General features: G+C 69.3%; 54 protein-coding genes and 6 pseudogenes. 28 read left to right on the top strand and 32 right to left on the bottom strand.

The window, feature by feature from the left end; translation table 11 throughout:
- Nucleotides 1-71: 71 nt before the first annotated feature.
- From O3X23_RS20650 to O3X23_RS20635, 4 genes and pseudogenes are all read right to left on the bottom strand, one after another.
- On the bottom strand, nucleotides 72-1292 hold the full coding sequence (locus tag O3X23_RS20650; protein WP_269272925.1) for a tyrosine-type recombinase/integrase: 1221 nt from the start codon (nucleotides 1290-1292) through the stop codon (nucleotides 72-74).
- An 81-nt stretch (nucleotides 1293-1373) separates the two neighbouring features.
- Nucleotides 1374-1685, bottom strand: a complete 312-nt coding sequence (locus tag O3X23_RS20645) for a helix-turn-helix transcriptional regulator (protein WP_269272924.1) — start codon at nucleotides 1683-1685, stop codon at nucleotides 1374-1376.
- Nucleotides 1686-1811: 126 nt separating this feature from the next.
- Nucleotides 1812-2501, bottom strand: a complete 690-nt coding sequence (locus tag O3X23_RS20640; RefSeq protein ID WP_269272923.1) for a hypothetical protein — start codon at nucleotides 2499-2501, stop codon at nucleotides 1812-1814.
- A gap of 377 nt (nucleotides 2502-2878) precedes the next feature.
- A pseudogene (locus tag O3X23_RS20635) lies at nucleotides 2879-5379 on the bottom strand (heavy metal translocating P-type ATPase).
- Between the two features lie 203 nt (nucleotides 5380-5582).
- Between O3X23_RS20635 and O3X23_RS20630 the strand changes: the two are divergent.
- From O3X23_RS20630 to pspAB, 8 genes are all read left to right on the top strand, one after another.
- Nucleotides 5583-5849, top strand: a complete 267-nt coding sequence (locus tag O3X23_RS20630; RefSeq protein ID WP_269272922.1) for an SHOCT domain-containing protein — start codon at nucleotides 5583-5585, stop codon at nucleotides 5847-5849.
- Between the two features lie 26 nt (nucleotides 5850-5875).
- Nucleotides 5876-6118, top strand: coding sequence for a DUF2933 domain-containing protein (locus O3X23_RS20625; RefSeq protein ID WP_138353631.1), 243 nt, complete (start codon nucleotides 5876-5878; stop codon nucleotides 6116-6118).
- 80 nt (nucleotides 6119-6198) lie between these two features.
- Nucleotides 6199-6399 (top strand): hypothetical protein, encoded by a 201-nt coding sequence (locus tag O3X23_RS20620; RefSeq protein ID WP_269272921.1) that lies wholly within the window; start codon nucleotides 6199-6201, stop codon nucleotides 6397-6399.
- Between the two features lies 1 nt (nucleotide 6400).
- Nucleotides 6401-6745, top strand: coding sequence for a hypothetical protein (locus tag O3X23_RS20615; protein WP_269272920.1), 345 nt, complete (start codon nucleotides 6401-6403; stop codon nucleotides 6743-6745).
- Nucleotides 6746-6761: 16 nt separating this feature from the next.
- A complete protein-coding gene (locus O3X23_RS20610) occupies nucleotides 6762-7538 on the top strand; it encodes a PspA/IM30 family protein (RefSeq protein ID WP_269272919.1) in 777 nt (258 codons plus the stop codon).
- Nucleotides 7535-7813 (top strand): PspA-associated protein PspAA, encoded by a 279-nt coding sequence (pspAA, locus tag O3X23_RS20605; RefSeq protein WP_138353628.1) that lies wholly within the window; start codon nucleotides 7535-7537, stop codon nucleotides 7811-7813. Before O3X23_RS20610 ends, pspAA begins: the two co-directional genes overlap by 4 nt.
- 5 nt (nucleotides 7814-7818) lie before the next feature.
- A complete protein-coding gene (htpX, locus tag O3X23_RS20600; protein WP_269272918.1) occupies nucleotides 7819-8745 on the top strand; it encodes a zinc metalloprotease HtpX in 927 nt (308 codons plus the stop codon).
- A gap of 20 nt (nucleotides 8746-8765) precedes the next feature.
- Complete coding sequence (gene pspAB / locus O3X23_RS20595) at nucleotides 8766-9386, top strand: PspA-associated protein PspAB (protein ID WP_269272917.1); 621 nt, start codon at nucleotides 8766-8768, stop codon at nucleotides 9384-9386.
- A 479-nt stretch (nucleotides 9387-9865) separates the two neighbouring features.
- Here the strand turns inward: pspAB and O3X23_RS20590 are convergent, their stop codons facing one another.
- The gene (locus O3X23_RS20590) at nucleotides 9866-10459 is read right to left on the bottom strand and encodes a TetR/AcrR family transcriptional regulator (RefSeq protein WP_269272916.1); all 594 of its coding nucleotides are present in this window, start codon (nucleotides 10457-10459) and stop codon (nucleotides 9866-9868) included.
- 111 nt (nucleotides 10460-10570) lie between these two features.
- Here O3X23_RS20590 and O3X23_RS20585 point away from each other — a divergent pair, with 111 nt between their 5' ends.
- Nucleotides 10571-11233: a DUF2218 domain-containing protein gene (locus O3X23_RS20585; protein ID WP_269272915.1), complete on the top strand. Its 663-nt coding sequence runs from the start codon at nucleotides 10571-10573 to the stop codon at nucleotides 11231-11233.
- Between the two features lie 80 nt (nucleotides 11234-11313).
- Here O3X23_RS20585 and O3X23_RS20580 read toward each other — a convergent pair whose 3' ends face one another.
- The 5 genes from O3X23_RS20580 to O3X23_RS20560 form a co-directional block, all read right to left on the bottom strand.
- A complete protein-coding gene (locus O3X23_RS20580) occupies nucleotides 11314-12054 on the bottom strand; it encodes a class F sortase (RefSeq protein WP_269272914.1) in 741 nt (246 codons plus the stop codon).
- Nucleotides 12051-12830, bottom strand: coding sequence for a hypothetical protein (locus tag O3X23_RS20575; RefSeq protein WP_198359516.1), 780 nt, complete (start codon nucleotides 12828-12830; stop codon nucleotides 12051-12053). The genes O3X23_RS20580 and O3X23_RS20575 overlap by 4 nt, the downstream gene beginning before the upstream one ends.
- 684 nt (nucleotides 12831-13514) lie before the next feature.
- Nucleotides 13515-15800, bottom strand: coding sequence for a heavy metal translocating P-type ATPase (locus O3X23_RS20570; protein WP_269272913.1), 2286 nt, complete (start codon nucleotides 15798-15800; stop codon nucleotides 13515-13517).
- A gap of 259 nt (nucleotides 15801-16059) precedes the next feature.
- A complete protein-coding gene (locus O3X23_RS20565; protein WP_269272912.1) occupies nucleotides 16060-16326 on the bottom strand; it encodes a heavy-metal-associated domain-containing protein in 267 nt (88 codons plus the stop codon).
- Between the two features lie 110 nt (nucleotides 16327-16436).
- Nucleotides 16437-16718, bottom strand: a complete 282-nt coding sequence (locus O3X23_RS20560) for a metal-sensitive transcriptional regulator (protein WP_269272911.1) — start codon at nucleotides 16716-16718, stop codon at nucleotides 16437-16439.
- A 100-nt stretch (nucleotides 16719-16818) separates the two neighbouring features.
- Here O3X23_RS20560 and O3X23_RS20555 point away from each other — a divergent pair, with 100 nt between their 5' ends.
- Nucleotides 16819-18264, top strand: a complete 1446-nt coding sequence (locus O3X23_RS20555) for an MFS transporter (RefSeq protein WP_269272910.1) — start codon at nucleotides 16819-16821, stop codon at nucleotides 18262-18264.
- A 207-nt stretch (nucleotides 18265-18471) separates the two neighbouring features.
- Here O3X23_RS20555 and O3X23_RS20550 read toward each other — a convergent pair whose 3' ends face one another.
- The 6 genes from O3X23_RS20550 to O3X23_RS20525 form a co-directional block, all read right to left on the bottom strand.
- Nucleotides 18472-18726 (bottom strand): hypothetical protein, encoded by a 255-nt coding sequence (locus tag O3X23_RS20550; protein WP_269272909.1) that lies wholly within the window; start codon nucleotides 18724-18726, stop codon nucleotides 18472-18474.
- Entirely contained in the window at nucleotides 18723-19586 is an 864-nt protein-coding gene (gene lgt / locus O3X23_RS20545) for a prolipoprotein diacylglyceryl transferase (protein ID WP_269272908.1), read from the bottom strand. Before lgt ends, O3X23_RS20550 begins: the two co-directional genes overlap by 4 nt.
- A gap of 82 nt (nucleotides 19587-19668) precedes the next feature.
- Nucleotides 19669-20589: an apolipoprotein N-acyltransferase gene (lnt, locus tag O3X23_RS20540; RefSeq protein WP_269272907.1), complete on the bottom strand. Its 921-nt coding sequence runs from the start codon at nucleotides 20587-20589 to the stop codon at nucleotides 19669-19671.
- A 2-nt stretch (nucleotides 20590-20591) separates the two neighbouring features.
- A complete protein-coding gene (locus O3X23_RS20535) occupies nucleotides 20592-21689 on the bottom strand; it encodes an IS630 family transposase (RefSeq protein ID WP_269273005.1) in 1098 nt (365 codons plus the stop codon).
- A 20-nt stretch (nucleotides 21690-21709) separates the two neighbouring features.
- Nucleotides 21710-22366: a hypothetical protein gene (locus O3X23_RS20530; protein WP_269272906.1), complete on the bottom strand. Its 657-nt coding sequence runs from the start codon at nucleotides 22364-22366 to the stop codon at nucleotides 21710-21712.
- A 35-nt stretch (nucleotides 22367-22401) separates the two neighbouring features.
- Complete coding sequence (locus tag O3X23_RS20525) at nucleotides 22402-22860, bottom strand: hypothetical protein (protein ID WP_269272905.1); 459 nt, start codon at nucleotides 22858-22860, stop codon at nucleotides 22402-22404.
- A gap of 183 nt (nucleotides 22861-23043) precedes the next feature.
- On the opposite strand from O3X23_RS20525, the gene O3X23_RS20520 reads away from it, so the two are divergent.
- Complete coding sequence (locus O3X23_RS20520) at nucleotides 23044-23709, top strand: class I SAM-dependent methyltransferase (RefSeq protein WP_269272904.1); 666 nt, start codon at nucleotides 23044-23046, stop codon at nucleotides 23707-23709.
- Nucleotides 23710-24029: 320 nt separating this feature from the next.
- Here O3X23_RS20520 and O3X23_RS20515 read toward each other — a convergent pair whose 3' ends face one another.
- Nucleotides 24030-24290 (bottom strand): hypothetical protein, encoded by a 261-nt coding sequence (locus O3X23_RS20515; RefSeq protein ID WP_269272903.1) that lies wholly within the window; start codon nucleotides 24288-24290, stop codon nucleotides 24030-24032.
- 394 nt (nucleotides 24291-24684) lie between these two features.
- Between O3X23_RS20515 and O3X23_RS20510 the strand changes: the two genes are divergently transcribed.
- From O3X23_RS20510 to O3X23_RS44220, 3 genes and pseudogenes are all read left to right on the top strand, one after another.
- Nucleotides 24685-25068, top strand: coding sequence for a copper resistance CopC family protein (locus tag O3X23_RS20510; RefSeq protein WP_269272902.1), 384 nt, complete (start codon nucleotides 24685-24687; stop codon nucleotides 25066-25068).
- Between the two features lie 285 nt (nucleotides 25069-25353).
- Nucleotides 25354-26697, top strand: coding sequence for a copper resistance D family protein (locus tag O3X23_RS20505; protein WP_269272901.1), 1344 nt, complete (start codon nucleotides 25354-25356; stop codon nucleotides 26695-26697).
- A 198-nt stretch (nucleotides 26698-26895) separates the two neighbouring features.
- Nucleotides 26896-27383, top strand: a pseudogene (locus tag O3X23_RS44220) (Tn3 family transposase); the annotation flags it as partial.
- A 39-nt stretch (nucleotides 27384-27422) separates the two neighbouring features.
- Here the strand turns inward: O3X23_RS44220 and O3X23_RS20495 are convergent.
- Nucleotides 27423-27830: a (2Fe-2S) ferredoxin domain-containing protein gene (locus O3X23_RS20495; RefSeq protein WP_269272899.1), complete on the bottom strand. Its 408-nt coding sequence runs from the start codon at nucleotides 27828-27830 to the stop codon at nucleotides 27423-27425.
- The gene (locus O3X23_RS20490) at nucleotides 27827-29821 is read right to left on the bottom strand and encodes a heavy metal translocating P-type ATPase (protein ID WP_269272898.1); all 1995 of its coding nucleotides are present in this window, start codon (nucleotides 29819-29821) and stop codon (nucleotides 27827-27829) included. Before O3X23_RS20490 ends, O3X23_RS20495 begins: the two co-directional genes overlap by 4 nt.
- 95 nt (nucleotides 29822-29916) lie before the next feature.
- Between O3X23_RS20490 and O3X23_RS20485 the strand changes: the two genes are divergently transcribed.
- Complete coding sequence (locus tag O3X23_RS20485; protein ID WP_269272897.1) at nucleotides 29917-30303, top strand: ArsR/SmtB family transcription factor; 387 nt, start codon at nucleotides 29917-29919, stop codon at nucleotides 30301-30303.
- Between the two features lie 665 nt (nucleotides 30304-30968).
- Here the strand turns inward: O3X23_RS20485 and O3X23_RS20480 are convergent.
- Nucleotides 30969-31712, bottom strand: coding sequence for a hypothetical protein (locus O3X23_RS20480; protein ID WP_269272896.1), 744 nt, complete (start codon nucleotides 31710-31712; stop codon nucleotides 30969-30971).
- A gap of 611 nt (nucleotides 31713-32323) precedes the next feature.
- Here O3X23_RS20480 and O3X23_RS20475 point away from each other — a divergent pair.
- Complete coding sequence (locus tag O3X23_RS20475) at nucleotides 32324-32695, top strand: BlaI/MecI/CopY family transcriptional regulator (RefSeq protein ID WP_269272895.1); 372 nt, start codon at nucleotides 32324-32326, stop codon at nucleotides 32693-32695.
- Between the two features lie 631 nt (nucleotides 32696-33326).
- Here O3X23_RS20475 and O3X23_RS20470 read toward each other — a convergent pair.
- The 3 genes from O3X23_RS20470 to O3X23_RS20460 form a co-directional block, all read right to left on the bottom strand.
- Complete coding sequence (locus tag O3X23_RS20470; protein WP_269272894.1) at nucleotides 33327-34358, bottom strand: C40 family peptidase; 1032 nt, start codon at nucleotides 34356-34358, stop codon at nucleotides 33327-33329.
- 158 nt (nucleotides 34359-34516) lie between these two features.
- Nucleotides 34517-35428: a M56 family metallopeptidase gene (locus O3X23_RS20465; protein ID WP_269272893.1), complete on the bottom strand. Its 912-nt coding sequence runs from the start codon at nucleotides 35426-35428 to the stop codon at nucleotides 34517-34519.
- Entirely contained in the window at nucleotides 35425-35793 is a 369-nt protein-coding gene (locus O3X23_RS20460) for a BlaI/MecI/CopY family transcriptional regulator (protein WP_198358717.1), read from the bottom strand. Before O3X23_RS20460 ends, O3X23_RS20465 begins: the two co-directional genes overlap by 4 nt.
- A gap of 235 nt (nucleotides 35794-36028) precedes the next feature.
- On the opposite strand from O3X23_RS20460, the gene O3X23_RS20455 reads away from it, so the two are divergent.
- The 4 genes from O3X23_RS20455 (at nucleotide 36029) to O3X23_RS20440 (ending at nucleotide 40470) form a co-directional block, all read left to right on the top strand.
- The gene (locus O3X23_RS20455) at nucleotides 36029-36430 is read left to right on the top strand and encodes a DUF6153 family protein (protein WP_269272892.1); all 402 of its coding nucleotides are present in this window, start codon (nucleotides 36029-36031) and stop codon (nucleotides 36428-36430) included.
- Between the two features lie 84 nt (nucleotides 36431-36514).
- Nucleotides 36515-37147 (top strand): DUF305 domain-containing protein, encoded by a 633-nt coding sequence (locus O3X23_RS20450; protein WP_269272891.1) that lies wholly within the window; start codon nucleotides 36515-36517, stop codon nucleotides 37145-37147.
- Between the two features lie 945 nt (nucleotides 37148-38092).
- Complete coding sequence (locus O3X23_RS20445) at nucleotides 38093-39196, top strand: PLP-dependent cysteine synthase family protein (RefSeq protein ID WP_269272890.1); 1104 nt, start codon at nucleotides 38093-38095, stop codon at nucleotides 39194-39196.
- Complete coding sequence (locus O3X23_RS20440) at nucleotides 39193-40470, top strand: MFS transporter (protein ID WP_269272889.1); 1278 nt, start codon at nucleotides 39193-39195, stop codon at nucleotides 40468-40470. Before O3X23_RS20445 ends, O3X23_RS20440 begins: the two co-directional genes overlap by 4 nt.
- 411 nt (nucleotides 40471-40881) lie before the next feature.
- Here O3X23_RS20440 and O3X23_RS20430 read toward each other — a convergent pair whose 3' ends face one another.
- Nucleotides 40882-41238 carry an ArsR/SmtB family transcription factor gene (locus tag O3X23_RS20430; RefSeq protein ID WP_269272888.1) on the bottom strand — a complete coding sequence of 119 codons (357 nt, stop codon included), beginning with the start codon at nucleotides 41236-41238 and terminating at the stop codon, nucleotides 40882-40884.
- Nucleotides 41239-41318: 80 nt separating this feature from the next.
- On the opposite strand from O3X23_RS20430, the gene O3X23_RS20425 reads away from it, so the two are divergent.
- From O3X23_RS20425 to O3X23_RS20400, 6 genes and pseudogenes are all read left to right on the top strand, one after another.
- On the top strand, nucleotides 41319-42422 hold the full coding sequence (locus tag O3X23_RS20425) for a cation diffusion facilitator family transporter (protein WP_269272887.1): 1104 nt from the start codon (nucleotides 41319-41321) through the stop codon (nucleotides 42420-42422).
- Nucleotides 42423-42546: 124 nt separating this feature from the next.
- On the top strand, nucleotides 42547-42987 hold the full coding sequence (locus tag O3X23_RS20420; protein WP_269272886.1) for a hypothetical protein: 441 nt from the start codon (nucleotides 42547-42549) through the stop codon (nucleotides 42985-42987).
- Nucleotides 42988-43091: 104 nt separating this feature from the next.
- Entirely contained in the window at nucleotides 43092-44018 is a 927-nt protein-coding gene (locus O3X23_RS20415) for a hypothetical protein (RefSeq protein ID WP_269272885.1), read from the top strand.
- Nucleotides 44019-44141: 123 nt separating this feature from the next.
- Nucleotides 44142-45365 carry a permease gene (locus tag O3X23_RS20410; RefSeq protein WP_269273004.1) on the top strand — a complete coding sequence of 408 codons (1224 nt, stop codon included), beginning with the start codon at nucleotides 44142-44144 and terminating at the stop codon, nucleotides 45363-45365.
- Between the two features lie 190 nt (nucleotides 45366-45555).
- Nucleotides 45556-46146 carry a class I SAM-dependent methyltransferase gene (locus O3X23_RS20405; RefSeq protein ID WP_269272884.1) on the top strand — a complete coding sequence of 197 codons (591 nt, stop codon included), beginning with the start codon at nucleotides 45556-45558 and terminating at the stop codon, nucleotides 46144-46146.
- Nucleotides 46147-46858: 712 nt separating this feature from the next.
- Nucleotides 46859-47017: pseudogene (locus O3X23_RS20400) on the top strand (GlsB/YeaQ/YmgE family stress response membrane protein); the annotation flags it as partial.
- A 131-nt stretch (nucleotides 47018-47148) separates the two neighbouring features.
- Here the strand turns inward: O3X23_RS20400 and O3X23_RS20395 are convergent.
- From O3X23_RS20395 to O3X23_RS20385, 3 genes and pseudogenes are all read right to left on the bottom strand, one after another.
- Nucleotides 47149-47604 carry a tellurite resistance TerB family protein gene (locus tag O3X23_RS20395; RefSeq protein WP_269272883.1) on the bottom strand — a complete coding sequence of 152 codons (456 nt, stop codon included), beginning with the start codon at nucleotides 47602-47604 and terminating at the stop codon, nucleotides 47149-47151.
- A gap of 87 nt (nucleotides 47605-47691) precedes the next feature.
- A complete protein-coding gene (locus O3X23_RS20390; RefSeq protein WP_269272882.1) occupies nucleotides 47692-48267 on the bottom strand; it encodes a TerD family protein in 576 nt (191 codons plus the stop codon).
- A gap of 220 nt (nucleotides 48268-48487) precedes the next feature.
- Nucleotides 48488-48841: pseudogene (locus tag O3X23_RS20385) on the bottom strand (STAS domain-containing protein); the annotation flags it as partial.
- A 72-nt stretch (nucleotides 48842-48913) separates the two neighbouring features.
- Between O3X23_RS20385 and O3X23_RS20380 the strand changes: the two are divergent.
- A pseudogene (locus tag O3X23_RS20380) lies at nucleotides 48914-49314 on the top strand (MerR family transcriptional regulator).
- An 82-nt stretch (nucleotides 49315-49396) separates the two neighbouring features.
- Here the strand turns inward: O3X23_RS20380 and O3X23_RS20375 are convergent.
- Nucleotides 49397-50530 carry a PP2C family protein-serine/threonine phosphatase gene (locus tag O3X23_RS20375; RefSeq protein WP_443047913.1) on the bottom strand — a complete coding sequence of 378 codons (1134 nt, stop codon included), beginning with the start codon at nucleotides 50528-50530 and terminating at the stop codon, nucleotides 49397-49399.
- Nucleotides 50531-50709: 179 nt separating this feature from the next.
- Between O3X23_RS20375 and O3X23_RS20370 the strand changes: the two genes are divergently transcribed.
- Nucleotides 50710-52230 (top strand): SGNH/GDSL hydrolase family protein, encoded by a 1521-nt coding sequence (locus O3X23_RS20370; RefSeq protein ID WP_269272881.1) that lies wholly within the window; start codon nucleotides 50710-50712, stop codon nucleotides 52228-52230.
- 39 nt (nucleotides 52231-52269) lie between these two features.
- Here O3X23_RS20370 and O3X23_RS20365 read toward each other — a convergent pair whose 3' ends face one another.
- From O3X23_RS20365 to O3X23_RS20350, 4 genes and pseudogenes are all read right to left on the bottom strand, one after another.
- Nucleotides 52270-53703: a glycosyltransferase family 87 protein gene (locus tag O3X23_RS20365; protein WP_443047912.1), complete on the bottom strand. Its 1434-nt coding sequence runs from the start codon at nucleotides 53701-53703 to the stop codon at nucleotides 52270-52272.
- 71 nt (nucleotides 53704-53774) lie between these two features.
- Nucleotides 53775-54503, bottom strand: a complete 729-nt coding sequence (locus O3X23_RS20360) for a methyltransferase domain-containing protein (RefSeq protein WP_269272879.1) — start codon at nucleotides 54501-54503, stop codon at nucleotides 53775-53777.
- Between the two features lie 5 nt (nucleotides 54504-54508).
- Complete coding sequence (locus O3X23_RS20355; RefSeq protein ID WP_269272878.1) at nucleotides 54509-55192, bottom strand: TIGR04282 family arsenosugar biosynthesis glycosyltransferase; 684 nt, start codon at nucleotides 55190-55192, stop codon at nucleotides 54509-54511.
- Nucleotides 55189-55741 (bottom strand): annotated as a pseudogene (locus tag O3X23_RS20350) (hypothetical protein); the annotation flags it as partial. The pseudogene O3X23_RS20350 and the gene O3X23_RS20355, both read right to left, overlap by 4 nt.

Here is a 55741-nt window from a genome sequence, read left to right as displayed (position 1 = left end):
GGACTTCGGGTGTGGGCTGGGCTCCTACGGGCGCGGGTTGCGCGCCTTGCCCGACACCGTCCGGCCCGGACCTACCCGAAGATCGCGTCGATGGCGGTGCTACCTCGTGCGCCAGCGCGGGGAAGGAAGTGGGAGTACTTCCGCAGCGTGAATCCCGGGTCCGAGTGGCCCAGCCAGCGGGCCAGGGAGACCACCGACTCCCCTGCCTCCAATTCCTCAGAGGCATAGAAGTGCCGCAGGGCGTGGAAGCCGTGCTCGCGGGACGGCTCCCACACACGGGACCCGACCGGGGTGCTCTCCTCCAGCGGAGCGATCACGCCGGCCCTGGAAAGGGCAGGCTTCCACACGTAGGAGTTGAAGAAGTTGCGGTTGACCGCCCTCCGCTCGCGCCCCGTCACGAGGAGGCTGTACGTCCTCGGCCGCCGATGCTTGGCCTCCACAGGCGTCTGAGGTTGGCGCGGATCGTCCCATGGCAGCGTTACCGGTACCGGGGCGAGGACCTCCATGTGTCTTTTGAGGGCCCGGGCCACAGTTGAAGGCAGCGGTACGTCTCGGACCTTGCGCCCTTTGGGAAGCGCGAAGCAGAGCCTCGCCCGCACCATCTTGACCTGGCAGCGGACGTGGACGATTTCGTTGGCGAAGTCGATGGCCTCCATGCTCAGACCGAGCGCCTCCCCTTGCCGCAGGCCCAGGCCCGCTCCGATCTCGACCAGGACCCGATACCGCTCCGGCATCGCCGCGCGTACGGCCAGTACACGCTCCGACGGCCATGCCTCCACCCTGCCCTGTGCAGCAGGCGGCGGACCGACCGTGCTGGAGCGGCACGGGTTGCGCGCGAGGCGGCGGTCCTCCACAGCCGCCTGAAGGACGCTGGACAGCGTCGCCCAGACCATCCGGATCGTGGTCGGGCCGAGGTCCTTCTCAAGCCGCTTCTTCCAGTTACGCAATGTTTCTGTGCCTATGCCGTTAATCGGCTGGGCGCCGAGATGCGGAAGGATGTGCCGGCGGAGCCTCTGCTCGATACGTTCGATGGTGGAGGGGTCTCCGCTCCGAGTGGGCCACCAGTGCGTCTCGACGTAGTCCTTGAGGGAGATAGCGCCGTCCCGCGGGTCGACGAACTCGCCGCGCCGTGCGTCAGTTTGCGCCTGGGCGAGCCAGGTCTTGGCGTCCTGGAGTGCGTCGAACGAACGGTCCTTGACGCCGGGAATGCCCTTGACGCGGTAGCGGGTGCATTTGCCGTACATGGCTGTTCGTTCGCGCTTACCGGTCTTCGGGTTGGGTCGCTTCTTCAACCATCGGTCTTCTATGTAGCCGGCCAGAACGAACTCCTTGACGAAAGCGGATGGAGACGGCGCTCAACGACGCCTGGAACGTCAGACGTCGGCGTAGCGGGTGGACCGCTCCTGGGGACGTGCGTTCAGCGGGTTCAGGCTGGTGTTGGACCGCGAGTCGGCCTGCTCCTGTTCTCGGACCCAGATATCGAGGGCTGACAGCCGGTACATGACGCGGCCTCGCGGCCCCATGCGGAAGCTCGGCGGTCCCTGCCGCCGGTGACGCCAGACGTAGAGGGTGTGGGGTGAGAGGCCGAGGTACTCGGCAGCGTCCTTCACGGTCAGGAAGGCCGCGTGTGCGGCGTCGCGGGGAGCGGGGGGAGCGGACGGGACGGGCAAGAATCGTGCAGGCATCGGTCGATTTCTATGAGGTGCGGAAAGAAGCGGCCCCGGATGGACAGAGGCGGGTCCTCCCCCGGCCCGCTGCTTGCTGTGAAGTAGGGGGCCGGGGGAGTTACGCGGATGACTACTGGAGCGGAGTCACGGGCGGCGTGCAGTTGCTTTGGTCTCCAGCGCCAAGCCAGGAAGGTCGAGGGCCGCTTCGAGCCTGTCCCAAGGGATCGCAGACCAGGTCGGTTTCCGAAGGCAGTGTGCGAAGCGGTCGACGAGACGGGGCGCGCTCATACCTGCGAACTCCGCCACCGCGACGATGTGTGCAGCAGTCTGGTCGCCGTTCCGCAGCCAAGATGCGATGCACGCGTCCCGCAGGGAAGAAACCTTCCTGCCGAGCGGTGAGTCGATCTCATGCGGTTCCAGAACCGCCGCTCGCGCCTGCCGCCAAACCCTTCGATAGATCGTGGCGGTCAGTGGTCGGCCGTCGTCGAGTACGAATACGGCGTCATCGGGGCCGAGATCGCGCCTGGCTATCTCCGCCTTCAAGATCGCCATCAAGTCCGGGCGCGCGGGCACACGCCGTACAGCCTCCGCGTCGCCGGCTCCCCGCACCAGCGTGCGACTGAGAAGAACGCCCGCGCCTTCGTCGGGCAGCACCACATCTCGGACACGCAGCGCCATGGCCTCCGTCGGCCTCAGTCCCGCAAGAGCGATGGACATCAGGAAATTTCGCAGCACAAGTCCGTCCTTGGGCCGTTCGGCGACCCAGTCCACTAGCGACAACAAACGCTGACGACCCTCCGGAAGGAGATCTTCTTCGTCGGTACCTGCGGCCATGCGGAACTCCTTGGTTAGGACCCTTTATGGGGCACAACGGGCTGGCGGGACGTCAACTCTCACCGCTGCCCCGAACATCTCCAATGGTCTGCAGGAACGCCGGTTTGGCTAACCGGCGATCGTCGGCTATGTTGCGCTGGCTTCTACGACCCGGCATCCACATGCATGCGGACCTAACAGTGCTTTGCCGCTCTCCCCCGAGCAGTTCTAGGTTTGCTTGGTTCGCCGCGCTGTTCCAGTCCTTTGGGCACGCAATGTGTCTGCCGTCGGCGAATCAGCCTTCGCCACCGCCCGTGAGGCCGCTCTATCTGCGCGCAACGAGCTGTTGCAGCCGACGAACAGAGCAGGTGCCTTCTAAGCATTTGGTCTATCGGCAGTCACTGGTCGTCGTGCTCGAGATCGTCTGCGGGCATGGGTTCGGTCCGGTCGGCGGCGGATTCGACCTGGGGCTCGACCGGGGCCGGTGCGGCGGTCGGCAGTGGGGTGGCGTGCCAGTGGCGCAGGCGGCTGGAGTTGGTGACTACGGACAGAGAGGACAGGGCCATCGCGGCCGCGGCGACGATGGGGCTGAGGCGGATGCCCCACAGCGGGTAGAGCGCGCCGGCGGCGAGGGGGAGGCCGACGGCGTTGTAGATGAGCGCGAAGAAGAGGTTCTGCCGGATGTTGCGCATGGTGGCGCGGGACAGGCGGATGGCGGTGACGACGCCGGTCAGGGAGCCGGAGATGAGGGTGATGTCGGCGGCCTCGATGGCCACGTCCGTACCGGTGCCGATGGCGAGGCCGACGTCGGCAGCGGACAAGGCTGGGGCGTCGTTGATGCCGTCGCCGACCATGCCCACCGTGCGGCCCTCGGCCTGCAGGCGGCGATGGCGGCGGCGGTGCGGGCGTTGTCTCCGGTGAGCATGACGACGTCGATGCCGAGTAGGTGCAGGGCGGCGATGGCCTGGGCGGAGTCGTCCTTGACGGTGTCGGCTACGGCCAGCACCCCGGCCGCCCGGCCGTCGACGGCGGCGAGGACAGGGGTCTTGCCCTGGGCGGACAGTTCCGCCGCGACCGGGGCGAGGGCGCTGGTGTCGATGCCCACATCGGAGAGCAGGCGGGCGGTGCCCACCAGGCCGGCATGGCCGTCCACGCCGGCCTGCACACCCTTGCCGGTGATGGAGTCGAAACCGGACGATGGCAGCAGGCTCAGCCCTCGGCCCCGGGCACCGGTGACGATTGCGGCCGCGAGGGGGTGTTCGCTGTCGGCTTCGGCCGCCGCGACCAGCGCGAGCAACGCGGCCTCGTCGAACTCGTCGGCCGCGTGAACATCGGTGAGGACGGGCTTGCCCGCGGTCACGGTGCCGGTCTTGTCCAGGACGACGGTGTCGAGTTTGTGGGCGGTCTCCAGGGCCTCGGCCGAGCGGATGAGGATGCCCGCCTGGGCGCCCTTGCCGGTGCCGACCATGATGGACAGCGGGGTGGCCAGCCCCAGTGCGCAGGGGCAGGCGATGATCAGCACGGCGACTGCGGAGACCAGCGCGAGGGTGAGCGCGGGGGCGGGGCCGGCGACGAACCAGAGTGCGAAGGCGGCGAGGGCGATGGCGATGACGGCGGGTACGAAGTAGGCGGAGACGGCGTCGGCGAGCCGCTGGATCGGCGCCTTGGACGCCTGGGCCTGCTGCACGAGACGGATGATCTGGGCGAGCATCGTGTCCGCGCCGACCTTGCTCGCACGTACCCGCAAGGACCCGGTCGTGTTCACGGTCGAGCCGATGACTGTGTCGCCCGCCCGCTTGGTGACCGGCATGGGTTCGCCGGTAACCATGGACTCGTCCACCGCGGATGACCCAGACAGCACGTCGCCGTCGACCGGGATCTTCTCGCCGGGCCGGATCGCGATCTCGTCGCCCACGAGCACGTCCTCGACGGCGACTTCGGCCTCGGTTCCGTCGCGGATCACCCGAGCGGTGCGGGCCCGAAGGCCCAGCAGCGCGCGGATGGCCTCGCCGGTGCCGGCCTTGGCGCGAACTTCCAGCAGGCGCCCGAGCAGGATCAGGGTGAGGATCACCCCGACCGCCTCGAAGTACACCTCGCGCACGTCCTCGGGCAGCAGCGAGGGCGCGAGCGTGACGAGCAGGCTGTAGCTGTATGCGGCCGAAGTGCCCAGTGCGATAAGCGAGTTCATGTCCGCGCTGCGGTGGCGGAGGGTCAGCCAGCCGGTGGAGTGGATGGGCCACCCGGTGTAGAACATGACGGGAGTGATGAGCGCCAGCTGCAGCCAGTGGTTGAGCAGCCAGCCCGGCATCCAGTCGGCACCGAAGAGTTCATGCGCCATCACAGCGAAGAGCACCGGCGCAGTGAGTACCGCGCCAATGGCCACCCGGCGCGTCAGGTCGGTGATCTCCGCGTGCCGCTCGGCGGCCTCCGCAGCTTCCGCCTCGTTGGCTGCCGCATCACCTACCGGCGCTCCCGAAGCGGAGGGGGCGTGGTCCTCGGCGCCGTCCCGGGAGCCTTCCCCGCCATCCGGTTCGACGAGCATCGTGCCGTGGATCATGTTCATCCCGCACGCGAACCCGAAGGATCCGGCCTCGGCCGGATCGACACGCACGGTGGTACGCGCATACGCCGGCAGCCCGGCACTCACCCGCAGGTCAGGGAAGACCACCCGGTTGGTGCACTCCCCGGACTCCTGCCGGTCGAAGACCAGCTCCACCGGAACCCCTTGCCGGACCTTGATGACATCGGGGCTGTAGCCGCCGCGCACCGTCACCTCGACGTGCTGCACCCCGCCGTCCAGTCGCGCGGTGCCGGCCTTGCGAGGGCCGAAGAAGAACCGCCCCATACCAGCGATCAACGCCACGGCCAGGGCCACTACTGCAATATCGGCGACATTCATGGCAGATCGTCCCTCCTCCAGGATCGCACGCCCCCAGCGTCGCCCCGGCACCCCTGCCAGGTAAGAGCTGGCCGGCCCCGCGCAGGGGGCCGGATGGCCCTGTGCGCCACACCGGGCGAGGGCGACTGTGGGAAACAACAGAGAACGCCGACCGGACGGCGGGCCCCGGCCCGCAGCCCCTGAGCTCGGGAAAGTGAATCGCGATGATGTTCTGGCACGACCACGACGTCAGCGGCTGGGGCTGGTTCGCCGTGTCAGCTGGCATGATCCTGTTCTGGGCCTTGATCATCACCGCCGCCGTCCTGTCCTTCCGGGCCCTGAATCGCGCCCCTGAGCAGCCCCCCATCCCCGCCGGCACCTCGCCCGAGCAACCGCTCGCCGAGCGGTTCGCCCGCGGGGACATAGACGAGGACGAGTACCAGCGGCGCCTCGCCGCCCTGCGCTCCTCCGGCCCTGTCACCAAACACTGATGCCCCTCCCAAGAGGAGAACTGGCCATGAAGAACACCAGGAATTACGGCCTCTACGCGATAGCGGTCGCGATCGCCGTGGTTGGCGCACTCGCGCTCGGCGTACCACTGGGCAACCTGGCCTTGCCTCTCATCGTGCTCGCCTGCCCGCTGATGATGTTCTTCATGATGCGTGGCATGAACAGCGGCGATGACATACAGAGGCGCGGGCGTGGTCACAACGACGCACCCAAGGACCGCGACCTACACGACCACAAGCCCTTCCGCTGAACCACACGGCGACGGCAGGAGACCTATCATGGATGCGCTGGCGCCGATGTCGAACGGCGTGCTGATCATGGTGGTTCCTGGTGGCGCTGTTCACCGAGATGTACGGCACCCCGCTGACCATCTACCTGCTGGGCAGCCGGCCCGGCAACCGTTTCCTTCTGCTCAAGGACACCCACGCCGGCGGGCACCTGGCCCAGGCGGCTCCGCCGGGCGCCGGCCAGGCCGCGCGACGGTGCCCCGCAGGCGCCGAGCCCCGTCCCCCCGGCACGGAGGTGACCTGACATGGAAGTGCTCGCCTGGACCCTGATCACCCTGGGAGCCCTGACCACCGCCGCCTGCGCCGTCCATCTCACCTGGAGCCACCGGCGCAACGCATCGGGACTGGCCCGCTCGATCCACCGCGCCCCCGTCCTCCTCGCGGCCGGTCTGCTGCCTGCTCCGGCGCTCATTGCCGGCGATCTGCCCGCCGCAGCCTGGGGCCTGTGGGGCGGTGTGACCATCGCTACTGCCTCGGTCTTCTGCGCCGCCGACACCTTGCGCGACGCCCCCGGATCGCAGGCAGCGTCCCGAGCCCGGAGCGGGACACGACCGGCCGCGGGTCGCGCGGAACACCATCAAGCCGACTGAGAGGACGGCGGTCGCCATGACCAGCATCACTCACCGCATCGCCACCCTGTTCCAAATCAAGGCGAACAAGGCGCTGGACAACGCCGAGGACCCGCGCGAGGTCCTGGACTACTCCTACGAACAGCAGCTCCAGATGCTGCAGAAGGTGCGGCGCGGCGTGGCCGATGTGGCGACCAGCCGCAAGCGCGTCGAGCTGCAGGTGACCCAGTTGCAACAGTCCACGGGAAAGCTGCAGGGCCAGGCGGAGCAGGCACTTGCCGCGGGGCGGGAGGACCTGGCCCGTGAGGCGCTCACCCGCCGCACGGCCGTGGCCTCCCAGGTCACCGACATGCAGACCCAGCAGGCGTCGCTAAAGGACCAGGAGGAGAAGCTCACCCTGGCCACGCAGCGCCTGCAGGCGAAGGTCGACGCGTTCCGCACCCGCAAGGAGACCATCAAGGCCACCTACACCGCCGCCGAGGCCGAGACCCACATCGCCGAGGCCGTCACCGGCATCGGCGAGGAGATGGGCGATGTCGGCCTGGCCATGCAGCGCGCCCAGGACAGGACCGAGCAGCTGCAGGCACGCGCCGGTGCGCTCGACGAGCTGATCGCCTCCGGCGCGCTGGAGGACGCGACTCTTCCGGCCGGGCGTGACGATATCCAGGCAGAAATTGAGGCCGTCACCGCGGGCCAGGACGTGGAGATCGAGCTGGCCCGGATGAAGGCCCAGCTCCCGGCCTCTGCCACCCCGCCGGCAGTGGAGGGTGCAGAGCCCACGAAGGACCCGCCGGACCAGAAGGTGACATCATGATCATGCGGATTCTCGGCGAGGGCCAGTACGAGATCGCCGACCAGCACCTGGACCGGCTCAACGAGCTGGACTCCGCCCTGCAGCCGGCCGCCGACGCGGGCGACGAGACCGCGTTCACCGCCGCCCTGGCGGCCCTGCTGGACGCGGTGCGCAGTCTCGGCACGCCGCTGCCGGACGAGAGGATCACGCCCTCCGACCTGGTGCTGCCCGACGAGGACACCAGTCTGCGGCAGGTGCGGGAACTTCTCTCCGACGAGGGTCTGATCCCGGGGTGATGACGATGCGACGCCGTTTCGAGCCCGACCGGCAGCTGACCGCCCGCATGGTGGTCACGATGGTCCTGCTCGGGCTGGTGTACGTGGCGTTCATCGCCGCGCTGATCGTGCTGCTCAAATCCGTCGTCCTGGTGATCGTCATCGCCGCCGGGCTGCTGGTCGCGCAGTTCTGGTTCTCCGACCGGATCGCCCTGTACTCCATGCACGGCCACCTCGTCAGCCGCGAGGAACAGCCCGAGCTGCACGGCGTCATCGACCGGCTCTGCGCCACCGCGGACATGCCCAAACCCCGGGTGGCCATCTCCGAGATGGACCTGCCCAACGCGTTCGCCACCGGCCGCAACGCCGACCATGCCGTCGTCTGCGTCACCACCGGACTGCTGCGCCGCCTGGAGACCGACGAACTCGAAGGCGTCCTCGCCCACGAGCTCTCCCATGTCGCACACCGCGACGTCGCGGTGATCACCATCGCCTCGTTCCTGGGTGTGATCGCCGGACTCATCGTCCGCTTCGCCTTCTACTCCCAGCTGTTCGGCGGACGCAACGATCGCGACCAGAACACCGCCGCCCTCCTCGCGATCGTCATGGCGGTCTCCGCGCTCGTCTACGGCATCAGTTTCCTGCTGATCCGGTCGCTGTCCCGCTACCGCGAACTGGCCGCCGACCGCGCCGCGGCCATGCTGACCGGGAAACCATCTGTGCTGGCCTCCGCGCTGATCAAGGTCAGCGGCGACATCGCCCGTATCCCGACCAAGGATCTGCGTACCGCCCAGGCGTTCAACGCGTTCTTCTTCACCCCGGCCCTCGGGCCCGGTACGGCGCTGGCCGCGATGTTCTCCACCCACCCCAGCCTGGAACGCCGCATCGAGGCGCTCGCGGAGATCTCCGTGCAGCTGGGCGAGGCGGGCGGGAAACCGGGTGGCCAGGCGTGAAGAGAAGGAGCTGAGGACCCGTGGGATTCCTGGACGTCCTGCTCGGCCGGACCAAGCCGGTCAAGCCCGACCTGGACCAGCTCTTCGGCCTGCCTTCGGCAGCGATCACCCTCCAGGCCGACATCGGCTTCACCCCGACCGGCCTGGGCTCGGTGTGCTTCGCCGCCATCGAGGGCGGCGCGTTCGCCCAAGTCCAACAGGAGGTACGAGCCCTCCTGGACGCGGACTCCGAACGGGGCGGCGTACCGGTGGAGTTCAGCCGTGACGCGTACGGGTACTCGTGGCTGCTCTCCCGCCGCGACCCCGGCGACCTGCCCACTCTGGTCAACGACCTGCACGCGGTGAATTCCGCCCTGCAGGACAGCGGCTTCGGCCCGCAGCTCCTGTGCTCTCTGGTCACCTTCCACGACGCCGAGCTGCGCCCCCTCGCGCTGGTCTACCTCTACAAGCGGGGCACCTTCTACCCGTTCGCGCCGCTGCCCGGCCAGAAGCGCGACAATCCGCTGGAACTCCAGGTCAGGGCCACGGCCAAGGACGACCTGCGCATCGAGGAGGACCTGAGCCGCTGGTTCCCGCTGTGGGGCGCCCCCGGCCTCCCTAGGTCGGCGAACCCCGCCTGGCGCGGGGAAGCGAACACATGACGAGAGCTGATGCCCGCCGCGAAGCCCAGGACGGTGACAAGAGCCCGAAGTGGGCGCCTTCCGTCGGCGCGGAGCACGACGGCACGTAGTTCGACGAAGTCGGGCACGCTCCTCCAGGTTCAGCGCCCTGCGCACTTCCTTCAGCCGCCGCTGCCGCTGCTTGGAGGAAGATCGAAGAGGCCAGCTTGAACCCGACGTTGTGCACGGTCACGGGCTGCCATCTCTATGGTTCCTACACCGGAAATGCCGGTCGCGGCGGTAGGGCGGGAGAAACAGCGCTTCGCGCTGACGAAGGCACCTGGGTTCCGCGCGCCCAGCGGGATCGCAACGGAATCATGGGGTTGCCTTGCTGCGCTGCGAGAGCAACAGGCCCTCGCTGGCGAACGAGGACTGGAGACGGCTACCCGTCCCGGCGGATGGATCGACGCCCCACGCGCGAACGGACCGCTTGAACGAAACGTCCCTTCGGGCGAGAGCACTCAGTGCGGGTTGCGCAGGCCGGCGAGGGTGACGTCGGCAAGTCGCACGGCGGCTGCTTTGGATGGAAGATCGGCCGCGGCGCCAAGGGCGTGCAAACAGTACTGTGCCAACTCCTGGGGGGCGACGTCGTCGCGGAGGTCGCCGGCCTGTGCGGCCTGGGCGATGAGGTCGGCGATAAGGCCCGTCAGGTGCTGCTGGGCGTGGCCTAGGTGCTCGCTTCGGTGCAGGGTTGAGACGTCTCCGCTGTGCGCGAGGGCCGCGAGTTCGCCGTGGTGCCGTTCGTGGAGCAGGGCCGCGTAGGCGTGCAGCACGGCTTCGAGCCGCGCCTGCGGCTCGTGGTGGTGGTCGCGGACGGCGGCGAGGTGGTCCAGGTGGGCGCGGATCTGCTGTTCGTGCCAGGCGAGCAGGACCGCCCCGACGTCCGGGAAGTACTTGTACAGCGTGGCACGGCCGATGTCGGCCTGGGCGGCGATCTGGGACATGTTCACCGACGCCAGGCCGCGTTCGGAGACCAGGCCGGCGGCGGCATCCAGAATCGCAGTGCGTACCGCGGCGCGGTGAGCGTCCATGGTCTCGGTCCACAGCTTCGGCATCCCTCCAGCCTACAAGGCGTTCAGGAAGTGACACTTCGTATTGACAGAGACAGTGTGTATCGATAAATGTGGGTGGGGTCAGCCTTCCCTCAACCCGCCGAGGTGCTTGCCATGTATTCCGCCGAAGCTGAGATCCGCACAGACCGGGCGAGTCGTTACCTGGTGCAGTTGTGCAAGCACTTCAGCAACAGGGGCAGCGCCCTGCGTCATCGGCCTCGCCTTCACGCGGGCGGCAGCCGGCCGGTCACCGAGGCGGAGGCCGCCCTGATGCAGGTGCAGTGGTCGGAGACCCGCGGCGAGGTCGATTTCGGGTGGGCCCTGTGCAGCCTGCAGGCCACCTCCGCCACGCTCGTGATCCAGACACAGGCGCAGGACAGCGACTCGCTGCAACGGGCGATGGACGTCGTCACCGCGCACCTGGGTCGATACAGCCGCCGCCAGCCGCTCACCGTCAGCTGGCAACACAGTCGGCAGGCAGAAGACCAGCAGCACTCGGGCCAGGACCCAGCGAAGCCGAGCCCCCGCGCCGAATGGGAGTCGCACCGGAACTGGCGCGGACGACGACGCTGGGCAGCTGTAGCGGCAGTAGCCGTGGTCGCGGCCGGGGTGCACCTGGGTCTGTTCGGATGGCTGGTGGCATCGTCCCGGTGGCCCCTCGCGGCGGTGGGCGCCGTGGCCGCATTGGTGGTGATCAAGGTTGGGCTGCTGGCCGCATTGGCTGTTCGTCGGTACAAGGCGGCCGGTGGCGCTGCGCAGAAACGCCCGGTGGAGTGATCCCTGACGGGACCAGCCCCCGCGCCCTGGTGGGTCGTGCGTTCGGCGGGAGATGGAGGCCCATCATGGTCCTGCCCGTCCTACCTGACGGTGTCGGCGAGGGTGGCGAAGGCGACGATGTTGCCGAGGTAGGTGCGGGTTTTGGGATCCCAGTTGCCGCAGGTGATGAGGCGGAGTTGGGGCTGGTCGGCGGTGGTGGAGTAGACGTCCAGGGTGGGGAAATCGTCCTTGGGGAAGGCCCGCACCGAGTTGGTGATGAAGGCGGCGGCGGTGCCGTCGGTCCGGGTGACGGTGATGCGGGTGCCCGCTTTGAGGGCGCCGAGCCGGTAGAACACGGCGGGGCCGGTTTCCTTGGAGTCGACGTGGCCGAGGATGACGGAGGCGCCGAGCTGTCCGGGGGTGGGTGAGTTCTTGTACCAGCCGGCTTTCAGCGGCTTCCAGGGGACCTGGACAGTTCCGTCGGTGTTGCGGCCCAGGGCCAGCAGTGTGGTGTGGACGCCGATGGCGGGGATGTCCAAGGACACCGGCACGGATGCCGGGAGCACGTGGCCGGTTGACGGGCGCGGCGCCGGTTGGCCGGGCGGCTTGGGTGCGGTGGGGTGCGCAGCGGTGGCTGGTGCTGCCACGGCTGGGGGCTGGGGTGGCGGTGCCGACCCGCTGGAGACGCCGGTGAGGGCGACCGCTGCACCGGCTCCGGCCAGGGCCATTGCCGTGGCGAGTCCGATGATAGTGCGGCGGCGGGTGCCGCCCCCCGCCGGACGGGGGGCGGCGGCTTCGGGGTCCGGCTCGGGCCTGGTGCCGGGCCCGGTCCCGTCGGTCATCGCTGGGCTGCGGCGTTCCTGCGCCGCAGGATCAGGGTGCCGGCCAGTGCCGCGACCGCTGCGGCGCCCAGGCCGGTGGCGATCAGATCGGAGCTGTTGCCGCCGGCAGCGGCCTGGGTGGCTCCGTCACCGGTCCCCGCTCCCCCGGTGGGCATGGAGTTCAGGGCCCCGCAGATGGCGGGAGCGGTGGCTTCCTGGGGAAGCTTCGGGTCCAGTTCGCTGGCGCCCAGCACGCTGTCGTACTTGCCGTTGTGGTTGTAGTCGATGCCGTGCACGACGATCACCGCGTTGTTGGCCCGCACGGCGGCCGCCACATCCGGCGTCACGGTCATGGTGCGGGTGTAGTGGAAGGAGCCGGTGGACGGGAAGCGGTCGATGGCCAGCGCGCTGTTCGGGCTGGTGTCGCCCTTCGTGGTCAGGGACGTACCGATCGGCCCGTAGGCAGGCTGTCCGTCGGCCGTGCTGATGGCCTTGTGCCCGTTGTGGTCATGCGCCGCGTCGGCCTTCGGGCACTCGCCCGCGCCCTTGATGTGGATGTGCTGGGCGTGCGGGGAGGCGTCGAGCAGCTGGTTGGCAGTGACCGAGACGGTCGCCTGGTTGCCCGACAGGGTGACGGTGGCCATGCCGGATCCGTCGACCATGTTCGTGGCCACCGGGTCGAGGGTGGCCTGATAGTTCGCACCCCCGCTGGAGGACTGCGCCGATGCCACCGCCGGCAGCGCCAGCGGGATGGCGAACGCGGCTATACCCACCAGGGGGAGGAGAGTCTTGTTCATGGCTTGCTCCAAACGGAGCCCCGCGGCAGTCCGGTGCCGCATGGAATGCAGGGCTCCTGTGCCATAGGGAGGAATAGCGGCCGAAGAGGCTCTACCAAGGCCGCCGGGATCTACTCACACCCCATATTCGGACCTGACACCAGGAGCGGATGGGTCCGAATTTTACGAACGGGACAGTATGCCGGATTTTGTGGCAGCGGCGCATCAGGACGAGCAGCTCCCTGGTGGCAGTCCGGATCACGGCGGCGGGGGCCAGACGCCGCAGGCGGAAGCGGCCGGCATCGTTGTGCTTGACCGGTTCAGGAGCGGAGCAGGCTGGCGATGGCGGCGGGAGCTTCTGCGACTCTGGCATCGGCTTTCTGACAGCCCGCAGTGATGGCGTTGTCGACCCAGCGCTTGAGACGTTCGTCAAGGACGATCAGGGCCACGGATTGCAAGGCCGCAATTTAGTACAGATCCTGGTCAACCATGCGCTGCGCGCCGCGGACCTGTCCTTCGATACGGCGCAGGAGTTCGGTGGCGTCGTCCTCGTGGTTTCTGTATCCGGCGACGGTCGGTACCCCACCTCGTCGTCCGGGATTTTTCTCCAGCACCCTGGCCGGGGTGGCGCGTGCAGTAACGGGTTCGCACCCGGCGCCGCGGTTGCGGTGCTGGGTGCGACCGGCGCAGCGGTGCCCTCGGCCCCTATGCCAGGGTGCGGAAGTTGCGCAGGCGCAGGCTGTTGGTGATGACGAAGACGGAGGAGAAGGCCATGGCGGCTCCGGCGAGCATGGGGTTGAGGAGTCCGGCTGCGGCCAGGGGCAGGGCGGCGACGTTGTAGGCGAAGGCCCAAAACAGGTTGCCCTTGATGGTGGCCAGGGTGCGGCGGGCCAGGCGGATGGCGTCGGCTGCGGCGCGCAGGTCGCCGCGGACCAGGGTGAGATCGCTGGCTTCGATGGCGACGTCGGTGCCGGTGCCCATGGCCAGCCCCAGGTCGGCCTGGGCCAGGGCAGCGGCGTCGTTGACGCCGTCGCCGACCATCGCGACGACCTTGCCCTCGCCCTGGAGGCGGGCGATGACGTCGACCTTGTCCTTGGGCATGACCTCGGAGAACACCTGGCTGGGGTCGATGCCGACCTCAGCGGCGACCGATGCGGCGACGGTGGCGTTGTCGCCGGTGAGCAGGACGGGGGTCAGGCCCAGCTCGCGGAACTGCCGGATGGCCTGCGCGGAGGTGGCTTTGACGGCGTCGGCGATGACCAGGACGGCCCGGGCCTTTCCGTCCCAGGCAACCGCGACGGCCGTGCGACCCTGTGCTTCGGCGGCGGTTTTTGCCTCCTGCAGTGCGGGGGGCAGCTCCATCGCCCACTCGCGCAGCAACTGGGTGCGGCCGACCAGCACCGCGTGGCCGTCGACGATGCCCTGGACTCCGAGTCCCTCGACATTGGCGAAGCCCTCGACGCTGGGCAGGACTCCGGTGCGTTCGGTGGCGGCTCGGGCGATGGCGTGGGCGATCGGGTGCTCCGAGGCGTGTTCCAGAGCGCCGGCCAGGCGCAGGGCCTGGTTCTCGTCCTGGCCGTCGAGGGTGTGCATGTGCAGGAGGGTCATCTGTCCGGTGGTGACAGTGCCGGTCTTGTCCAGCACGATCGTGTCGACCTTGCGGGTGGATTCGAGGACTTCGGGTCCTTTGATGAGGATGCCCAGTTGCGCGCCGCGCCCGGTGCCGACCATGAGCGCTGTGGGGGTGGCCAGCCCCAGCGCGCACGGGCAGGCGATGATCAGGACGGCTACGGCCGCGGTGAAAGCGGCGGCGACGCCTCCTCCAGTGCCCCACCAAAAGCCGAGGGTGGCGATGGCCAGGGTGATCACAATGGGTACGAAGATGCCGGAGATGCGGTCGGCCAGCCGCTGGACCTCGGCCTTGCCGGTCTGTGCGTCTTCCACCAGGCGAGCCATCTGGGCGAGTTGGGTGTCGGCGCCGATGCGGGTTGCCCGTACGACGAGGCGGCCGCCGACGTTGATGGTCGCGCCGACGACGCTGTCGCCGGGGCGGACGTCGACGGGCACGGATTCACCGGTCAGCAGGGAGGTGTCCACCGCGGAGGTGCCGTCGTCGATCTCGCCGTCCGTGGCGATCTTCTCGCCGGGCCGGACGACGAACCGGTCCCCGACGGCGAGCTGTTCCACCGGGATGCGTTCCTCCCGGCCCGCGCGCAATACGGCGACATCGCGGGCGCCGAGGTGGAGCAACGCGCGCAGGGCCGCGCCGGAGCGCCGCTTGGAGCGGGCTTCGAAGTAGCGGCCGGCCAGGATGAACGTGGTTACCCCTGCAGCGGCTTCGAGGTAGATGTTCGCCGCCCCGTCGGTCCGGCTGATGCCGAGGCTGAACGCGTGGGTCATCCCCGCCATCCCGGCGGTGCCCCACAGCAGTGCGTACAGGGACCAGCCCAAGGCTGCGAGGGTGCCCATGGAGACGAGGGTGTCCATGGTGGAGGTGCCATGCCGCAGGTTGGTGAAGGCCGCCTTGTGAAAGGGCCACGCACCGTACGCGACGACCGGCCAGGCCAGGGCCAGGGAGATCCACTGCCAGTTGGTGAACTGCCAGGCCGGGACCATCGCCATCGCGATGACGGGAACCGACAGCACGGCCGAGATCAGCAACCGGTCCCGCAGCCCCCTGATCCGCCCGCTGTCCTCGTCGTCCGGCTCGGGTGGCTGTGCCCGCCCCGGATCGGGTGGCGGAGCGGGCAGCTCGGCAGTGTACCCGGCGGCTTCGACCTGGGCGACGAGGTCCTGGGGTGCGATAGCGATGCCGTCACCGAAGCTGATCTTGGCCTTCTCGGTGGCGTAGTTGACGGTCGCGGTCACGCCGTCCAGTTTGTTCAGCCGCTTCTCGATGCGCATGGCACATGAGGCGCAGGTCATTCCGCCGATCACCAGCTCAACGCTGGCCGCCTGGTGTGCCGGGAGAGTCTCGATGCTCGTAGCCATCACAGTGCTCCTTGATCGTCATATGTGAGCGTCCGGGCCGGGGCACGCCCGATAAGCCCGTGGGAGAGGAACTCTCAGTGAGAGGCGCCGCCATGGCCGACGCGCTTACTGGGGGCGGGTAGTGGTTGTGGCTGACACACCGGCGAGGAGGGTGGACCGCCGGGAAGGTTCGGACCGTTCGGGCGCCGGCCGCTGCCCTGAGGGCGATTCTGTGGTGGCGGGACGAGCAACCGGCTGGTCGCCCGTCCCGACCCGTGCGTCAGTGGCAGGTGCCGCAGCAACTGCCGGAGCGCTCCTTCGGCACGGAAGTGACCGTGTAGCCGGCCTCCTCCACCGCTGCGGCGACGGCAGCGTCATCGAGCGGCTTGTCGGCGCCCACCGTCACCTGCGCGGTGGCCAGATCGACGTGGACGCTCCGGACACCGGGCACCTTGGTGACCTCTTCGGTGACGGAGGAGACGCAATGCCCGCAGGTCATGCCGGTGACGGTGTAGGTGGCCGTGACGGTAGACGTGGTCGCGCTCATGGGAACCTCCGATTTGTCGGTGCGGCCGCCGGCTCGGCGCCGTCGACCAGGACCCCAATATACCCCCAGGGGGTATAAACTCAAGAGATCGCCTCCTCTGCGGGTAGCCACTAGGAGCGCACCAGGCGGGCGATGGCGGCAGCGGCTTCCTCCACTTTCGCGTTGGCCTCCTCGCCGCTGCGGCTCGCCGCCTCGACCAGGCAGTGCCCCACGTGATCGGTCAGTAGGCCCAGAGCGACCGCCTGCAGTGCCTTGCTGGTGGCGGCGACCTGAGTGAGGACGTCGATGCAGTACACGTCCTCGTCGACCATGCCCTGCAGCCCGCGGACCTGGCCTTCGATGCGGCGCAAGCGGGAAAGGTAGGCGTCTTTGTCCTTGACGTATCCGTTCATGACGGCAGCTTCCTTCTTCGTGCGGACTAGCCGGGAATACCCCTGGGGGGTATGTTGCTCTCATTCAAAGATACCCCCCTCCGGTATAGGAGCACCTGCCATGCCCACCCCACCCATCGCTCATCCGCGCCGCTGGACGGCGCTCGCGCTGATCGCCCTGGCCCAGTTCATGGTGATCATGGATACGTCGATCATCGGCGTGGCCCTCCCTGAAATGCAGGGTGACCTCGGGTTCTCCCAGGAGAACCTGTCGTGGGTGTTCAATGCCTACGTCGTGGCTTTCGGCGGCCTGCTGCTGCTCGGCGGCCGACTGTCCGACCTGTTCGGCGCCAAGAGGCTCTTCACCGTTGGATGGATCGTGCTTGCCGTCGGCTCGCTGACCGCCGGAATCGCCGGCGAGGTCTGGGTCGAGTTGTCCGGACGCGCTCTGCAGGGGATCGGCGCCGCGTTGATCGCACCGTCCGCCCTGACCCTGCTGATGATGCTGTTCGGCTCCCGCCCCGCGGAACTGGCCAAAGCCTTCGCCCTCTACGGCGCGGCCGCCCCGGCGGGCGGCACCGCCGGCGTCTTCCTCGGTGGGGTCATCACCCAGTACGCCAGCTGGCCCTGGGTGTTCTACATCAACATCCCCATCGCTCTGATCGTCCTGGCGATTACCCCGAGCGTCATGCCTGCGGCTCCTGCCCGTCGCGGCTCGGTCGACCTCGCGGGCGCCGTCACGGTCACGGCCGGCCTGGCCACCGCTGTCTACGCCGTTGTCCGCGCCCCGGAGACCGGATGGGGATCGGTCCGGACCTGGCTGGTCCTGTTGGCGGGAGTGGCATTGATCGCCGCGTTCATCGCCATCCAGTCCAAGCGGAAGGAGCCGCTGATGCGCCTGGCCATCTGGCGCGCCCCCAACCTGGCCGGCGCCAACATCGCCCAGCTGCTGACGGCCGCCGCCTGGATCCCCATGTGGTTCTTCCTCAACCTCTACCTGCAGCAGGTGCTCGGACTGGGCGCGTTCGCCTCCGGCTCCGCGCTGCTCCCCATGACCGTCGCCATCATGATCATGATGATCGTCCTCGCGCCGCGACTGATCGCCCGCTTCAGCCCCAAGCCCTTGATCGTCGCTGGGCTGTTCACGCTGGCCGTCGGCATGGTCTGGCTGTCCTTCGCCCGCGCGGACGGCACCTTCTGGGTCGACGTCCTGCCCGCGTCCCTGCTGGCGGCCGTCGGTATGTCGCTGGCCTTCATCCCTTCCCTGGGGACCGCCCTGTCCAGTGCCCGCCCAGAAGAAGGGGGCCTGGCCGCGGGCATCGTCAACACCAGCTACCAGGTCGGTTCCGCACTCGGTCTCGCCGCCATGACCGCGCTGGCCGCTGCCCACGGCGCCCGGCAGCTCGACAACCCCACCGCTCTCACCAACGGATTCTCCGCCGCATTCCTCGGTGCGGCGGCCCTCGCCGCCGCAGGCGCACTCGCCTCCCTGCTCACCCTGCGCAGCTCACCTACGACGAGCGCATCGCAGGCTGCCGAAGAGGCCGAGACGCCCGCCACAGCCTGACGCGGCACCTCGAACTGCGACTGCTCCTCATGCCGCCGGACGCGGACCGACGTCGCCGTCCGGCGGTCCAAGCAAGGGGGTAGCCATCAGGAGACGGAGCCGCAAACCCCCAGTCCAGGTCCAGCGCTCAGGCGCGTGCGCAGCTGGGACACCGACGGAGGGCATGTCGCCGATCCTCGAGTGCGGGCGGGCGGATAGTGCCGTCAGCTACTTCGCATCCATTACCCCGGCCGCCCATAGTCCGACGACGGCTGCAACGATGCCCCCCGCGAGGTAAAAGGCCGAGTGGCCTCCTGGGAGGGCCTCCAGGCTGCTGAACTCCTCGATCCAGTTCACGACGAGAACCACGACGCTCAGGACGAACAGAGTCCACCCCAAGATCCGGGACGGCATAGGCCGAGTGTGCACCCTGCCGATTTTGATCTTGGTGCTCCTCGTGCTGGCCACTTGCCTGTCGTTCATGCGCTCGTCCTCTCCTCGGCGGGGGCTGCTGTCCGGACGCCGACGTCTGCCACATCCTCTTGGCCCGGGTGCAGCCGGGACGAGATCACGAGGTAGGCGATGGCACCGGCGAACACGGCGATCGATGTCCAGTCGTTCAGGCGCAGGCCGAGGAAGTGGTGGGCTTCATCGATCCGCAGGTACTCGATCCAGAACCGGCCGACGGTGTACGCAGCGGCATACAGGGCGAAGGTGCGGCCATGGCCGAGACGGAAACGGCGGCCGGCCCAGATGGCCAGGAGGGCCACACCGAGGTCCCAGAAGAACTCGTAGAGAAACGTGGGGTGGTAGGTCGCTACGTCCAGACTTCCGGGCATCCGGTGCAGCGGACTGATCTCCAGACCCCACGGCAGGGTAGTGGGCTTTCCATACAGTTCCTGGTTGAACCAGTTGCCCCAGCGGCCCAGCGCCTGGGCGACGGCAAGTCCCGGAGCCACCGCGTCGGCGTACGCAGGAAAGGACACGCCCAGCCGCCGGCAACCGATCCAGGCCCCCACGCCGCCGAGCACCACGGCCCCCCAGATTCCAAGACCCCCCTGCCAGATGTACAGCGCCCGGATCGGATCCCCTCCCCGGCCGAAATAGGCGTCGGGGCTGGTGATCACGTGGTCAAGACGTCCGCCGACGAGGCCGAAGGGCACGGCCCAGATAGTGATGTCCCCGATCGTGTGCCGACTGCCGCCGCGCGCCACCCAGCGACGGTTGCCGATCCACAGCGCGACCGCCACGCCGACGATGATGCAGAAGGCATAGGCCCTCAAGGGGAAGGGGCCCAGGTGGATCACGCCGGTCGGCGGGCTGGGCAGGTAAGCGAGCTGCATGCCCCGAGTATAAACGTATCAGCTAAGTAGATTAGTAAATGGTTGGCCATGGTCGATCAGGGCGGCACGGCTCGGACGGTTGTCAGCCAGCGCCAAGGCGTGTCAAAGGAGCATCCCGCACGGAGGGCGTACTGGCGCCGCGATGCCGGCGACCCGGACGGCGGACGAGCCCCGCCAGCGCAAGGGCTGCGAGCAGAGCCTCGGGCCACGCGCCCAGACGCTCCGCGAGCGTGTGGCCGTCGGCCAGTGGGACCCGCTCCACCAGGTAAGCACTTCGCCAAGTACCCGCACGGTCGATGACCGTCCCGCCCGGGGCGACAATGGCGCTGACGCCGCTGGTGGATGCCAGCGCGACGCTCCGCCCGAACTCGATGGCCCTGATCCGGGCCATCGCAAGCTGCTGCTCGGACTGACCTGCCTGCAGACCACGCTCATACGTCGCGTTGTTGGTCTGCACAACGAGGAGGTTCGCGCCGGCCCGCACGGCGTCACGGACGAGCCCGTCATTGGCGACCTCGTAACAGATGACGTCCCCCAGGCGGATCGCCCCGACCTTCAGTGGCGCCTGCGAGGTGCCGGGAGCGAAATCGCGAGGGATCAACTGCAGGGAGCCGAGGCCACCGAGCAGGCTGCGGGCGGGAATGTACTCGCCGAAAGGGACCAGTTGTCGCTTGGCATAGGAGGTGACAGGACCCTGGCCGGGGATCCACAGCTGACCAGCGTTGTAGGACCTGCCGTCCGGGCCGTCCAGGATCGCCCCTATGAGGAGCGGGCCGTCGAGGACCCGAACGGAGTCGGTGACCAGCGCCCCCAGGGTGAGATCGTGTGTCGGATCACTATCAAGAGAATTCTCGGGCCACAGCGTGATGTCGGGTCGCTCCACTTTTCCCCGGCGCACCGCCGCTGCCAGCAGTGCTGTCTCCGAGGCGGTGTTCTGCGCCACGCCGCGCACGCGCGCCTGCTCGGCCAGGGTGCGTTCCCGTTCCACATTCCCCTGGACCACGGCTAGTGTCCTGCGCCAGAGATCCGTCGGCAGAAACGGGCGAGGGAGTCGAGGATCTCTTCCGCTGTCTTGGTCCAGATGAACGGCTTGGGGTCCTCGTTCCAGTTCTTCACCCAGGCGCGGATGTCGGCTTCGAGGTTTTGGACGTTCTTGTGGGCGCCCCGGCGGATCATCTGGTCGGCCAGGAAGCCGAACCATCGCTCGACCTGGTTGATCCACGAGGATCCGGTCGGGGTGAAGTGCATCTGGAACCGGGGGTGTTTGCTGAGCCACGTCCTGATCGCCGGAGTTTTGTGCGTGCCGTAGTTGTCCACGATCAGGTGCACCTGCAGGTGCGCGGGCACCTCCTTGTCGATGCAGATAAGGAACTTCTTGAACTCCGCCGCCCGATGTCTGCGGTGCAGGGCGCTGATGACCTGGCCGGTGGAGACATCGAATGCGGCGAACAAGGTGGTCAATCCGTTGCGGACGTAGTCGTGAGTACGGCGCTCAGGCATGCCCGGCATTATCGGCAACACCGGCTGGGACCGGTCCAGCGCCTGAATCTGGGACTTCTCGTCCACCGAGAGAACCACGGCGCCCTCGGGCGGGTTGAAGTACAGTCCGACGACGTCGTAGACCTTCTCCACGAACAACGGGTCGGTCGACAACTTGAACGTGTCCGTCAGGTGCGGCTTGAGTTGGAACCTCCGCCAGATCCTGCCAACCGTGGACTTCGACAGACCACTGTGGTCCGCCATCGACTTCCGCGACCAGTGAGTGGCGTTCTTCGGAATCTCCTCCAAAGTCGCGACCACGACCGCCTCCACCTGACCGACATCGATCGTGGGCGGCCGGCCCGGCCGGGGCTCATCGACCAGACCGTCCAGCCGGTCGACGAGGAACCGCCGCCGCCACTTGCGAACGGTGTCCGCGCTCACCCGCAGATCCCGGGCAACCGTAACGATCGGCGGTACCTCCGGCCCTGCGCACGCCAGCACGATCCGCGCGCGCAAGGCCAGGGCCTGGGCCGATGTCGCCCGACGCGTCCATCGCTCCAACGCCGCCCGCTCATCCGCGCACAGCAGTAACGGCTCCAGTTTCGGGCCCCGACGAGGCAGCGATGCACCAGCAGTAGAAGTCACACAGCATCTAACGAGCAACTACTGGCGCAGGACACTAGCACGGCGCTGTTCCCGGCGCCGCTCTGGCCGGGAAGGGCGAGGGGTGGGGCGGCTATCGCGATGACGACACAACAGGCCGTGGCCAACACCGCGGGCCGCCTGGTGCGCAGCGTCACCGCACCGTAGACCAGAAGAGAGCCGAACAGGGCGGTGATGAACGACAGAAACGGCGCACCGCCGACTGCGGCCCACGCGGCATAAATCGCATCGGCCTGACTGAAGGCCACCTTGCCCCATGGAAAGCCGCCCAACGGCGCCCGGCTGCGAAGGGCCTCCACCTCCACCCACCACGCGGCCGCGTACAGCGGCCACGCTCTCGCGGACAGAAGCCTTGGCAGTGCCGTCGCCGCCAGCGCGAAGATCAAAGACTGGGCGGCGGTGAGCGCAAGCCACGGCAGAAGATCGAGGTTGGCCAGCCAGGCGATCAGCGGGCCGAAGAACGCCAGCCCGAAGACGAGACCTGCGATGAAGGCCGGCCGCTTCGGGTGACCCCGTACGGCAAGGATGAGCAGCATCGGCCCGAGCGGAGCGAGGAACCACATCCCAATGGGCGGGAAGCTGGCATAGAGCGCCAACCCACCAACAGCAGCCAGCACCGACTCGCGCGTGGACACGGCATGTTTCCATTGGCCTGCCATGAAGCTCCGACTCATGAAGGCAGTGCGCACGCGTTCGCGGTGCGGATGCGCCGGACGAACGCGTGGCCCAAGAGCGCCAGCGACGCGACCGCCAGTACCGGCTGGACAGGTGCGAAGTAGGACAGTGCCCCGCTCACGCCGAGAGCCAGGACGACGAGTTTGTTGCAGATGGGGCAGCCCACGGCAAAGGCCGATAGGACGCCCGCGCTCAGCGCTCGGGCAGTTCGCGGGCGTGTGGGAGCTGCGGGCGCCTCAGCCTCGGTCGGCTCGCCCGCCCGAACGTAGGTCGCTACCAACAGCCCCTCCAGCACGGAACTCAGCAGCCACACGGGGTAGTTCCACCACAGAACCGGAGTCATCCGCGTGTACAGGGACGTGCGAATGATTCCGGTCGGCACGCCGATGACAATCGCCGCGACGACGGCAACCACGAGGGCGACAGCCCAGCGGCGCGCAGGCCAGGTGCGCATGCGTGACTCCTCAGGACAATGGCCGCCGGCCGCTACGAGGTCTGCCGGGGAGCGGACGAGCGCCGGCCGACAGCGGACCCTCATCGTATTCTACGAATCAGTTTAGTAGCAACCTTCGCTACCGGTCTAGGCTGACCTGCATAAGAGCCCTGGCAATGGCCGGGCGGCAAGAAGGGCGTCAGGATGTCGGAGCACGAGGGGGAGCTGGCCGAGGCCCAGCGCGAACACTGGCAGCAGACCTACGGCCAACACCCGGGCATGTACGGCAAGGAGCCGTCCGAGGCGGCCGTCCACGCTGCCGACATCTTCCGGGCCGCCGGCGCCCGCGCCGTGCTGGAGCTGGGCGCCGGGCACGGCCGCGACGCGCTGTACTTCGCCCGCGAGGGCTTCACCGTGCTGGCCACCGACTTCAGCCCGCTCGGCCTGGAGCAACTGCACGAGACCGCCACCGCCCAGGGCACGGCGAAGCGGGTCACCACCGCGGTGCACGACGTGCGCGAGCCGCTGCCGCTCGCCGATGGCTCGGTCGACGCGGTGTTCGCGCACATGCTCCTGTGCATGGCCCTGTCGACAAGGGAGATCCACGCCCTGGTCGCCGAGGTCTGCCGAGTGCTGCGGCCTGGCGGCGCCTTCGTCTACACCGTCCGGCACACTGGCGACGCCCACTACGGCGCGGGCGTCGGGCACGGCGACGACATCTGGCAGCAGGGCGGCTTCGCCGTCCACTTCTTCCCGCGCGACCTCGTCGACGCCCTCGCCGATGGCTGGAACCTGGACGAGGTGCACGCCTTCGAGGAGGGCGGTCTGCCGAGGCGGTTGTGGCGCGTCACTCAGACCCTGCCTCAGTGAGCGCCGCCCGCCCCCGGCGGCGGACCTGGTGGTCGACGGCGCCGGCCTGCTGTGCGTCACCCTGCTGCCGCGTCTAGATGCGGACCTGCCGCCTGGACGAGGCTTCGCTGCGGGAACAGTTGAACGATTGCGGCTTCATGAACCGGCTACTGGACCGGGGTATGGCGTCGACAATCGATCGCCCGTTCACGAAGTTCGTCCGCGGGTCTTGGCCGCATTGAGGGCGGAGAACCGGCGTCTCCGCGAGGACGTCGCACTCCCGCAGGAGCCTCGGCCCGCCAGAAATGGTCCAGTGTGGCCGAGTCCGGCTCACAACTGCGTCACTTGTCCTCCTGCTTCACCTCGAAATGATTGCTGTACGCCACGGCAACCATCTGGTCTTCCTCGTGGAACGACAACAGCTGCTGCTGTACGGCGAGCAGCAACCGTACTTCTGCACGCAGCCGATCGATCTCCGCCTGGAGACCTTCGGGCTCTGCGGAGCCGGTCGCCTGCAGCGTGCTCCGCATCATGAACCACATCGCCAGGCCCATGCCGAGGGGGCACCCCAGCAAGAGCATCGGGTAGACGAAGTGGGGCATCGGGACCTCCGGCGGGGCGCGGCAAACTACAGTGCATCTACTAAGTAGCTTAGGGCAAGTGGCGGCTTGGCGTCAGGGGGCAGCGCAGGGTGGCCAGAATCCACGATCAGGGTGATCGCACGCCGGTGACCGAACCCCCGGCGATCGTCGACCTCCATTGCCCTGAGGGCTGGCAGCCGCACGCCGCCGGCGCGCAGCGCGGCACGGGCGTAGCAGCAGGCGAAGACGAAGCGGCGCATCACTTGGACGAAGGAGACGGCTGCGAGCGGGAAGGGCACACCTCGGCCGCGGCTGTCCGCTTCTGGGCTTGTCGTCGACCAACTACCCCGGGGCATCGTCGGCGGCCGTTGCGCCTACGCTGCTTAGGAGAGCTTGGGCGGGTGATGCTCGCGTGATGGGGCCGACGCAGGAGGACGTTCTGAACGGCAAGGTGGGTGCTCCTCGGTGGGGCATGGGGCACGCGCGGCGACGCTTGGGCGTGGTACTGGCCGGCGTTGCGGTGGTGTTGATGCTGGGGGTGGGGTTCGCTCCAGCGGCCTCGGCGCATGCGTCGCTTCTCTTTACGACGCCGTCCGTGGGCAGCAGTGTGGCGGCGGCGCCGTCCTCCCTGACGTTGATCTTCGATCAGCGGGTGACATTGTCGGGCCGTGCAGTGCGGATCGCTAGGTCTGATGGGGCGCAGCGCGAGGTCGGGTCCGTGGTTCTCGGCAGTGGCGGGAGCGTGGTGACCGCTGCGGTGCCAGGGCAGTTGCCGTCCTGGGTGTACACGGTGACCTGACAGGTCCTTGCCCAGGACGGAGACGCGGTGACCGGAAGTTACCAGTTCGCGGTTGGGCCCTCTGCTCAAGGCGCCCTGTCGGCGGGTGGTCTGGGATCTGCGGCCACGTCGGGCCGGAGCACGACGATGGTGCTGCGGTGGGTTCTGTTCGCCGCACTGGCGATGGTCCTTGGCGAGGCTGTCGCGGTTCGGTGGGGGCGTCGTGCATTGCCCGGCGGGGGTCGGCTGCCGCCCCGGTGGGCGTTGTTTGCGGCTGTGACCGGGCTTGGGGCTGCTCTGGGCTTGGTGGCGGTGATCGTCGGGGACGGCAGCATGCTGTCCGCTGTGACGGATCCGGCGCTGGGCCAGCTGGACAGCCGTCCCGGCGTCCTGGCGCTGTTCGAGACAGGGGCGTTCACCGCGGGCGGGCTGGTGGGGTGGAGGTGGCCGGGCTGGGTGTGGGTGCCGGTGTCGGTGGTGGTGGTCGCGGAGGGTCTGCGGGCGCATCCGCAGGCGTTCCTCCCGGGCTGGGGCGCACTGGCGGCGACAGTGCATCTGGGTGCGGCGGCGGTGTGGGTGGGCGGATTGGTGTACGTGGTGCGGTGCGCGGTGTGTTGGCGGTCCGCGCCGGCTGCGGGCTGGGCGGTGCTGGGTTCGTACGCCCGGCTGGCGGCCTGGCTGTTCGCCGCCGTGGTGACCACGGGAGTGGTGTCGGCGCTGGTGGTCGTTCCGCTGTCGTCGGTCACCTCGACCGGGTACGGGCGCTGGCTGCTGGTGAAACTCGGCCTGGTGGCGGCGGTGTCGGGGTGCGCGCTGGCGGGGCGGTGGCGGCTTCGCCGCCGGGAGGGATCGGTGCCGGTGCGTGTGGTGCGGGCCGAGGCAGGGCTGCTAGTGGCGGTGCTGGGGGTGACCGCGGTGCTGGGTGCGTCGGCGCCGCCGCGGCAGGGTGGGGGCACGTTGCTGGTCGCGCCGCCGGCGACCGGGCCGGTGGTCCAAGTGGGTGCGCGTACGGGGGAGATCGGTGTGAGCGTAGCGGCGAGTGACGGCCAGGTAGTGCTGCAGTTGACGGCGCCGGGTTCGGACGCGCCGGGGGCTGACGCCGGGTACCGGCTCTCGGCGACGCTGGCCGATCCGGCCAGTGCGACGCGCACGCTGCGGGTACGCGGGTGCGGAGTGGGCTGCTTCGTGGCGCCGGTCGCCTGGGGGAAGGGCACCAGCCACCTGACGTTGCGGGTGGCGGCGAATGGGTGGCAGGGGGGTACGGCGTCGGTGGCCGTGCCGTGGCCGGCCCATCCCGATCCCGAGGCGTTGGAGCGCCTCGCGAGAGTCCTAAGCGGCACCGGAACGCTCACAGTCTATGAGCGGGTGACCAGCGATACCACGCGTGGCCTGGGCATTCCTCACTCCCTCACGCCGACGGGGAAGCAGTTTCTGACCAGCGAACCGTACAGCGGCGGCCGCGCGGCGAGTGTGAACACCGTGCCCGGCTCGGACGGGACCACCACAGTGTTGCTCGGCTACCCGGCAGGGCAGACCCAGATCGAACTCACCGTCGGCGCGGATGGGCGCCCGCAGCGCGAGACGCTGACCGCACCCAACCATCTGGTGACCCGGACCTTCATTTACCCGGAGAGGGACGAAGAGTCGTGACGCCCCGTGTATGCGCGCCGCGGTGGTGCTTCTGGTGGTCGTGGCCGCGGTGATCGAGGTGTTCGCAGTCCGGGGCCTGTGAACGGCTGAGGCCGGCAGCAAGGCGGTGATCGAGACCCGCACGGTCCATCCGGCGGCCGAGCGCCCTGCGGCACTGGTCCTGGGCGACACCACGCTGTCCGGGAAGCTCCTCTCCACGGCGGACCGGCGTCCAGCCAGGTCCGCGCCTGCGACCTGCTGCGGAGTCGGCCGCGAGGGCCGCCCCACCTCGTTCGCCGGGTGCGGGCGGATCGTCAAGCCGGAGCATCTGCTGAGCGTCGTCGACCCGATCGACGACACCTGCCCTCGGCAGATGAACCGCCTGCTGACCGTGCAGGAGATTCGCCACAAGCGAGCCCACCAGGGTGTCACGACAAGCGCGTCACCATCCACCAGGCGTACCGGGACGGCAGGTCAGACCAGCTCCGCTGGCTCTGGTCCTGAACGCCGTGGTACATCGACGCCGCCGTCGCCCAGCGGCGCGCGGGGACAGCCGCGAGATTCGTGACGCGGACATCGCCCGGCTGTCCCCGCTCAAGCACCGCACCCTCATCCTGGGCCGCTACAGCTTCACCGCCTCCACCGGCCGCGGCCTGCGCCCGCTGCGCGACCCGGATGCGGTTGCGCTCGATGACGAAGAAGAGTGAGCGGGCAGCCGGATGCGACAGCACCCCGGCGGGGGCCGGTCAGTCTTCGAGTTCGTGGCGGACGCGTCGGGACGGGCTGAACGTGTAGAGGTCGAGGATGCCGGGTGGGTCGGCGAGGCCGGGGCCGCCGTTTTCGACCCAGGTGGTGATGTCGGCAGCGGCGTCGGGGTCGTTGACCTGTCCGAGCCAGACGGGCCGTCCGCCGGCTGTGCGGCCTTCGGCGGAGGGTTGGATGACGATGACGTTGGCGCGCTCGCACGCGTCCAGGCAGTCGGCACGGCGGACCATCGCCACCCCGGCGAGCGAGGTGCGCAGGTCGGTGAGCTGCGCTTCATGGTCCAGACGGGGGACCTTCTGTGCTGTGCCGCAGCAGCAGCCGCGGCAGACGGTGACGGTGGGTCGGACCGCCCCCATTTCGGGGGCTGCCTTCTTGCGGCGTCGGCTCACCGCGCGTCCTGGGCGGCGCGGTCCCAGGCTCCGTCGCGCAGCAGACGCAGGCCGTTGAGCCCGACGATGACGGTCGACCCCTCGTGGCCCAGCACGCCGAGAGGCAACGGCAGATGGCCCATCAGGTCCCAGATGACCAGGCTGGAGATGAACACGGCGGCGATGACCAGGTTCTGCACCACCAGGCGGCGTGCCGCGCGCGAGAGGGCGATGACCTTGGGGACGGTGGCGAGTTCGTCGCGGACGATGACGGCGTCGGCGGTTTCCAGGGCGAGGTCGGAGCCGGCACGCCCCAGGGCAATACCGGTGTGGGCGGCGGCCAGGGCGGGGGCGTCGTTGACGCCGTCACCGATGACCAGCACCTTGCGGCCGCGGGACTCCAGGCGGCGCACCGCCTCGACCTTGTCCTGCGGCAGGAGGCCGGCGTGTACGTCGTCTGCGGTGATCCCGACCTCGGCGGCCAGGCGGGCGGCGGCGCGCGGGTTGTCGCCTGTGACCAGCATCGGGGTGCTGCCGGTCAGTATGGCCAGGGAAGCGACCGTGGTTGCGGCGTCAGCGCGCAGGCGGTCTGCCATGCCCAGCACCCCGACCGGGACGCTGTCGCGCAGGACCAACACCGCGGTGCGGCCTCCGTGTTCCAGCTCGGCCGCGACCTCGGCGGCGCGAGCCGCGAGGGTGTCGTCGTTGTCGGCGAGGAGCCGTGCAGGGGCGCCGACTGCAAGCGTGTGCCCGTCGATGGTGGCGGTGACGCCGACACCGGGGGCGGAGGTGAAGTCCCGCGTGTCCGCGATGGCCAGTCCGCGGGTGCGCGCTGCGTCGACGACCGCGCGGGCCAAAGGGTGTTCGCTGGGGTGCTCTGCGGCGGCGGCCAGCGCCAGCAGGGCGTCCTCGGCCAGGCCGGAGCCGGTCAGAGGGCGGATGTCGGTGACCCGAGGGGTGCCCTCGGTCAGGGTGCCGGTCTTGTCGAGCGCGACCGCGTCGACCTGCCCGAGACGCTCCATGACGACGGCGGACTTCACCAGGACGCCGTGCCGTCCGGCGTTGGCGATCGCCGACAGCAGTGGTGGCATCGTCGCCAGAACCACCGCGCACGGCGAGGCCACGATCATGAAGGTCATCGCCCGCAGCAGCGAGACCGTCAGGTCCGCGCCGAACGCGAGGGGGATCAGGAAGACGGCCAAGGTCGCGAAGACCATGCCCAGGCTGTAGCGCTGCTCGACCTTCTCGATGAACAGCTGGGTGGGCGCCTTGGTCTTGGAGGCTTCCTCGACCATCGCCACGATCCGGGCGACCACCGAGTCCGAGGCGTCCCGCTCGACCTTGACCCGCAGGGCGCCGGTGCCGTTCAGCGTGCCGGCGTACACCTCGTCCCCCGTCTCCTTCGCTACCGGCAGCGGCTCGCCAGTGATGGTGGCCTGGTCCACCTCGCTGGCCCCGTCCACAACACGGCCGTCCGCGCCTACCCGTTCTCCGGGGCGGACCAGGATGGTGTCTCCGACCACCAGGACCTCGGTGGCGACCGTCGACTCGCTCCCGTCATCGGCCACGCGGGTGGCGCTGGCCGGGGCGAGGTGGAGCAGACCGCGCACCGCGTCCTGGGTGCGGGCGGTCGCCAGGGCTTCCAGGGCGCCGGAGGTGGCGAAGATGACGATCAGCAGCGCGCCGTCCATCACCTGCCCGATCGAGGCCGCGCCGATCGCGGCCACGATCATCAGCAGGTCCACATCCAGGGTCTTCTCCCGCAGCGCCGTCAGCCCGGCCCAGGCCGGTTCCCAGCCGCCGGTGACGTAGGCGGCGGCGTACAGCGGACCCCATACCCAGGTGGGTGCCGCGCCAGTCAGCTGGAGCGGCAGCGCGATCAGGAACAGCACCAGCGCCGCGGCGGCCCAGCGAGCCTCGGCCAGCGCGAACACCTGGGTACGCCGCTTCTGCGCCGTACGCGAAGCGGCCGGGGCTGGCCGTTCGGGCCGCTGGAGCAGGTCGGAAGGCATGACAAAACAACCCTTCAGGGCAGAAAGAAGGCGACACGTCCACCGTACAGGAACATCTGAACAGGTCTTCACATTTGGCCGGTAGGATGAGCGCTATGGGTCACGGAGCCGACGACAAGAACCACGCCACCCCCCGCGAACGTCTGGACGCGGCGGGGGCCACCGACATCGCCGCCACCCTCCAGGCCCTGGCGACCCCATCGCGGCTGTACATCCTGGCCCGCCTTCAGGAGGGCCCCTGCGCGGTCGGCGACCTCGCCGAGGCCGTGGGCATGGAAGCTTCCGCCTGCTCCCACCAGCTCCGCCTGCTGCGCAACCTCGGACTCGTCACCGGAGAACGCCGGGGGCGATCCATCGTCTACGCCCTCTACGACAACCATGTCGCCGAGCTACTGGATCAGGCCCTCTTCCACGTCGAGCACCTGCGGCTCGGTATGCGCGATGCCCCCGCTGCTGAACGCGCGGCGCCGGCCCGGCAGTAGGCGACTACGGCCCCAAACTCGCGGACCCCTTGGAAGGGATCCGGCTCTTCGCGGCCTCCAGTGCCCTTTCTGCATGCGCGATCAACGAGCCCCCTCACGATGATGGAGACGGTGTCGGCGAGCCATGCCACCGTGGTCGCGGTCCTGCATTCCAGGCCGGCTGTGCAGAGGGCAACCAGGGATAGGGGTGGCGGCCCAACCCGACGCCAGCAAGATCGCGAAGCCTACGGTGGCCCCCGTTGCCCCACATCAGAGCGGTATCGACGCTGCGGCCGAGGGGCCGTTCCCATTACGGTCCGCGCTAGCGATCGAGGAGCTGCCGGCCCTGGACGACTCGGTTGTCGCAGTCGTGATCCCGCTGCTCCACGCCCCGAGGGTCCTTGTGCGATAACCGCGGAGCGCCCGTTGGTGATGGGCGGGGGCCGGCCGCCGCGCTCCCCCAGCCCAGCCAGCCCCTTAAGCGGCTGGCTGCTTCCTCGTCGTACTGCGGTCGGCACAACGGTTGGTGGCCGACAGCGCGACGCCCTGAAGTCCGGGACAGCTGGCTGAGCTCGTGGTCGTGGTCGCGCCTTGGGAGGAGACCCAGCAGCTGCATGCCGCCCGGCGGTGACCGCAGCGGCGACAGCACGGGCGGGCCACCGCGGCCGCACTGGCCCGACTGCTGGCTACTCGCCCGACGGGAACTCGTAGGAGGAGGGCACCTTCGCCGAAGCATCGGCGGCCCCGTAGACGAGGGTGATCTCCCGGTGCGCGGTCAGCTCGATCGACGCCGGGTCCCCGGCCACCTTCTTGCCGTCCGCGTAGGCTGTCAGCTGCTTGCCGCTACCGACCTTCAGGCCGCCGACCTGCTGGGCGTCCAGCTTCACGGCCCACTCGTCGAACAGCTGGCCCAGGATGTAGCGGCGGTGCGCGGGGGCCTCGATGTGCACCACTCCGGACGCATCGTGCGTGTGCAGCTCCGACATCGCCCGTGCGGCCTGGTCGACCCCCAGGTTTGCCGGTACCGGCACCGGCTTGCCATCGACGATCACATCCAAGTGCGCATGGAAGTGGTTCACAGTGCCCTCCATCGCAGACACCTTCATTCCCGCCGCTTTCGCACCGGCCGAAGCGTCCGCCGGAGCTGCCCACGGCGGCAGCGCCGTCGCACTACCGAACGTGACCGGTGCCGGCAGCGGCCCGCTCGCCTTCGCGTCGCTCGCGCCCGAGCCGCCGTTCGCCACCACCGCCCACGCCACGCCCCCGATCAAGGCCGCACCGATCACGCCCACGCTGGATATGAAGGTCGCGCGGCGCCGCCGTTCCTTGCGGGCCTCGGCGGCACGCGCGGCCGCAACCCGCTCCCGGGCGGTGTGCTTTGCGGAATTCCCGCCGCTGCCGGCTGTGGGCCTCGGGTTCTTGCCGGCCATGGGCACCTCTCCTCGTCTGTGGCGTTCCGGACTTACACTACGCCGATCTTACTAAGGATATTAGTTGAGTGCCCGAGGTGGCATTCACCCGCGAATGACGGCGACGCACCGCGGGCGGCCCCGTCGCGCACCATCCTCGGTAAACGAACTTGCCAAGTAACTAAAGAACCTCTCCGCGGGCCAGTCTTCATAGTGGCGCACGAGGCCATGTCCCGTGCTGGCGTGCCCCGTGGTTATGGGCGTCTTGATGTGGTTCATGAGGCGCGGCGGTAGGAAGCCAGCACCCGAACAGCCCGACATCGGGCGGCGACCTGACTCGGCTCCAGGCGGAGATCGACCAGCTGCGCGCCGCCCAGCGCAATGCCGACGCCGAGCAGGTGCGGCCACCGGACTCCAAGCACCTGCAACCGAGGTGGGATCCAAACCGGAATCCGTTCCGCTGGCGCGGATGTCCGGCGACTGTCCGGAACCTGCCGCCAGGCATCGGAAACCGGCGGTTGCGGCCACAGCCGGTGCCCGGACATGCCACCCGGCCGGAGACCGCCTTTCGGGCCCACCGTCTCCTAGACGGCTTAGGATGAGAGCGGCAGTGGGGCGATACGGGAGGTGCCATGCCGCATTTCGGCGATCTGGAGGCCGCGATCATGGGCGCGGTCTGGGCCACCGACGGACCCGTTTGCGTTCGGGACGTCCTCGAACGGCTCGACCGAGAGCCAGAGCCCGCCTACACCACGGTCCAGACCGTGATGGACATCCTTTACCGCAAGGGCTGGATGACCCGCGCCAAGCGCGGCCGCATCAACTTCTACGAGGCCATCGCCAGTCGCGAGGACTACGTGGCCGGGCTGATGAACGAGGCGCTGGCGGTCGCCGACGACCGTACGGCGATGCTGGTGAAGTTCGTGGAGGGCATGGAGCCACACGAGAGCGCCGCCCTGCGCCAATTGCTCAACACCGCGAAGACCGAGGAGTCCGCGCGGTGAGCGCGGCGCTCATCCTCCTCGTTTGTGCCGCGTAGCTCGCCTTCGCGGCCTGCGGTTTGCTCTCCGGTGGGGGCTGGACCGCCCGCGCCCCCGGCTGGGCATCATCGCCTGGCAGACACCCGTAGGGCTGCGGGCGTATCGAACAAGCCCGCATCTGCGTCTCGTCGGCGGCTGCTTCACGCCTCACGCCGCCCCTGTCCAAGCTGACGCTGAAGGCCGCCCGGGAGATCACGGCGCACGCCCCGCGCCGCCGGGTCCTCTTCATCGGGTTCGAAATGAAGCGGCTGGGGCGCGCTGCGGCAGAGCCCACCGCCCTGGCGGACCCCCAACGCCGGACAAGCCTTCATCCGGGCTCCGTACCGAAGGCTTACCGAATCCGATCCACCCGCGACTCCTAGTTCCAGGTCGGAGCCACGCCAACGCCCAGCGCACTTTCTCGACAGAGGAGGCGGTTTCGTTGGGGCCTCAGCCCCCCTCGAACCGATTCGCCCACGGCTGAGGGAAACCTCACCAGCGAGCTGCTGAGCACGATACGAGCTACCGCCGGCCAGGACGGGTGATGCGGCCGAGCTAACCGAGGGTCGGAGCACGGGACAACTGGCCTATCAGTGGCTTCCCGGCGGTGTGGCGATCAGGGGCGGATGGCTCCGGCGTACGGCATCGTACTGACCCCGGCGATTTCCACGTTCTTGCCGGTGCGGGGGGCATGGATCATCTTTCCGCCGCCGATGTATATACCGACGTGGTGGATGTCGGAGTAGAAGAACACCAGATCGCCCGGCTGCAGATCGGCCTGGGCGACCTGTCGGCCCGACCCGTACTGATCTTGCGATGTACGGGGCAGCGACACCCCGGCAGCCCTCCACGCCCCGCCGGTCAAGCCGGAGCAGTCGAAGGAACTCGGCCCCGTGGCACCCCACTGATAGGGCTTCCCGAGCTGCGCGTACGCGAAGTCCAGCGCGCTGCGGGCCCGTCCGCTCGCGGGTCCCGTGTAGTTTGCCGGCTTGTCACTGCTTCCCAATGCCTTGGACTGGGCCTTCTCCTGGGCCTTGAGCTTCGCCCGGTCCTTCGCGGTGAGACTGTTGAGGAGGGAGCGGGCCTGGGCCAGCTTCCCTTGGACCTCTGTCTTCTTCGCGGACAGGTCCCGGCGCTTTTGCTCCACTGCGATCAACTTCTGCGTTGCGGCGGCGCGTTCCACGGCTACTTGACGTTGTTTAGCCTCCAGCTCGCTCAATACGGACGCCTGGCGGCCGCTGACCCGGTCCACCATTTCGGCCTGCCCGAGAAAGGCATCGGGATTGCTGGAGAGCATGAGCTGCATGGTCGGGTCGATACCCCCGTTGCGGTACTGCGCAGCAGCCAGCGGCCCGATCTCGTCGCGCAGGCGGTTGATGTCCTCCTGCTGCCGGGCGACTCGGCGCGAAGCCTGTTCCGCCTGCGCCTGCGCGGTCTTTTCCTGCGCGAGGATCCCGTCGTACTGCTCGGTCGCCGCCTCGGCCTGCTCGTACAGCTTGTCGACCTGCTGACGCACCACGTCCACCGAGGGCTTCGGCTCGGCCTGCCCCGGGGAGGGAATGAGGCTGAGGGCACCTGCCGCGATGGTCACCGCGGCGATCCGGCTGTGGGCGGTCGATTTCGCTTTCGGTCGGCGGTGCGTTCCCATGCTGCGACAACTCCTTGGCTCGCCCGTGCGGGCGGGTCGGTTCTGTCACCGCCACTGCGGCGTCGGTGCATTGACTGCGTCGAGCAAACCTGGGGTGCAACTTAGTAGATTCGTAGATGAGGTGGCAACCTACGCAGAGATCAGGCGCAAATTTGGGGCTACCCGACGCCAGGTGAGCAGGCGACCAGGAAGGGGATCAGCGGCACGGTCACCGCCGCGGCGGCCAGCGACCCCCATAGGGCAGGGTGAGGTCCGGCGTTGGGCATCAGAACACGCTGGAGTCGCAGCACGGCGCTGGGGCCGCCGGCCGCAAACGCGCCCTCCGGTGCTTGTGCGGCTGCCATCTCGTACATGGCGGTGGCAAGTACCTCGCGCGAGTGACAGCGCAGAGCACGGTCATCCGCGATCATCTCCAGAAGGAGGGCCGTTTGCTCATGGGCATGACGGGCCAACGGAAGGCGGCGGAAGACCTTGGCGAACGCCTGCGCGGCAGCCATTGCCACGTGGTGGCGGCCCGCGATGTGCGCGCGCTCATGCTCCAGCACCGCATCGAGCTGTTGCACGGACAGCAAGTCCAGCGCCCCTTGGCTGACTACCACGCGAGGGCAGCGCCCCGGCAGGCAGTAGGCAGCCGGCAGGGAGTGCGCCACCACGGTGGCGCGCAACCGCTCCGAGCGTCGGCCCACCATGTCCAGCACCCGCCGGTGCTTCGAGCGGGCCCACCGGGCACGGCCCAAAGCGACGGTGAAGGCTCCCAAGAGCAGCACTATCAGGGCCACGGGCACGGCCAGACTCAGGCCGTCGGCGGAGTCCAAAGTGGTGGAGTTCGCATCTGAAGCCAAGCCGCAGGAGTGCAGAAGGCCGACAAGTCCTGCGTGAAGATGCTCGTCCGGCACGGCGAGGTGGTAAGCGGTCAGCGCGACGGTGAGAGCAAAGGACACGGTCAGCGCATGCCATGCGGCAACGGCAAGAGCCGGGGCCCGATGCGGCCACGAGCTGCGAACCAGGACCTGGGGCACGAGGAACCCGACGAGGGCCGCGTAGCCGATGAGCACGGCGGCGGGGCTCACGCGCTGGTCCGCCGCCCGGCCGCCCGAAGCGCCTTGCGCAAGGCGCTGACCTCATCGTCGGACATGTGCTCGACGAAGTGCGCGAGCGCGGCGGGCCGATCCTCGCTGGTCCCCAGCGCGTCCTCCATCAACGCGGCTGAGTACGCCTCGCGGCTACGGACCGGCAGGTAGGCCCATGCCCGGCCGGACTTCTCGCGCAGCAGCCAGCCTTTGCTGTGCAGGATGTTCGCCACGGTCATGACGGTCGTGTAGGCGACGTCCCGCTGGAGATTGATGTCGTCCACGATCTCGCGGACTGTCGCCGGGCGCTTCCACGTCCACAGGCGGTCCATGATCTCCGCTTCGAGGTCCCCCAGCCGCCGCATGCCGCGCCCCTTCCGCCGTAGTACGTAGGAACATAGTAGACGGCCTCACTACCAGCGGTTCCCCTTCCGGGGGTACGGGAATGATTGCCCGACCAGTCCCTCTGTCGCGCTGATGCAAAGCCCTGGCATCAGACCCCGGGCCCTTGGCTGCCGGTGGCCGCACCGCCGCCTGCCCAGCCACGTGCGTCCCCCGGACCTCCGTCCGACGCGGGCGGCGTATGCCTACTATGGGCCGATGATCGGTCAGGCGGGAAGCGTGCGACCGCAGCCGCGGCTGCGGCCCTTCGTGCTGCTCGTCTTCGCGGTGATCGTCGGTGTGCTGGCAATGCACGCGCTGGGCGCGACCGGCCCGCAGATGCCCGAACATGGGATGCCCGCCACTGGGACGCACGCCGCTGCTGCACCCCCCATAGGGGACTGTCCTTACGACAGCCACGGATGTGACGGTCGAGCACACCACGCCGATGTGACCTGCGCGTCCGGTGCGCTGGACGGCGCCATGGCATTGGCCGACCCTGCCCTGGCCGCAACATGCCTGACCTTCTCGTCCGAGGTGGCCGCCCCCCTGCTGTACGGGACCGCCGATGGAGGGCGTGCGCCGCCGACGTTGGCCGAACTGCAACTCCTGAGGATTTAGAGCAAGCCGCGACGTCGACTGAGCCCGCAGATCCGCCGTCCGAGACCGGCCTGCCCTGCAACCTCACACTCAGGAGTACCTCTCATGACCGCACGTCGTTCACTGATCCGTCGTAGCGCGCTCGTCGCCAGTACGGCAGCCGCTGCCATGGTGTTGGCCGCCTGCGGCGGCAGCGGCCACGACATGGGATCCATGGATTCCAGCTCGTCGCCGTCCACAACAGCTCCTGCCTCGACTCCCCCTTCGGCCGGCGCGCACAATGCCGCCGACGTCGACTTCGCGAAGCAGATGATCCCCCACCACCGGCAGGCCGTGGCAATGGCCGACCTGGCCGCCACCCGAGCCGTCTCCACCGACGTCAAGGCCCTCGCTACGAAGATCAAGGGCGCGCAGGACCCCGAAATCAGGACCATGTCGAGCTGGCTCACCTCATGGGGCGAGCCGGTCCCGCAGGAGATGCAGGGGATGGACATGTCCTCGGGGATGCCGGGGATGATGAGCATGGACGACATGGACAAGCTCAAGAAGTCTTCCGGCGCCGCGTTCGACAGCATGTTCCTGCAGATGATGGTCAAGCATCACGAGGGCGCGGTCGAGATGGCCAACACCGAGAAGGCCAAGGGCCAATACGGCCCGACCAAGGAACTCGCCAGCGCGGTCGTCACCGCGCAGACATCCGAGATCACGCAGATGAACGCGTTGCTCGGCAAGAACTGACCGCACCGCACACGGATAGGGGGCCGGCGCGCACCGTCGGTCCCCAATCCTCCGGAAAATAGCGCCGCGCGGGCAGCACTCTCACCCCGCCTCAACCGTCCGGCGACGCCGGCCGCACGCCTGCGCGCACGAGTCGGAGTTCGCCGTGCAGAATTACGTAGTCACGGTCACGGTGCCTATCCGTGGTCATCTTGGATTCCGCGCCGGGCCCACAGTTGCACCCGCACGGCGCGTCGGAGTGCACGCGGCTGGTGCCCCGGCCGTCGGGCAGTTGGTGGCGATCAGTTGGTCGAAGCGGCGGGAGGCTCGCCAGGCCAGGAAGGACGCCACGCCGTATCGCCTGGATATGACTTTAAGTGTCTATGGGGATACTTTGTGTGCATGATCGGCCCTGCGTCATTCTCCTGTGCGCATCGCCGTGTGTGGGACTGTGGTGTGTTCGCCGTACTGATCTGGGTAGCTTTCCACCTCCTGGGCTGCCTGCATGGCCACGGCGCAGCGTTCGAGAGTGAGCAGCGCACGCTGAACGCACTCTCGGTGGCTGCCGCCCCTGTGGCCGCGTCTGGCGACGCCGTCACTACCTCGACGCCGCAGCACGCGCCGTGTTGCCCCGAAACGGGCGACCACACGGTGGACCGCGTCCGAGTCGACGCTCCGCCTGCGCCCGCGCTGGGGGGCGCCCTCCCGGCAGGCGGCCGGCCGGACGCCCTCGCTGCGCTCGCAGCCGCCGGGACCACCCTGGCCCCCGGCCGACGCACTGTCGGCGGGCGCTGCATTCTCACGGCCCTGTGCGTGGCTCGGACCTGACCGGTCCCGCGCAGCCGCCGTGCCTCACCTTGTCCGGCGACGCCGGAGGGATCCGGTCGGCTGTGTGTCCGCGTCCTGATCCGCCGATGCCCCGAGCCTGACCATGCCGGCCTGGGGCGAGGAGCCGTGATACCCCTCATGAACATTTCCGCGTACGCCCCTGCCCCGATGTCCGCCCGTGGACCCTGCGACCTGGTCGGTAACACCCCGGTCCTGTGGATCGGGGAACCCTTCGCCGACGCCAGCCGCGGTTTTTGGGCCAAGCTCGAAGGCGCCAACCCCGGCGGCATCAAAGACCGTCCCGCCCTGCACATGGTGGCCCGCGCCCGGGCCCGGGGTGATCTGGCCGACAGTGCGCCGATCATCGAATCCTCCAGCGGCACCCTGGGACTCGGGCTGGCCTTGGCCGGCATCACCTACGGGCACCCGGTCACTGTCGTCACCGACCCCGGCTTGGAACTTCCCATCCGCCGCGCCCTGACCGCCTATGGTGCCCGCGTCGAGCTCGTCACCGCCACGCACCCGGTCGGAGGCTGGCAGCAGGCCCGGCGGGAGAAGGTGGCCGAGCTGCTGGGCGAGCACCCGGGCGCCTGGTGCCCGGACCAGTACAACAACCCGGACAATGCCGCCGCCTACGCGCCCCTGGCCGCTGAACTCATCGCGCAACTGGGCCGCATCGACGTTCTTGTCACGTCGGTCGGAACCGGCGGCCACTCGGCGGGAATCTCGACCGCGCTGCGCCATACCTTCCCCAATCTGGCGCTGATCGGGGTGGACGCGACCGGCTCGACGATCTTCGGGCAGCCCGCCGGGCAGCGGCTGATGCGCGGCCTGGGCTCCAGCATCCACCCGGGCAACGTCGCCTACGAGGCGTTCACCGAGGTCCACTGGGTCGCCCCCGCCGAAGCAGTGCACTCCTGCCGCCTCCTGGCCCGCCACCACTACGCCTGCGGCGGGTGGAGCGTGGGAGCGGTCGCCCTGGTCGCCGGCTGGGCCGCCCGCACCTACCCCGCCGGCACCCGGATCGCCGCAGTTTTCCCTGACGGGCCCCACCGCTACCTCGACACGATCTACAACGACGGCTGGTGCCACGGCCACCACCTGCTGGGCACCCCCGTCCCGGTCGAGCCCGACGAGATCGCCGACCCCGGGGAGCGGGCCGTCGCGTCCTGGACGCGCTGCACCACGGTCACCGATCCGGCTCCGGCCGCCGCACGCGCCCTGCTCGCAGGTGTCCGGTGAGGCGGCTGCGCGCCCAGATGCGCTCCTTCGACACCGGCATGCAGCTGCTGATGGTCAACCAGTTCGGCATCAACCTCGGCTTCTACATGCTCATGCCCTACCTCGCCGACCACCTCGCGCACGGCTTGGGCCTGGCCGCGTGGGCGGTCGGCCTGGTGCTGGGCGTACGCAATCTGTCCCAGCAGGGCATGTTCTGGCTGGGCGGAACCCTGGCCGACCGGATCGGCTACAAGCCGATGATCCTTACCGGCTGCGCCCTGCGGACGGGGGCGTTCGCACTTCTGGCCGTCGCCGACACCCTGCCCGCCCTGATCATCGCCTGCGCCGCCACCGGCTTCGCCGGAGCCCTGTTCAACCCGGCGGTACGCGCCTACCTGGCGGACGGGGCAGGGGAGCGGCGGGTGGAGGCGTTCTCCTGCTTCAACGTCTTCTACCAGGCGGGCATCCTGCTCGGTCCGCTCGCCGGACTGGCCCTGCTCACCTTCGACTTCCCGCTGGTGTGCACAGTGGCGGCCGTCATCTTCGCGGTCCTCGCGGTGGTGCAGGCCCGCGCTCTGCCACAACGGCGCCCGGCACCGGACCCGCACCGTGAGCGCGGGTGGCGGGGGGTCGCCGCGGACTGGCGGGCGATCGGCTGCAACCGACCCTTCGTGCTGTTCTCGGCCGCGATGGCTGGCTCCTATCTGCTGGCCTTCCAGACCTACCTCGCCCTTCCCCTTCAGGCCCGCACCCTGCTCGGCGACGGCAGCAGTACCGCGATGGGCGTGGTCTTCGCCGTGTCCGCCCTGGTCGCGGTCGTCGGCCAGCTGCGGCTCACCGACTGGGCGCGCAAACGACTGGACGCGCCGAAGGCCATCGCGATTGGTCTGGCCGTGATGGGGGCGGCGTTCCTGCCGCTGCTGCCAGGCCCCCACCGTGCCGCTGACGGTCTGGCCGCCGTGCTCGGGCTCGCGGGGCTGGTGGTGTGCGCGGCGCTGCTGGCCGCGGGGTCCGCGCTGCTGTATCCGTTCGAGATGGACACGCTGGTCCGCCTCGCGGGCGACCGGATGATCGCCACCTACTACGGCGCCTACAGCACCGTGGCCGGCATCGCCGTCGCCGGCGGAAACCTCGCCGTAGGCGCCCTGTTCGACGCCGCCGCCCGCACGAACACCCCGTGGCTGCCCTGGACTGCCCTGACCGCACTCGGGCTCGGCTGCGCCACTGCCCTGACCGGGTTGCGCCGCACCGGGCACCTGCACCCCGCGCCGGCCACAGCGCCCGCCCCGGCCTGACCCGCCGTCCCGAGACCCCTGACGAGCGGCTCGGCAGCTGTCAGAGGTCTCTGGACGACTGCCCCTCATGACCCAGCACGACGCCCTGGAGCTCTCGCAGGACACCCGCCCGACCCACGTGCACGCACAGCGGCGGCGGGAGCTGGGCAAGTGCTGGGTCGAGGTGGCAACGCGGGCGATGCGGTGGGCTTCCCGTTCCTGCCCGGCGGCTACTGATGAAGCGGGCCCGGGAATCAGCGCAGGCGGACATGGGCCTGCAGCAGCTGCGCCTGGCCGCACGCGCGGACGTGGGCTGGGAGAACTTCTACAGCCGGCTCGAGCGGCCGGTGGCCCGGCGCGCTGCGGCTGGCCCCCGGCGACGACCGGGACGAGATCTTGATGGCGCTCGCCCTCTGATCAGTCGAAGGCCCGTCAGTCGTGGGGCGGGAGGTTGCCGAGCTGGTGGTCGGCAACGCCGAGGGCTTCGTCGACCAGACGCTTGAGGTGTCCGTGCCGCAGCGCGTAAATAACCCGGCGCCCTTCCTTGCGGGTAATGACCAGCCCGGCCAGGCGCAGCCGGGCCAGGTGCTGGCTCACCGACGGCCGCGCCACCCCGCACGCCTCGGTGAGCGTCGTCACATCCGCCTCGCCCGCGGCGAGGCGCTCCAGCAGAGCTAGGCGGGTGCGGTCGGCCAGTAGCCCCAAGACCTCCGCGGCCACGGTGAACCGCTCGCCCTCGTGGCGCTCTTGCGGGTCATGCGCACCTGATAGGTGCATGCGTGCACTCATACGCACATAATGGTGGAGTGAGCGTCCGGTGTCCAACCGGTCCGCCGCGTCGGCCCCTGACCTGAAAGGCGTGTATTGCCGTGAGCGAGACGAGCCCGACCTCCGAGCCCCACCGCCACGACCACGCACCGCCCGGCGGCCACAGCCACGCCCAGGCTGATCAAGGATCCGCCCACTTCCACGGGGCTCACGGTTCGGGCCGGTGGTCACAGATCAAGCACCGCCTCGCGCATGTGGTCACGCCGCATTCCCATGAGGCGGCGGACAAGGTCGACTCTGCGATGGAGTCCTCCGCCGAGGGCATGCGGACACTGTGGATCTCACTAGCCGTCCTTGGCATCACGACCGTGCTCCAGGCCCTCGTCTTCGCCCTCTCCGGATCGGTGGCGCTGCTCGGCGACACGATCCACAACGCTGCCGACGCCCTGACCGCCGTACCGCTGGGCATCGCCTTCCTCCTCGGCCGCCGGGCTGCAACCCGCCGCTTCACCTACGGCTTCGGCCGCGCCGAGGACCTGGCCGGCATCGCCATCCTGCTCACCATCACCGCCTCCTCCGCCCTGGCCGCCTACACCGCCATCGACCGCCTCCTGAACCCGCAGGACATCACCCACCTGCCCTGGGTCGCAGCCGCCGCGGTCATCGGCTTCATCGGCAACGAATGGGTGGCCCGCTACCGCATCCGCACCGGCCGCAAGATCGGCTCCGCCGCCCTGGTCGCCGACGGCCTGCACGCCCGCACCGACGGCTTCACCTCCCTGGCCGTCCTGCTCGGCGCCGCGGGTGCCGCGATCGGCTGGCGCCTGGCTGACCCAATCGTCGGCCTGCTGATCACCGCCGCGATCCTCATGGTCCTCAAGGACGCCGCCAAGGAGGTCTTCCGCCGCCTCATGGACGCCGTCGACCCCGCCCTGGTCGACACCGCCGAGAACGCACTGCGCGCCGTGGACGGCGTCCGCGACGTCGGGCAGGTCCGTATGCGATGGATCGGCCATGCGCTGCGCGCCGAGGCTGACATCGTCGTCGACCCCCAGCTCACCGTCGTAAAGGCACACGCCCTGGCCGTGGCGGCCGAGCACGCCCTGATCCACGCCGTCCCCCGGCTGACCGCCGCCACCGTGCACACCGACCACACCACCCACAGCGGCGACCCTCACGCCGCCCTGGCCCACCACGCGGCATGACGGCCCAGAGGATGCGCCCGTGGTCGCAGTAGCGAGATTCGACCGACAGAGGGATACCCGGCCGGGGTATCGTCGTTCAAGCGGCTAACGGGCACGCTCGACGACATGAGGGAAGGAACCAGCAGTGACAGGAACCGGACAGGCGCACAGGCGGGGCATCGCCCGGTTGCTCGCGCTCTGCGCGGTCCTGTTCGGCCTGTTCCTCATGCACGGCTCCCCGGCCACCGCCGCCGAAGGCTGCCACGGTGCGATGTCCGCCACCGCCCCCATGCCCGAAGGCCATGACGTCGCCGCAACGGCCTCATCGCTGTCACCGGCGATGACACACACAGGCCGGCACGCCCAGCATGCTTCCGGCGCGCCGCAGAGGGACGGGGCGATGTGCGTGTCGACCCCCGCACGCGACCGCACCCCATTGCCGTCATCTGGCCTGGTGGCCGTCGTCGTGCTGGCGGCCAGCCTCCTCGCAGGTCAGCCTCTGATCCCCGGCCGAACCGGGCGGCGCGGCCCACCGCCGCCGGGCGGGCGAAGTCTGCTGCTCCAGGTGTGTATCGCGCGGACCTGACAGGACCCCGCCGGAACCCGGACGTCCCCCGGGCCCAGCAACGAGTCCTGCTCATTCCCGCGCCCCCGCCCAGCGTGGTGCGCCCACCCGGAAAGACCCTTCACATGTTCACTTCTTCCCGGCCCACCGTGCGCCGTCGTGCCCTTGCGGCCGCCGGCACCGCCGCTGTCCTGGCGGTGACCCTGGTGGCCTGCGGCTCGTCCAGCGATTCCTCATCGATGCCGGGCATGGACCACGGCGCCAAGCCGACCGTCTCCTCCCCGGCGAGCGCCCCGCCCTCGATGGGCGACATGCCCGGAATGGATCACCTGGCTGCCGGCAACGGCCTCGCAGACAACAAGGACGGCTACCGCATCACCAGCCAGGACACGACCCTGACGGCCGGCAAGCCGGCCCCCTACCGGTTCGCGGTCACCGGCCCGGACGGAAAGCCCGTCACCACGTTCGCCGTCGACCAGACCAAGCGGATGCACTTCTACGCGATCCGCTCCGACCTGACCGGCTTCCAGCACATCCACCCGACCATGGCCGCCGACGGCACCTGGACCGCCCCCCTGGACACGCTCGCGCCCGGCTCCTGGAGGATGTTCGCCTCCTTCACGCCTGACAGCGGGGCCGGGAAGAGCACCGCGTTTGTCCTGTCTCGCACCGTCACCGTGCCCGGTGCCGAGACGAAGGCGCCGCTGCCTGCCGCCGCCAAGACCGCGGATGTCGACGGATACACCGTCACCGTCAAGGGCGAGCCGATGGCCGGGATGGAGCACCCGCTGGCTGTCACCGTCACCAAGGCCGGCAAGCCCGTCACCGATCTCCAGCCCTACCTCGACACGTACGCGCACCTGACCGCCTTCCACGGGGGCGACACCGCGTTCGCGCACCTGCACCCGACCACCAAGGTCAACGGCGACCACGGCGGACCGGAGCTGTCGTTCAACGCGGAGCTGCCGACCTCGGGGAACTGGCGGCTGTTCCTGCAGTTCCAGACCGGCGGCAAGCTCCATACCGCCGCCCTGACCCTCAAAGTCGGCTGACCCCGCGCGGGGTGCCACCTCACGCGGCTGGTGCCCCTGCTAAACCCCCGCCTCGCCGCACCTCACCGGTGCGGCGTGTCGGTGGGTCCTATGTCGTGCTCGCCTCGGAAGGCTCCAGGGATGATCCACGCCGTACTGCACGCACTGTCGATCGCCGGTTCCATGACCTGGGAGATCACCTGGGCCCTGATCCTGGGGTTCGCCCTGTCCGCCGTCGTCCAGGCGGTCGTCCGTAAATCCACCGTCGTCTCGCTGCTCGGAGATGACCGCCCCCGCACCCTGGCCATCGCCGCCGGGCTCGGCGCCGCCTCCTCCTCGTGCTCCTACGCCGCCGTGGCACTGGCCCGCTCCTTGTTCCGCAAGGGCGCCAACTTCACCGCCGCGATGGCCTTCGAGATCGCCTCCACCAACCTCGTCGTCGAACTCGGCGTCATCCTCGCCTTGCTGATGGGCTGGCAGTTCACCGCGGCGGAGTTCGTCGGCGGCCCCATCATGATCGTCGTTCTGGCCGTGCTGTTCCGGCTGTTCCTGCGCGACAAACTCCTGCACGAGGCACGCGAACAGGCCGAACAGGGGCGGGCCGGCTCGATGGAGGGTCACGCCGCGATGGACATGTCCGTCCAGCGTGAGGGCTCCTTCGCCCGCCGGCTGCTCTCCCGCGAGGGCTTCACCTCCACCGCCCACGTCTTCGTCATGGAGTGGGCGGCGATCCTGCGCGACCTGGTGATCGGCCTGCTCATCGCCGGAGCCATCGCCGCCTGGGTGCCTGACTCGTTCTGGCGCACGTTCTTCTTCGAGGGCCACCCGCTGGCATCCAAGCTGTGGGGGCCGATCATCGGTCCGCTCGTCGCGATCGCCTCGTTCGTCTGCTCGATCGGCAACGTACCCCTGGCGGTGGTCCTGTGGAAAGGCGGCATCAGCTTCGGCGGCGTCGTCGCCTTCATCTTCGCCGACCTGCTGATCCTGCCGATCCTCAACATCTACCGGAAGTACTACGGCGCCAAGATGGCTCTGTTCCTGCTCGGCACGTTCTACCTCGCCACCGTCATAGCCGGTTACATCGTGGAGTTCACCTTCGGCGGCCTCGGCCTCATCCCCGACCAGGCCGACGCGAAAATCCCCATGGAAGGTGTCACCTGGAACTACACCACCTTCCTCAACATCGCCTTCCTCCTCCTCGCCGCAGCCCTCCTCATCCGATTCCTCCGTACCGGCGGACGGGACATGCTCCGCATGATGGGCGGTTCCCCCAGCTCCGGGCATGATCACGACGGCGGTGGCGCCCAACACCACGGCCAGCACCACACCCACAAGGCTGACCGCGGTGACCACCCCGGCCACGCCTGACGTCGCCACTTCCGCACGGGTCCCCCGGGATGGAGTTCGGCGCAAATGCCGGACTACCGCCATGAAGCCTCCGCCCAAGAGTGGGCTCGGCATTCCGCCCTGACTCCGTTCCCGAACCGCCCAACGGTGCTCAACCGGAGAGAAGAGTTCCATGCTGCCGCGCATCCTTCCCAGCCCGGATGGCAAACCGTTGCCCCCGAAACACACAGCAGACGCATTCCGCGTCTTCGCCCAAGATCTAGCCGCCGGCCGCCGCCCCTGGACCGCCGCGGAGGCAGACTTCCTTTCCGGACTGTTCGACCAGCTCGCCCCCGTGTGGGACACCACCGAAGCCACCGGCCGTGACGACCCACTGCGCGACGCCCTCACCCGCGGCGGCCCCCTGCCGTACGCCCCGTGCCTGGAAATCGGCTCCGGAACCGGCCAGTTCAGTCCGCTCCTCGCGTCCACCTTCCCTACAGTGATCAGCCTCGATCTGTCCGAGCAGATGCTCCGCCAGGCAGCCGGACGCTCTCCAACCCGCGTCCGCGCAGACGCGAGCGCACTGCCCGTAGCCGACGCATCGGTCGCTGCTGTCGCCACGATCGACATGCTGCTCTTCCCCACCGAGATCGCCCGGGTGCTGTCCCCGGACGGCGTGCTGCTGTGGATCAACCAGCTCGGCCAGGACGGACCGCTCTACCTGCCGGCCGGCGACGTGGCCGCCGCCCTGCCCGGAGACTGGCGGGCAACGCAATCCGAAGCGGGGTGGGGCAGCTGGGCCGTCCTGCGACGCAGCTGACCAATCCCGCAAGGAGCCCGCCCGGAGACGATCACCACTAGGTTGGGCGCTCCCGTGCCGAAGTCCCGGGCCAGCGCGTCGTCCACCTGCATCGACTGGGACGACGGGCCCCGCGCCGTACTCGGTCGCAAGGATTCGGACCCCAGCAGCGTCTCCATGTGCACCTCGACGAGGCCCTGCACATCCGCCTCGACCTCAGCAGGGCGCGGCATGACCTCGGTCACGGCGCTTTTCGTCGTTCGGAACAGCTTCAGACACGACACCCCCCTCCTCGGCTTAGAGAACAGCGACGCAAGAGGGCGCAAAAACATTTCCCTGGAAGGCTTCGAACCGTGAATGACATGCAGGTGCGGAACCGTTCGTTTGCGTCCGCGGTCATGGCGGGAGCCCAGACGTCGCAGCACGTTGCGGGCGACGCGGCGTACTGCGAAGAGCCGCACCACCTTGCACCACCTGCGCACCACCTCGGTCGGATAGCCATGGTCAACGACGGTCAAGGCAGGATGTCCTCAGCCCAGTCGCAACAGGCGTCTGCCCAGGTCAGAAAGGTTGCGCTACCTGCCCCTTTCCAGGATTCCCCAAGCTCAGAGCGCGGGTTCGATTCCCGTCACTCCCTCCACAACAAAGGCCCAGATCAGCGACCTGGGCCTTCCACGTTGTCTACCAATCCGTGTACCCCGCACCACCGCCGCACCACCTGATCCCTCAACGGGTTCTGGTCGGCATCGTGGCGGCGTTCATCGGCGCCGCCATCGCGCACGCGCTGAAGGTGGACGACACCAAGGGCGTCGACTGGATCGAGTGGCTCATCCAGATCGCCCTCGCCGCTGTCGGTATCGCCGCCCTGGACCGGGCCAAGGCCCGCCGCTGAACGCTCTGGCGCCGATTCGCACATTCATATACCACCGGCCGGTGCCGGGCAGCAGACTACTGCCCGGCACCGGCCGCCTACCTCTGGGGAGGACCGATACGCCGCTTCTCCACCCAGCCATGTGATAGCGATCAGAGGTCGAATTCGGCGGGCGGCAGGCCCAGCGCGTAGCAGGCTTCTCGGACGACGCCCTGCTCGCTCTTGTCGAAATCGCCGTCGGCGCCGCCGATGACGATGCCGATCTGGATGACCGCACGGGCCTCGGCCGGCTTCTTCTTCGCCTTGGCGATCTCCTGCAGGATGCTGACCTTGCCGAAGTCGAAGTCTGCGGTGAGCTTGGTCAGGTAGTCGCTGAAGCGCCGCTGCAGGTCGTCGGCGGGGAAGTTCTGGAGCACCTCGTTGCTCGCGATCAGCGAGGCGACGCGCTGGCGCTCGGACGGGTCGACGGAACCGTCCGCAGCGGCCACCAGGGCGCACATGGCCATGCTCGCGTCACGGAACGAGCCGCTCTTGAGGTCGTTCTTCTTGGCCTCGAGCTGACCCTGCATCGTCGATGCAGATTCCTTGATCTTGTCCCACAGCGCCATTTGGCGTCTCCTCAGGTGCAAAAAGTTGTTGGGACGGCCGAACGGGGCCCGCATGGTTCGCGGGCCCCGACACAGTGTGGCTTGAGATCAGATGTTGACGCCGAAGTCCTGGGCGATGCCGCGCAGCCCGGAGGCGTAGCCCTGGCCGATGGCACGGAACTTCCACTCCGCGCCGTTGCGGTACAGCTCGCCGAAGACCATAGCGGTCTCGGTGGAGGCGTCCTCGGTGAGGTCGTAACGCGCCAGTTCGTTGTTGTCCGCCTGGTTCACCACGCGGATGAACGCGTTGCGGACCTGGCCGAAGCTCTGCTGACGGCTCTCGCCCTCATGGATCGAGACCGGGAACACGATCTTGTCGACGTCGGCAGGGACGGTCGCGAGGTTGACCTTGACGGCTTCATCGTCGCCCTCGCCCTCACCGGTGAGGTTGTCGCCGGTGTGCTCGACGGAGCCGTCGGGGCTCTTGAGGTTGTTGTAGAAGACGAAATGCTGATCCGAGGCGACCTTGCCACCTGTGTTGACCAGCAACGCGCTGGCGTCTAGGTCGAAATCGGCGCCGGTGGTGCTGCGTGCGTCCCAACCCAGCCCCACGATGACCTCCGTCAGCCCTGGGGCCTCCTTCGTCAGCGAGACATTGCCGCCCTTAGCAAGGCTGACGCCCATACAAACCCCTACTCAATCCAGCGCGGGAAGCGCGCCTGTCGTCGAAAACGCCTACCTGACCAAACAACGCTGGTGAGACAGCCGAGGTTCCCACCGGCAAGGCTCCGGCCGGTGCGCGAGATCGCGCCTCCCACCTACACGCCGCCCACGCCAGGGACCGCGCACGCACTGCCACCGCACTCAGCCCACGACGCACTCGGCGCCCTGCCGGCGCAGGCTCTCAGTGGCTGGTGAGTTCACCGCTCAGGTTTTCGTGGATCTTGGCGCTGGGCTGGTTGAGACCGATGATCTCAACCGTTTTACCGCGCTTCGCGTATTTGGTCTCGATGGCGTCGAGGGCTGCGACGGAGGAGGCGTCCCAGATGTGACCGGCGGTGAGGGCGATGATGACCCTGTCCGGGTCTCCGCTGTAGTCGAAGCGGCCGACGAGGTCGTTACTGGAGGCGAAGAACAGGGCTCCAGTGACCGAGTAGACGACGCTGGCGCCATCTGGGTCGGCAACCGCGGAGACGTTGACAAGGTGGGCGACGCGCTTGGCGAAGATGACCATCGCGGTGATGGAGCCGATGGCGATTGCCGGACGCCGACTTCGAAGTGAATCTGTGGACGCGAAAGGCCAGGGGTGACGGGCGGCGAATCCGAACACATGCAGATCGGCGAGGTAGCGACTCGAACCGAACTGTCCCTGCGGACCATCCGCCACTACGAGGAAGCCAGCCTCGTCGCCCCCTCTGCTCGCTCCCAGGGCGGCTTCCGGCTCTACACCGAAACCGACGTAGCCCGCCTGATGGTGATCCGGCGGATGAAGCCGCTGGGCTTCGCCCTCGACCAGATGCGCGACTTGCTGGAAGCCACCGACCGCCTCGACACCGACACGCCCGTTGAGCCCGGGGAACGGGAGAAACTGCTGGAACAGGTGCGCGGCTACGAGCGGGTCGCCCGGGACCCATCGCCGACCTACGGGTCCAGCTCTCGCGCGCCGAGGACTTCGCCGCCACCCTGCGACGCCGGCTCCAGGCCGCCGGGGACCCTCCCAGCGCCCCGTGAATGGATCAATCCCACCCCCGCGGCGGCGCCCGGAGCAGCATCTCAGCGGCCAACTCGCCTGGCAACGGAACCGATGTCGCTGTTAGTCCCGGCCCGGTATACCGACCTGGTCAGGCACGTCGCGATGACGCAGCAGCAGCATCGCGGCGTCGTCACGCAAGGGCCCGTGCGCGTAGGCGACCATGTCGAGCCGAAGGGCCTCGAGCGCGGTCTCGGGGTCGAACTCGTCCAGCAGATGGGCCCGTTGCGCCAAGGGGTAGAACTGTCCGTGCTCATCGCGGGTTTCGGTGACCCCGTCGGTGTACAGGAGCATCTGGTCGCCGCGAGCCAATTCGACTTTGTACGGCGTAGGACTCGGGGGCCCCAGGGAGGCTAGCCCCAGGGGCGCGGCGTAGCTGTCCGGTTCCGCGAACTGGACCGCGCCGTTTGCTCGCAGCAGCAGCGGCGCCGGGTGGCCGTAGTTGAGCATGAGCACGCTGTGGTCTGCACCGATCTCAGCGAGTACTGCGGTCACGAACTCCTCTCCCTCCAAGCGTCGGTTCAAGGAGCGTTCCAGCCGGTCACCGACCATGTCGAGGGACATGTTTTCGGGCGCCGCCTCACGGAACGCGCCGAGGACTACAGCTGCGGTCTCCACGGCCTCCAGCCCCTTGCCCTGCACATCACCGACGATGACCCGCGCGCCCGCACCCAGTGGCACGACTTCGTAGAGATCTCCGCCGATTCGAGCCTCGGCGGCAGCCGAGGTGTACGACACCGCGATACGCATGAGCCCCGCAAAGCGTGGCACCGGGCGCAGCAGGACGCGCTGGGCGACTTCAGCGACCGAGCGGACATCCGCCAGCTCATGCTCGTGACGGCGTCGGATGGAGGCAGCCAGAGCAGCTGCCACGGTGACGCCCAGAGTCGAGGCCAGCGCCACCGTCACCCGATGCGACAACAGCAGACCGTCGTAGGAAGCCACGCTCAGACACAGCACCCCGGCCAGGGCACCCACCAGCAATGCCCTGCGCACCGTTCCCGCAGCGCACGCGAAGGCCGGCCCCAGGGAGAACAAGGGCAGAAATCCCACATCGGGACCGGCCAGCAGATCGACGCCCGCGACGATGGCCATCGCGGCGAACGGTATGGCCACAAGCAGGAACTGGCGATGGGGCGGCGCCGTCCGATCCAAAGTCTTCCTCCTGGCCGGCGCGTTACCGACGCGTCCGATCATGTGGACCGCACCCGTTGGAACAGAGCCGCAACGCGATGTACGGCCGTGGGGGCCTGTTCGCCTTGCGTCCGGTCGCCCCGCGGTCACCATATTTGCACAGTGCAAAATATCCTGGGGCCGACTACCCGGATTCCGGCGGTTCAGGCCCATTCGCTGCCGATAGTGCCGAGCGCGTTAGCGTGGGAGCCAGCATCGAAGACAGGACGGACCGGGCCCGCGCCTTCCAGCGACCGGACGTCACGGAGTGGGAGGTGGCGGGGATCGATCAGTCGAGGTTGGTGAGCAGGGGGAACACCGTGCGCCTCTGGCGCCGCCGGGCCACGGCCATGCTGAGGTACGCAGGAGCATTCGCGTGCATCGCTGCTCTGTCCATCTGGCTTTCGGTGCGAGTGACGCCGCTGCAGTCCGTTTCCGGAGTGGGACAGAGGGTGCAGGTAGGTGCGGCAGCACCGGATCTGCACTGGTCAGGGCCGGGCGAGCTTGATCTCTTCGGTGAAGTGATCGCGACCAAACCGCAGTTCGACGGACCCATCCGGCCGCGTCTCAAGCTCGCGCAGATCACGTTGAACGCCCAGACCGAAGCCGCCACCCAGCCGGGCGGCCAACAGAATATCGAGACAGACCTCAGCCGGGCCCTGACCTCGGGCTGGACGCGCTACCTCCTGTGGCAGACGCTGATCGCGGCCGGTTTCGCAGCGCTCATGGCCGTGGCAGTCGCAGGGGTTCGGCGCTCCTCGCGAGCCTGGATGATCAAGATATTGGCCGCCACCGTAGTGGGGGTGTGCGCCCTGAACGCAGCGGGTGTCTATCTCCTGGCGGCGTCCACACCGCGGGCACTGCGGCAGGTGCGATCGATTGAGGACCTGGTCGGGAAGAGCCCGCCGGCGACGGCAGCAACGGGCGGCCCCACCATGCCGGGGATCGAGGCCGTCATCATTGGAGATTCGACCGCAGCGGGAGACGGCAATCCCCTGGTCGACCATCCCAGCACCCTGGACCGGGCATGCCGGCGCAGTAAGGACGCCTACGCCGTGCGTCTGGGTGAGGTCAACGGCTGGAACACCTGGAACGCGGCCTGCAGCAGCGCCACCATCAGAGAGGGCCTGCTCGGCACACAGAAAGCCGGGGCCAGCGAAGCTCCGCCCCAACTGTCCGCGGTCGTACGCTCCCCGAAAGCATCGGTCGTCATGGTGAGCGTCGGGGCCAACGACGTGCACTGGTCGGCCCTGGCAGCCGTGTGCGCAGCGGCAGATGCCTGCGGCGACCGTGCGTCAACCGCCTACTTCCATCAGCAGATCGCGGCATTCGCCTACGACTACTACACGCTGCTCGGGAACTTGGCGGCCCTGCCTCAGCATCCCACGGTCCTCATCAACGAGTACTACAACCCCTTCGGAGACGACGTGGGCTGCCTGGCCGGTCAAGGCATCACCGCCGACAAGGCGAAGGTTCTGGAGTCCCGGCTGTCAGACCTCAACGCCGTCCTCCGCGAGGGGGCACAGACCTTCGGATTCATCGACGTCCAGCAGCACTTCGACGGACACCGGCTCTGCAGCGACGAGTCCTTCGTTCAAGGACCAGACGCGGACGCTCCACTGCACCCCACTGCGGCCGGGGAACTGGCGATCGCCCTCGCGGACCAACAGGCTCTGGCTCAAGCAGCGCGATCAACCAACACTCCGTCAACTCCGGTCCCGTAGCGACATTACGACAACGAGCATCGAACCTCGACGCCGGGTTCACCTCCGAGCTGTGGGTTCCGGGGTACTGGTGGCAAGGACATCACCGACCACCGGAGCGGCAGTGCCACTTGCCGCTATGGCATTTCTGGAGCGCTGCCTCTCGCCATATGCCCGCACTGCAGCGCCCGCCAGGACGGTCACCGCCGCGATCCCGTAGGACCACGGTTGGAGAGTTTCGCTGGGAAGTGCCATGGCGTTGCCGATGTAGAGGACGGTGCCCGCGAGGGGGACGGCGAGCCATTCCCAGCGGCCGTCGAGCGCGACCAGCGCGACCACCAGCAGGGCGTACCAGTAGTACGACGGCGAGGTCAGGAGCAGCGCGGTGCCGGTGACGAGCAGCGCGCCGCTCCACGGCCGGGTGGGGTCGCCCCGGCGCATGACGTACAGGGCGGTCAGTGCGATGAGGACCACCGCGAGGGGGGCGGCGACGGAGTCGGGCAGGAACAGCCGCAGGAGCGCGAAGCGGCGGACGCTGCCTGATTCGTACCCCTCCTCCCGCAGATAGCCCGGCAGGTAGCCGAGGACGCCGAAGCCGGAGCTCAGGACGTACGGCAGGTAGGCGAGCGCGATCACCAGCAGGGCGGGCACCAGGATCCGCGCGGCGTCACGGGGCCCCCGGCGGGCGAGGGCTCCCGGCAGGACGACGGCGGGCATCAGCTTGACGGCGATGGCCGCGCCGAGCAGCGCACCGCGGCGCGGCAGGACGGAGATGCCGAGCGCGAGCACGGTCAGCAGCACGCCGAGCGTGTCGACGTGCGCGTCGTTGACCGCGGCGAAGGCCACCGCCGGGCACCAGGCCCACAGCGCCGCACGCCGCGGATCGCCGCGCCGCCGCAGGACGAGGAGCAGAGCGGCGGTGGTCCCGACGGCCAGCAGCGCGCCCGCGATCTGGGTCGGCTTGTGGCGGGCGCCGTCGGGCGACAAGGCGTGGACCGCGAGGAACCAGCCCTCCGCCACCGGCGGGTAGATGGTGTTCACACCAGGCCGGTTCATCAGCGTGCAGAAGCCGCCGCCCAGCGGGTGGACATCCGGGGCTACGCAGACTCGTCCAGGTGGGAAGAGCCAGCGGTCGCGCAGCCCGGCCAGTTCCGGCGCGGCGGGCGGATGGGCGTACGGGGAGATTCCCGCGGCCTGCACCCGGCCGTCCCAGACGTAGCGGTACATGTCGCTACTGGTGCGCGGCGGCCCGCTCAGCGCGGCGAGCGACAGCGCGGCACTGCCGGCGAGCACCAGGACCACGGCGGAGCGCACGGGCACCTTGCGGACGGCCCACACGGCTGCGGCGAACAGCAGCCAGGCGGCGGCGTACCAGGACAGAAGCTGTTGCGGGTGTGCTTCCGAACCTCCGATGCGGATGGTGACGGCGACGACGACGGTCAGCGCGGCGACGAGGACTGAGGTGCATACAGTGCGGACTCCCACACCCTCCATCGTGGCAGGCCGAGCCGCCCGGCGGGTTCCTGCCGGGCCCCGCGTCCGCAATCCGTAAGGAATGTCCAGGGTCATGACCTTTGACCAGGGCTCTTGTCAGCAGGATTCGAAACGTCGACCCGCCACAGTTCCGCGAAGTGGCGGCCGTCCACGGACCACTCCTCGACCGCCGACCACCCCGTGCCGTCGGCGGCGGATCGGAGCGCGGCGGCGCCCAGCCGCGCCCACGGAAAGTCGCGGCCGTACCGGCCCCGGCCGTCCTCCACCCGCACGGTGAACCGCTCGTCGACATCGTAGGCCGCGGCCTCGACGAGCAACCGCCCTCCGGGGGCAACCAGCTCACCGACCCGGGCCAGCAGCGCCCGCGCGTCGCCGCCGATGCCGACGTTGCCGTCGACCAGCAGGGCCGTGCCCCAGCGGCCCTCGGCGGGCAGCCGGTCGAAGACCGACCGGCACAGCACCGCTCCCCCGATGCCCCGGGTGCGCGCCACCGCCGCCGGGCTGACGTCCACGCCGAGCGCCGGCACACCGGTGGCCGCGATCGCCGCCACCAACCGGCCGGGCCCGCAGCCGATGTCGAGCACCGGGCCGCGCCGGCACCGGTACAGCAGCGTGGTGTCGGCGGCGTCCGGCGCCGCGCACCACCGCTCCACGTCCAACGGCAGCAACCAGCCATCGGCCCTGCGCAGGAACAGCGGCCCGCGCCCGGAGCGGATCGCGTGCGCGTACGGGTCATCGATCCAGGGTGCGGGAGCGGCGACTTCGGGCCGCTGTGCGATCGTCGCGGTCGCACCGTCCACCGCCGTCACCTGGCCGCCGTCCCGCCGGTGGCGGCCAGGGCCGCCGGCTGGGCGGTCCGCAGCGAGCGCAGTGCGGCGGCGAAGCGTGAGCCGGGGGCGTGGGCGGCGACCTCGGCGGCATCGGACGCCGTGTCCACATCGCGCAGTACCGGCAGGTCACGGACCCGCAGCCCGGCCTCGGTGAGCCGGCGGCGCTGGATCGCACCCGTTCGGTCCGTCGACATCGGCACCCCGGGGAACAGCGAGGGGTCCGGCTCGGCGAGACCCACCGCCCAGAAACCGCCGTCCAGCGCCGGGCCGAACCACGCGTCGCAGCCCAGCCAGGCGCCGGACCGCAGCGCGGGCTCCAGCAGGGCCGGGGTCAGCTGCGGGGTGTCCATGCCGACCAGCAGCGTGGGCCCGGTACAGCCGGCGAAGGCGGCCGCCAGCCGCTCGTCCAGGCCACCGGACGCCTGCGGGACGACGTCGAAGCCCGGCGGCAGCCAGCGGCCGGGCGCGCCGTCGAGCACCAGCACCCGCCGCCGGGCCGGGGCGCGCAGCACCGCGTGCAGGGTGTCGGTGAGGGCCGCCTCGGCGAGCGCCGCCGCCTGGCGCGGTGTGTAGGGCGGGGTGAGCCGGGTCTTGACCCGGCCCGGCACCGGCTCCTTGGCGATCACCAGCAGTGTCGTCAGGCCGGGAGCGCCGCTCATCGGACGACCTGAGCGGGCTGAGCGACGATGACTGCCTCGGTGCCGGTGGCGGCCTGGGAGTCGGTGGCGGGCCGGGTCGGTGTGGTGGCGGGCCGGCCTTCCCGCGGCGCGCCGGCCGCCGGCTGCCGCAGTACCGCGCTCATGTCCTGGACCGCGTGCCAGGTCCCCCGCCAGGTGCCGGTCACCTTGGAGCGGCCGGTCCTGGGCGCGTACGGGACGTCGGTCTCGGCGATCCGCCACCCCGCGTCGGCCGCGCGGACCAGCATCTCGAGCGGGTAGCCGGACCGGCGGTCGGCCAGCTCCAGGCCGAGCAGCGCGCCGCGCCGGGCGGCCCGCATCGGGCCGAGGTCGCGCAGCGGCAGGCCGGTACGGCGGCGGACCCGCCGGGCCAGATCGAGGTTGGCGAGCCGGGCGTGCGGCGGCCAGGCGCCCCGGGTGGTGGGCCTGCGGCGGCCGAGCACCAGGTCGAGCTCGCCGCGCAGCACCGGGTCCGCGACGGCCGGCAGCAGGGCGGGCTCCCGGGAGGCGTCGCAGTCGCAGAAGCAGACG

Origin of the sequence: Streptomyces sp. H39-S7 (assembly GCF_027158205.1) — a bacterium.
Lineage (GTDB): Bacteria > Actinomycetota > Actinomycetes > Streptomycetales > Streptomycetaceae > Actinacidiphila.
Note: the sequence above shows the minus strand (reverse complement) of the source record. Positions and strands in the feature narration are given on the sequence as shown.

Coding starts and splice junctions, on each gene's coding strand:
- O3X23_RS20480 (WP_269272896.1), bottom strand. CDS start 31,712: ATGGCCGGCAAGAACCCGAGGCCCACAGCCGGCAGCGGCGGGAATTCC.
- O3X23_RS20640 (WP_269272923.1), bottom strand. CDS start 2,501: ATGGCCGCAGGTACCGACGAAGAAGATCTCCTTCCGGAGGGTCGTCAG.
- O3X23_RS20395 (WP_269272883.1), bottom strand. CDS start 47,604: ATGGCGCTGTGGGACAAGATCAAGGAATCTGCATCGACGATGCAGGGT.
- O3X23_RS20550 (WP_269272909.1), bottom strand. CDS start 18,726: ATGAACGACAGGCAAGTGGCCAGCACGAGGAGCACCAAGATCAAAATC.
- O3X23_RS20590 (WP_269272916.1), bottom strand. CDS start 10,459: ATGCCGAAGCTGTGGACCGAGACCATGGACGCTCACCGCGCCGCGGTA.
- O3X23_RS20415 (WP_269272885.1), top strand. CDS start 43,092: ATGTTCACTTCTTCCCGGCCCACCGTGCGCCGTCGTGCCCTTGCGGCC.
- O3X23_RS20445 (WP_269272890.1), top strand. CDS start 38,093: ATGAACATTTCCGCGTACGCCCCTGCCCCGATGTCCGCCCGTGGACCC.
- O3X23_RS20430 (WP_269272888.1), bottom strand. CDS start 41,238: ATGAGTGCACGCATGCACCTATCAGGTGCGCATGACCCGCAAGAGCGC.
- O3X23_RS20355 (WP_269272878.1), bottom strand. CDS start 55,192: ATGAGCGGCGCTCCCGGCCTGACGACACTGCTGGTGATCGCCAAGGAG.
- O3X23_RS20585 (WP_269272915.1), top strand. CDS start 10,571: ATGTATTCCGCCGAAGCTGAGATCCGCACAGACCGGGCGAGTCGTTAC.
- O3X23_RS20570 (WP_269272913.1), bottom strand. CDS start 15,800: ATGGCTACGAGCATCGAGACTCTCCCGGCACACCAGGCGGCCAGCGTT.
- O3X23_RS20515 (WP_269272903.1), bottom strand. CDS start 24,290: ATGCCCCACTTCGTCTACCCGATGCTCTTGCTGGGGTGCCCCCTCGGC.
- O3X23_RS20490 (WP_269272898.1), bottom strand. CDS start 29,821: ATGCCTTCCGACCTGCTCCAGCGGCCCGAACGGCCAGCCCCGGCCGCT.
- O3X23_RS20390 (WP_269272882.1), bottom strand. CDS start 48,267: ATGGGCGTCAGCCTTGCTAAGGGCGGCAATGTCTCGCTGACGAAGGAG.
- O3X23_RS20375 (WP_443047913.1), bottom strand. CDS start 50,530: ATGATCGGACGCGTCGGTAACGCGCCGGCCAGGAGGAAGACTTTGGAT.
- O3X23_RS20365 (WP_443047912.1), bottom strand. CDS start 53,703: ATGGAGGGTGTGGGAGTCCGCACTGTATGCACCTCAGTCCTCGTCGCC.
- pspAA (WP_138353628.1), top strand. CDS start 7,535: ATGATCATGCGGATTCTCGGCGAGGGCCAGTACGAGATCGCCGACCAG.
- O3X23_RS20455 (WP_269272892.1), top strand. CDS start 36,029: ATGATCGGTCAGGCGGGAAGCGTGCGACCGCAGCCGCGGCTGCGGCCC.
- O3X23_RS20485 (WP_269272897.1), top strand. CDS start 29,917: ATGGGTCACGGAGCCGACGACAAGAACCACGCCACCCCCCGCGAACGT.
- O3X23_RS20510 (WP_269272902.1), top strand. CDS start 24,685: ATGGGGCCGACGCAGGAGGACGTTCTGAACGGCAAGGTGGGTGCTCCT.
- O3X23_RS20450 (WP_269272891.1), top strand. CDS start 36,515: ATGACCGCACGTCGTTCACTGATCCGTCGTAGCGCGCTCGTCGCCAGT.
- O3X23_RS20520 (WP_269272904.1), top strand. CDS start 23,044: ATGTCGGAGCACGAGGGGGAGCTGGCCGAGGCCCAGCGCGAACACTGG.
- O3X23_RS20645 (WP_269272924.1), bottom strand. CDS start 1,685: ATGCCTGCACGATTCTTGCCCGTCCCGTCCGCTCCCCCCGCTCCCCGC.
- O3X23_RS20575 (WP_198359516.1), bottom strand. CDS start 12,830: ATGAACAAGACTCTCCTCCCCCTGGTGGGTATAGCCGCGTTCGCCATC.
- O3X23_RS20460 (WP_198358717.1), bottom strand. CDS start 35,793: ATGCGGCGGCTGGGGGACCTCGAAGCGGAGATCATGGACCGCCTGTGG.
- O3X23_RS20625 (WP_138353631.1), top strand. CDS start 5,876: ATGAAGAACACCAGGAATTACGGCCTCTACGCGATAGCGGTCGCGATC.
- O3X23_RS20555 (WP_269272910.1), top strand. CDS start 16,819: ATGCCCACCCCACCCATCGCTCATCCGCGCCGCTGGACGGCGCTCGCG.
- htpX (WP_269272918.1), top strand. CDS start 7,819: ATGCGACGCCGTTTCGAGCCCGACCGGCAGCTGACCGCCCGCATGGTG.
- O3X23_RS20470 (WP_269272894.1), bottom strand. CDS start 34,358: ATGGGAACGCACCGCCGACCGAAAGCGAAATCGACCGCCCACAGCCGG.
- O3X23_RS20525 (WP_269272905.1), bottom strand. CDS start 22,860: ATGCGCACCTGGCCTGCGCGCCGCTGGGCTGTCGCCCTCGTGGTTGCC.
- O3X23_RS20475 (WP_269272895.1), top strand. CDS start 32,324: ATGCCGCATTTCGGCGATCTGGAGGCCGCGATCATGGGCGCGGTCTGG.
- O3X23_RS20630 (WP_269272922.1), top strand. CDS start 5,583: ATGATGTTCTGGCACGACCACGACGTCAGCGGCTGGGGCTGGTTCGCC.
- O3X23_RS20610 (WP_269272919.1), top strand. CDS start 6,762: ATGACCAGCATCACTCACCGCATCGCCACCCTGTTCCAAATCAAGGCG.
- O3X23_RS20560 (WP_269272911.1), bottom strand. CDS start 16,718: ATGAACGGATACGTCAAGGACAAAGACGCCTACCTTTCCCGCTTGCGC.
- O3X23_RS20615 (WP_269272920.1), top strand. CDS start 6,401: ATGGAAGTGCTCGCCTGGACCCTGATCACCCTGGGAGCCCTGACCACC.
- O3X23_RS20565 (WP_269272912.1), bottom strand. CDS start 16,326: ATGAGCGCGACCACGTCTACCGTCACGGCCACCTACACCGTCACCGGC.
- O3X23_RS20580 (WP_269272914.1), bottom strand. CDS start 12,054: ATGACCGACGGGACCGGGCCCGGCACCAGGCCCGAGCCGGACCCCGAA.
- lgt (WP_269272908.1), bottom strand. CDS start 19,586: ATGCAGCTCGCTTACCTGCCCAGCCCGCCGACCGGCGTGATCCACCTG.